The organism is Acutalibacter sp. 1XD8-33, assembly GCF_003612555.1.
Taxonomy (GTDB): domain Bacteria; phylum Bacillota; class Clostridia; order Oscillospirales; family Acutalibacteraceae; genus Acutalibacter.
Window position 1 is genome coordinate 1 of sequence record NZ_RAZF01000024.1, and the last position, 44319, is coordinate 44319.

The window sequence follows — 44319 nt, forward strand, 5'->3', positions numbered from 1 at the left end:
GATATCGCAAAGCGATTTGATTCAGAGAGCCCGAGCTATGTGATTCAAAGCTGGCTTCGCAGTAGGAATACGATCGCATTTTTAGGCCAGTGGGAAAGAGAAAATAATCCCAGCTTTGACGAGCAGGCATTTCAGCAGTTACTTGTTGATGTTCGCTCCCCATCCTATACCCTAACTCCGGTTAGATGGATCGAACGAGTGAATGCTGTTGGAATTATCTCTAGGCGAGGGAAAAACGGTGGCACTACGGCTCATCCTTTTATAGCTTGTGATTTTGCGATGTGGAATGACACTGAGTTGAGGTATGGAGTATTGAAATATTTCACCAACTCAAGAATGAAAACAACAGACGATTCTGCGATTTAGAGGTAAAAATGAAATTAGACAAAATACAAACAGCAGCATATGAGTTAATTCAATCAGATACACGATTTTTATATACATTGGTCAATACAGGTCAAAAAGCAAGCCGCATTAATAGTAATTATATAAATGATGTGCCAACCATACATCGGAGTCTTTGCTGATGGAGCAGAACAATGTTGCAAAAAGTTAGGGTTTAAAGCGCCATCATTTGATGAGCGGGAAAAAGAATATTACAGTGCGCTAAGACAAGGCCACAAACTTCTTGAGAAAACATCCGTTGAGTATGCTACCCTATTGATGGATAAATTTACTGAAAGTGAATAGACACTTACAGAAATCCAGAATTGCCAAAGTCTTATTCTATTTCAATCTATTACTACCTCTCTTTTCAGAGAACCTTGTAATCAGCGAAAACCTGTGGAATAACCATAGCGAAAAGGACCAATTGGGGTTAGTGCATATGGCAAATCTGATTGGAACAGATCAGTTTAACTTGAGCCGAACCATCGTCATGTTACTTCGGAATGCTGCAAAGAATTAAGAAAATGGATTATTCAAAACGCGGTGTAACAGATTTGTTTCAAACAATATAGGCGTGTAGTAACGTATGAATTCATATCGAAATTGCTAGATTTCTTATACTCTTAAGCAATCTTCGTGGAGTGATTGTATCAATTGCAGTAATTTTCTTTCACTCTGTTCAATCGCGTAAGAAGTCTATTACGGGGAGAGAAAAATATGTTAAATCCCGATTCTCTGACAACGTTGTTCTCAAGTAGTAGCGCTATAGCAGTATACGGTTTTTGGGGAAACTATATAGGCGGGCAAGTATTAGATCATTTATCGTCTTGACAGCGTGCCTCACAATTATGATTGTATTTATCGCAAAAGTAGCATATCTAGAAGGACTAGCGCTGCACAAGCTTTTTGGAAGGCTTGTGGAAAAGGGCTTTAAGCTGAGTGGAGAAGATACTCCTGTGAACACGAACGCCTTCAAAATGACGATACGATTATTCGGCAGATGTGTATTCTTTCCTCTCTTGTAAAATACAGTGACGCTGACAAGATTATTCTGACCTATGTTTTCATTATTCCGAACCTACACTTTGAATTCAGGCAAGCAAAGCAATGGTTTTGAATCCAGAAAAATAGCAATCTCATAAAGTTATATAAGATGGGAATGTCGGAACATGTCACGAATAATCGGAAACACATCTATTGGATGCACTCTGTTATAGCTGCTGCAGTTCGAGAACAACAAAAAGAACACCTTTATATGCTTTCTCGTCCTTTCGTTGATATTCTCTGCCAAGAATTAAATATTGGATCAGTATCCGGAAAAGAATATGAAAAAGCATATTTGATTCCGTTTTCGTGGTCAATCGCAGATATTATGGAGAATCACTGGTGTATTGAGGATGACACAGATTTTTTAACCAGCTTATTCCACATTTGTTTTTCCTGTGGTAATTATACCTTGTGTGAAAAGATCATCATGACTATTCCTATTTTGATATGTATGTGGTGTCCCCGATAAGGCCCTAGAATATAATGAAAAAGCCTATAAAATTGATGTAGAATTATTTGCAGAGCATAGTATCACAAGAATGAGGACTTTGAATACCAAAGTGCTCATCATTTGGGAACAGGGTGACTATGATAAAGCGTGCTCCACCTTGGAATACAGTATCAACACAACGGAGCAGATGGGCAACAACTACCTTGTAGATCTCTTTGATTTCTCACTCAATTATGCCAGATGTTTGCATGAAAAAGGCAGCGATACGCGTTCCAAAGAATAGTACAGTGTATCGACATATGGGCAAATATGTCTGGCGGCGATTCCAGAAACTTATGTTTAGTTTTTCAGGAATATGGTGATATCTTATTCAGCGAAATGATTCCCGGTGAGGCCTTATCAAAATGCGAAAGCGCCCTCAAGTACAATACGGAGGATTGGTACATCCAAGTTGATCTTATTGATAGCATAGCGGCATGTATGATGATGAACGGTCAAACAGATGAAAGTCTTCAGGAATTCGCATGGTTACTATGGACTCTAGCAGAGGATGACATCAAGGATGCAGAAATCAAATTCCAGCTCGGCAACAATCTTGTATGCGTACTCGATTCAGATCCTGAGGAAGAGATTGAATACAAAGAATCTCTGTTCGACCTTGTCAAAGATGATGTCACAGTTCTTTCTTATGCTATTCATTATTTTAGATGATTGGCTTCCGGATAGTGCTAAATAGAATGTGCCAGATGAGTTGTTGCCAATGGCGTATATAAGTTGCTTGCACCTGCTCTGTATCAAGTGCTTTTATCAATATATACATAGCCTTTTGAAGAATATAGGATAGGTGTACTCCTATTCTATCGGTAGTGGGTTTCTATATCACATCCTGGTGCCAGAGAATTGAGTGATTTCACATTTGAGCTGTTTTGGGGATAGTGGATTACAAGGACACTTCTCTCTATTTTTTGGATTTCATGAATGCATTTCCAAGGGGTCGAATCCAACTATCAAAAACACAAATCCATCTTTTTGTATCCACCTCACATTGAGAAACCACTTAAACGCTGAATTTGAGCGGTTTCTCATGCTTGGAGGAAGGGGGTTCCCTTATAGTTTCCCTTATTGGCTCGAAACGCTCTTGATAAAGGCATCCATACGATTGGCGCTTTCCTGTTTCATCTCTTCTGTGACATGTCCATACACATCCAAGGTAAAGGCGGCAGTGTGATGTCCCAAGTTGCTCTGCACCGTCTTAATATCGTCTCCGGCACGAAGGGTGGCCACGGCGCAATTGTGTCTTAGGTCATGCAGGCGTGCGTCGGGCAGACCAATAGACGAGACGATTTTCTTGAACCGATGATACACTTGCTGGGAGAGAGGTGGTCTCCCATTTCATTTGTAAAGACAAAGCCTGTGTCCTGCCAGAGTTCACCAGCATACTCCAGCATCTCGTTCTGACGGTATTTATGTTCTTTAAGCACGTCTACCAAAGAATTCGCAATCGCGATCGTCCGGCCTTTATTGTTCTTGAGAGAGAGAAGCCGAAACTCCCCTGGTTTTCCAGGTATGCCTTGAAACTGTTTGTTTATGAATATCTTCCTTCGGTCTAAGTCCACACAGTCCCAAGTCAAACCGCATATTTCGCCTCGCCGCATGCCGGTAAACAGCGTAGTTAAATATAATGCCTCAAACCGGTGTCCTCGTATCGCTTTCAGAAACTTACCCATATCGGACCCCTCAAGCGGGATGATCTCTTTGCGCTCGATTCTTGGTAAAGCGCACGCCTCTGTAGGGTTTGTTTGCAGATATCCAACTGAAATGGCTTGTTGGAGGGCCTTGTGTAAGATTCTGTGAATACATTTCACAGTTTTTGCGGACAGTCCCGGCGCATCATCCCCTGGATTGCTCAGACAGTTATAAAATGCCTGGATTTCTCCTATTTTTAGAGCGCCAAGAGTGATGTTCCCGAGAGCAGGCTTCAAATGGTTCAATAAATAGTAAAAAAATTTTCCAGCAGCGAATGGATTCGCCGTTGCAAATCGTATTAAGATTGAAACCGGTCAAACGGAAAACACAATCATGGAGGTATGCACGATGAAAAAACTAGTATCCGTTCTTCTGGCTACGGCTCTGGTGTTTGCAATGGGCTCTGGCAGCGCGTTTGCATCCCATCATCATTCCAGGCTGGTAAACAGCCTGTGTTCCGGAATGCTTTCCGGCTGCGTCCGACTGGAGCGGAACCGCCCGTCTTGTAACAACTGCGGCGTGAACCATTGCGGCTATGGCCGTTTCATTGACAAAGACGGTGACAGCGTCTGCGACAACTGCGGATATGTCCACTGTACCAGTAACTTTGTGGACGAGGATGGCGACGGCGTCTGCGACAACCACGGCCATGCCCACTGCGCCGGTAACTTCGCGGATGAGGATGGGGACGGCGTCTGCGACAACTGCGGATATGTCCACTGTGCCGGTAACTTTGTGGACGAGGATGGCGACGGCGTCTGCGACAACCACGGCCATGCCCACTGCGCCGGTAACTTTGCGGATGAGGATGGGGACGGCGTCTGCGACAACTGCGGATATGTCCACTGTGCCGGTAACTTTGTGGACGAGGATGGCGACGGCGTCTGCGATAACTATGGAAACGGCAATGGCTGCGGTCAGGGTTATGGCCAGAGACAGGGCCAAGGGAACCATGGCCGGGGGCATCACGGCGGCGGGCGGCATCACTGGTAATCCCCAAACATGCGGAACGAGCAGGAGGCCAGACGGGCCATGGAACAATATGCGGACACTGTCTGGCGACTGTGTCTGCTCCATGTGAAAAACCGTGCCGATGCGGAGGATGTATTTCAAACTGTGTTTTTGAAGTACACCCTCAGTTCCGTTATGTTTGAAAACGAAGAGCACGAGAAAGCCTGGTTTATTCGGGTCACTACCAATGCCTGCAAGGACTTTCTGAAAAGTTTCTTCCGTTCCCACACCATTCCCATTGACGAAATAGCCAATTTACCCGCCAATGCGATGGAAAGCTACCGGGAAGTTCTGGACGCGGTACTCTCTCTGCCCGCCAAATATCGCGATGCGGTATACCTGCATTATTATGAGGGATATACCGCGCCGGAGATCGGTCGGATTTTAAAGAAAAAGACCAATTCGGTCTATACCCTGCTCAACAGATCCAAAAAGCTGCTGGCAGAAAAGCTGGGAGGTGACGGCTATGAATAACCGGCTCGGGCAGGCTTTTGACCAGATTCACACCCCGGAGGATCTAAAAAGCCGCACGGAAGAGCTTCTTTCCCTGCGCATTTCTAAGGGCAGCGTTCCGCCCAAGAGGATCTGGCGATATGCCGCCGCTGTATTCTGCATGCTTATATTGGCGGTTGGCGCACTGGGAGGCTGGCTGTATTTTACGCCGGTATCTGCCATCAGCATTGACATCAATCCTTCTTTGGAATTAAATATCAACTGTTTTGACCAGGTGGTTTCCGTAGACGGTTTTAATGAGGAGGGCCGCGCCTTGGCGGAGTCTCTGGAATTGCGTTTCATAGACTATGCCAGCGCGATCGATCTGTTGCTGTCAGAGCAGGGCGTAGAATCCTATCTAAAGCAGGGAGAGGGGCTTTCTATCCTGGTAGTCTGCGATGATCCGGAGCGCAGCGAAAAAATGCTGGCTACGGTGGAAAATTGTACCGAAGCCCAACGGCATGTACATTGCCACAGCGAGGGCTCGGAAAATGCCGGTTCCGCCCATGCGGCCGGGCTCTCCTGCGGGAAATACAGGGCCTATCTTGAGCTATACGCTGTGGACCCCAGCATCACGCCCCAGGACGTCCAGGATTTGACTATCCGGGAAATTCGGGAATGGACATGGAAGTTGAGCGGCATCACCCAGAATTCCTCACCAGAAAATGACGAAAACACAGGCAGCGCTCCAAAGGCTGACGCTACGCCAGAGGCGACGGCCTCTTCTCCAGAGCCTTCCTCTGCCAATGGCCACAACGGCTCCGGCCAAGGTCATGGTCACGGCCATGGAAAGGGAAAGCACCGGAAGTGAGGCCCAGAGCCTGTCTTAAAACTGATTCTGGGATTTTTATAAAATGACTAAAAGTCAATATTTATCTTGCCTTTTCCACGGATACGGGTTATAATATAGAAAAACCAGTAGGAAGGCGAGCATATGGGCAGAGTGCAGGAAAAGAAGCAGCTGAAGCGCCAGGCCTTGCTGGACGCGGCCTATGAGCTGTTTCTGGAGCAGGGGCAAAGCAAAACCAGCATCGATAACATCGTCAGCCGGGCAAAGGTGGCCAAGGGCACCTTTTACCTATATTTTACGGACAAGGACGCCATATCTCAAGCTCTGATCTGGCGCATCAGCGAACGGATCTTTGACGAAGCCCTTGCCCAGGTGGAAAAACTGGGCAGCACGTCTTTTTCCGAAAAGCTATTGGCACTGGCCGACCATATGCTGGAATATCTCCGGCACAACACTTTTGTGCTTCGGCTGGTGCGTCATAATCTGAAATGGCCCCGGGTGGACGAGCTTGCAGAAAACGGCGCTCCGCCGCCGCTGCTGGCAAAGGCATTCGGGGTAATCCGTTCCTGCCCGGAACTGAGGGGTCGGGACGAGCTGGAGATCTATCAAACGATAACGGCGATGGTGAGTATGTGCGTCAGCGTCTGCTACAGCTGCGTAATCGAACAGCGCCCTACCTCTCTGGACAATATGAAGCCTGTGCTCTATGAGATTATTCGAAAAAGCCTGCAAGAATAAGAACCTGTATTCACACCCTGCAATCACCGTCTAAGCGGCCTTTTTTGGGATGCTCTGCGTTAAATTTCCTTAAAATACAGAAAGTATTCAAGAGTTGCAAGGCAGCTCTGCGAAAATTTGCCGAGGGCTTGTCTGAAAAATCGAAAAGGCCGTCTTTTCCTCTATTTTCAGACAAGCCCTCGAGCAGCCCAAAAAATTCAGAGCTCAAGAGCTCTTGCTCATCCGATAACTTCGGTTATGAATACAGGTTCTAACTTGCAGGCTGGGAGGTTCCATTATGGTAAACTACGATCTGTTGCTGAAACAGGCGGCGGCTCTTATGGAGGGCCAGGAGCACCTGATTCCTAACCTGGCCAATCTGGCCGCCCTGCTTTGGCAGGCCCTGGCGGATATCAACTGGGCTGGTTTCTATCTGACTGTTGACGGGGATCTGCTGCTGGGGCCCTTCCAGGGCAAGCCCGCCTGCGTAAAGATCCCCTGGGGCAAGGGCGTGTGCGGTTCCGCCGCTCAGCAGGCTGAAACCCTAATCGTGCCAGACGTTCACGCCTTTGCCGGGCATATTGCCTGCGACAGCGCCAGCCGCTCCGAAGTGGTGTCCCCGCTGATTGTCCGGGGAAAAGTGGCGGGCGTGCTGGACGTGGACAGCCCCCTACCCAACCGCTTTTCCCCAGAGGATGGGGAAGGCCTTGCCCGGCTGGCCCGACTGGCCGCCGAAAGCTGCCGGTGGGGGTGAATGGCGCCCGGCTCTTCCTGCGGTCCAGGCCTTGTCAGGACCGCACAGCCTCCGGGCCCGTCATGGTTCCCATAAAAACCGGAAGCATGGTTTCGGCATCCACGATCATAAAGAGGAAAGGCCGCTCCAGATACACCTGTTCGGGCTCCTCTGGCAGAGCCCTTCCGGCTTCTATCATCACCGCTGTCACCGCCCCGGCCCTGGTGCCCTGTTCGAATACCGAAATATAGGCCTTGTGAATCACCTTGCCAATATACAGGGGATCGCCGCCCGCGCAGCGGCCCATGGGCGTGAAATCCGCCATATTCGGGTCAAAGGCATCGGTAACGCCCATATTGTTCAGCATCGCGTTGAGAGAGCTCTCATATTCCATCTCAAATTTTGGAATCCGCGCCCATACCTCTTTGTCCTGGGCGTTGGTGAGTACCTGCCGCAGCCGCTGACCGGTGAGACTCTCAAGATATTCCCCCAAGGTTACGCCTTCGTCTGGCAGCAGCGCCGCGAAGGCGTACTTTTTATCCGCGTAATACTTCAGGAAGCCTCTGGCGTTTTCATCCCTCAGAAAGGCCTGCTCTGTGGAGGACATCATGTCTACAGTGAGCTCCACAGCGTCCTCCTGGGTGAAGATCCGTTTCTGCACCGAGCCCTCTTCGTAAGGATCCTGCCATTCGGCCTCAAAAGCCAGGGCGTTTATCAAAACCATCATCAGCTCCGGGTCGATCTCGTCCAAAATGGAGGGAATCATCTCATGGGTGTGCTCCTTTACCCAGCCGTTGATCTCCTCCAGGGTGTCCCCGTCAAAGGGCTTTCGGTACACATCCGCGCCGAAATAGTCCGCGTTGACCTGGAGGAAATCCCGCTCCACTTCCACTTCGCCCTCCCGAACCCATAGGGAATTGGCCTGATGCAGGCTATACTTCTCTCCACTAGGCAGAGAGCTGTTATAGGCAGCCAGATACCGGCTGAGTTCCCCGGCAGGCAGGCCGAAAGCCTCCTCCATCTGGGCCAGGGTCTCGTTCCCCGCGCCGTTGGCGGTCATGGCAAGGGCGCTGAGCACCGACTGAGGGGAAAGGAGCACGCCCTCCTCCGGCCTGTCCGCGCGGGCCTGTTTCAGTAGTTCCAGACCGAAATCTGTATAGGCCTGCGCCCCGGTGCCCTTCAGGTCTATTTTTTCTGTAGCGCGAGCCTTGGGCTGAATGCCAACCATCAGATCTCCGCCCGCGGTGGAGGCCGGTTCCGCGCCGGAACACCCAGAAAATCCAAATGTAGCGGCCAAGGCCAGACAGAGGAGCGATCTCCGCAGCTTTTTTCTCATTTTCGCCGATTTCATCGTCATAGCTCCTTTCAAGGGTTTCTACTTAGGATAGTCGTTTTTCAAAGAAAAAAGTTACGCTTTTAGAAAAAATTTTTTCCGCCCCTCTCTATAGGTATTTTGTATAGTTTTTGAGAATGTGTTTTGGCCTCCGGCAGGGAGAGGCTTCGCCCCCTCCACCCCTACCACCTTTTGAAAAAGGTGGACGAAAACTTTACCCTGGCTAGCTGTGTGGGATAAATCCTGACATGTTGCGCGGTCAAGGGGCGGGGAAAATCGCCAGTGGCGATTGTTCTGGACCGAGCCGGCAGGCGGGACAGGCCCCTTGCGAGGTGTGGAGCAGAGCTCCACAACCTTGCCGTAGTGCGAAGCACGAAGGCCACATAGTATTGCTCTCAAAACCTATACTTTACAAAACTTTAGAACTTGTACCGAGCAGTCACTTCCCAGCTGAATTTGCCGGAAAGGGGGATACAAACGCCTATAGGTACGGCTTCTTATATTCCGAGAAGCCCTTTCAGCCAGTTGGCCAGCGCGTCCGCCCCGTATACCGCCAGCATGATCAGCACGAGAAAAGCGGCCGCCGACAGCACCTCCGCCGCGATTCTCTTGGCGCTAGGGGGCGTTTCTTCCCCAGCGTCCTCCTCTACATCCTCCTCCCGCTTCCTATCCGCTTTGGCGGCCAGCTCCCCTGCCTTGTCCCAGTCCGCATACCGCACATAGACATTCTGATCGGTTGGCATGGAGTCTCCATCAAAATTGAAATAGCTCTGCCCGGCATTGGCGTCCTGGGTTTCATATTCGATTTCTCCCGCGCTCAGGGCCTCCCCCAGGCGTTGGGCTCCATACAGGTCCGTCTTTTGCAGCAGGACAAAATCCCTTCCAGCCACCGGACGCAATTTCCCGCTGCGGCAGGCGGGGCATCTCTTTCTGCCCTCCTCGCAAATCCGGCGGCATTGCGCGCAATATAGCACGGTTCTCCCCCTCCCTGTTTAAATCAGCTCCTGGCCGTTAATCGCCAGCTTGAATTCCAAGCCCAATTTTTCCGCCGCTTTCCGGCAGAGAATCATCCGGGCCATAAAAATCTCGAAATATTCCATCACAGAGCTGAAGCTGGGATCCACCTCCAGACTGAGCCAAATGGCTGCCTGCTCCTTGTGAATTTTCAGCTCTGAGCTGGTAACAGAGTAATTCACCCGGTCGTGGATGTCAAAGCTATGAGGGTCCTTGCCGCGAACCCGGGTGCGGCGCACATCGGATTTGTCCGCTAGAATCAAAGCGGCGGCCTCGGCGCTTACTGGCACACCAGTACCCTCGTCGTGGTTGCCGATAGCCGTGGCGACCATGGCGATCTCCTCTGGAGGAAAGCCCATATTGTCCAGCAGGCGGAAAGCCATCACTGCGCCGCTCTGGCTGTGGTCCACCCGATTTACCAGATTGCCGATGTCGTGGAGGTATCCCGCGATTTTCGCCAGCTCTACCTGTCGGGGCGGATATCCCAGCTCCTGAAGAATCCGTCCCGCTGTCTCTGACACCCGGCCCACATGGGCGAAGCTGTGCTCTGTAAAGCCCAAAGCCGCCATGGAGGCATCCGCCTGGGCAATGTAGGTTTTGATGGCCGGGTCCTTCTTGATCTGCTCGTAGCTCGTCATAGCCGTCTCCTATTCATTTTTTTCAAAAATATCAATCTCTTTGAACGGCGGGGGCAGGAATGTTCCTGCCCCCGCCGTTTCCTATAGGATATTCTCAATACAAATGATAAATCCGAACACATTCCCCACCTGGAGGATTGCGTTCGGATTATCATGAGATGGTCCGAGTGGCGAGACTTGAACTCACGGCCTCTTGACCCCCAGTCAAGCGCGCTACCAACTGCGCCACACCCGGACAACGTATATATTATAGCGGATCTTTCTGTAAAATGCAACCCCTTTTTTTAATATTTTTTTAGAAAATTCTGAAAAAATATTTCAAAAAATATTTGCTTTTTTAGCGTATATGAGATATAATGAACCCAAGTTATCTATAATTGGAGTTTTCCTCAACCGTAAAATAACTGGTTTTGCGGGAATACCGGGAATCCCCAATTTGGATTTATAGTCTGAAACCAAGGATTTCCCTAGAAAAAAGGAGTGTGCTCTCAAAATGAAAGTAGCTGTCATCGGCTGCGGCACCATCGCCAACGCGGCCCATATCCCGTCCTATATGAACAACCCCGAGGCGGAAATCAAGTATTTCTGCGATATCATCCTCGAGAGGGCCGTCACCGCCGTCAATAAATATGGCTGCGGGACCCCGGTGGAGGATTACCACGACGTGCTCAACGACCCCGAGGTCCAGGCGGTCTCCGTGTGTACCCCGAATAACGTCCACGCGCAGATCGCCATCGACGCCCTGCGCGCCGGGAAGGACGTGCTCTGCGAGAAGCCCGCCGCCCGCACCTACGCCGAGGCCCTGGAGATGCAGAAGGCCCAGCACGAGACTGGCCGGGTGCTGAACATCGGCGTGGTGAACCGCTTCAACGACAGCGTGAACCGCATCAAACAGTATATCGACGCGGGCAAGCTGGGGAACATCCACCATGTATACGCCAGCTTCCGGGCCCACCGGTCTATTCCCGGCCTGGGCGGGGCTTTTACCACCAAGGCCATCGCCGGCGGCGGCGCGCTCATCGACTGGGGCGTCCACTACCTGGACATTGTCATGTACTGCTGCGGAGACCCCAAGGTGAAAACCGTCACCGGCGAGACCTTCTGCAAGCTGGGCAAGGACATGAAAAACTACACCTACGTGGACATGTGGGCCGAGGCCAGCAGCAATAAGGAGAGCGGTGTCTACGACGTGGACGACTCCGTCACCGGCATGATCCGTACCTCCGGCCCGGTGATTACCCTGAACGGCGCCTGGGCCCAGAACATCGGCGAGAGCGAGACCTATATCGACTTTATGGGCGACAAGGGTGGCATCCGCCTGCGCTACGGTGCGGACTTCACCTATTATACTGCAGAGAACGGCGCGTTGGTGAGCACCACGCCCCAGTTCAAAATGCGGGACCATTTCCAGAACGAGATCGATGCCTTTGTGGACTGCGTTAAGACCGGCAAAAAGCTGCCCTCCCATATTGACACGGTGATTATTACTGCCGAGATGATGCAGGCCATTTACGACTCCGCCGAGCAGCACAAAGAGATCCAGCTGGCGTAAGGGCCGGGGGAGAGAGCCATGGCAAAAAGCGACAACGCCCACGCCCTGCGGTTCTATGAGAGCCTCTCCCAGCTGAGCGAAGAGGCGGCCATAGCGTTCGCGGAGGAGCATCCTCTTTCCAAGTCGGCGGACTATGAGAAGAAATTCCGCTGGGCGCGGGAGCAGTGCCGGTTTCTTGAGGAGCGTTTTTCGGCGGAGGAAATTGCCGCCGTGCGGGCCGGATGCCATTGCGAGGCTGGGAGCGCCCTGGCGAAGCGAATGAAGGGCTATCTGAAAGCTGCGGCTGACCTTGCCGGCTTTGCCGCTCTGTTTAATGAAAAGGAGAAGTATGTCACTCTGGAGGCTGTGCCCGGCGGGCTGCTGCTGATCTATCCCCAGTGCTATTGCTCCTGCGTCAAGCGGATGGCGGAGCCCGTCTCCCGCACTTGGTGCCTGTGTACCCTGGGCCATGTTAAGAGTCTGTTTTTCCAGGTTCTTGGCCGGGAGGTGGAGGCAGAGCTGCTGGAGACAATAAAGACCGGCGGGGAACGCTGCGCGGTTAAAGTGAATCTATAAGAACCTGTACCCACAACCTGCAATCACCGTCTGAGCGGCCTTTTTCGAGCTGTCCGGCCTTAAATTTCCTCGAAATAAAACAATTGATTTCTAAGAGCTGCCTGCAGCTCTGCAAATTTGCTTTGAGCAACCCGAAAAATTCAGAGCTCAAGAGCTTTTGCTCATCCGGTAACTTCGGTTATGAATACAGGTTCTAAAAAAGGAGAGATTGTGATGTATCCATTTTCGATAGGTGTGCTGCTGGAATCTTTCAAGCTGAATACCTTGGCTGCCCTGGACAAGGCGAAGGAGCTGGGCATGTCCGGGGTGCAGATCCGGGTAACGGACGGGGAGCTGACTCCGGAGAATTTGACCCCGGAGAGGCGCCGGGAACTTTTGAAGGCCGTGAAGGACCGGGGGCTTACTGTTTCCGCCCTGTGCGGAGATCTGGGCCAGGGCTTTGGGGACCCCGGGAAGAATCCTGGGCTCATTGAGCGCTCTAAGCGGATCCTGGATCTGGCCAAAGAGCTGGAAACCGATGTGGTGACCACCCATATCGGCGTGGTGCCAGGCGAGAAGAGCCATTCTCGCTACGCCGTGATGCAGGAGGCCTGCGGGGAGCTGGCGGCTTACGCGGATCAGATGAAAGCCCATTTTGCCATTGAGACCGGTCCGGAAACCGCTGAAACCCTTAAGGGCTTTTTGGACGGGCTCCACTCCACCGGCGTGGCCGTAAACCTGGACCCGGCTAATTTTGTCATGGTGACGGGGGATGATCCGGTACAGGCCGTATATACCTTGAAAGACTATATTGTCCACACCCACGCCAAGGACGGCCGCAGGCTGCGGTATGTAGAACCGGAGATCGTCTACGGTCTGGCCGAGGAGGAGATGCTGGGCAGCAGCTCCTTCATCGAGCTGCCCTTGGGCGAGGGAGACGTGGACTTTCCGGGCTATCTGAAAGCCTTGGATGAGATTGGCTACAAGGGATTTCTCACCATCGAACGGGAGGTAGGGGATGATCCCGCTAAGGATATCGCTGCGGCGGTGCGGTTCCTGAAGGAAAGGATCTGAATTAAGAAGCTGTACCGACAGGATTTGCGTTAACTATAGGTTTTGAGAGTGTGTTTTGGCCTCCGGCAGGGAGGGGCTTCGCCCCCTCCACCCCTACCACCTTTTGAAAAAGGTGGACGAAAACTTTACCCTGGCTAGCTGTGTGGGATGAATCCTGACATGTCGCGCGGTCAAGGGGTGGGGAAAATCGCCAGTGGCGATTGCTCTGACCCGACCGAACCGGCAGGCGAGACAGGCCCCTGGCGTGGTGTGGAGCAGAGCTCCACGACCTTGCCGTAGTGCGAAGCACGAAGGCCACACAGTATTGCTCTCAAAAACTATACGATTTTCGAGCAAATGCAATGGGGAGAAGCAATCTGGCGACTGGCAAGCTTTCACAACGCCACTCCCCGGCTGAATTTGCCGGAAAGAGGAATGCAAACGCCTATTGGTACGGCTTCTAAGAATTGGGGAGTTTTGAATCTGGATTCATAACCGAAAAGGTGGGATGAGAGAGGGCTTTTTGTGCCGGTCAAGGCGAATTTGCGGATTTAACGAGGAACGGCGCAAAAAGGCCGCTTAGGCGGCGTTTGCAGGTTGTGAATACAGGTTCTTAAGGGAATGTTTCCGGAAAAGAGGAACATTCCCTCTTTTTTTGCCGAAATGGGTTGTAAAACCAGGCGAAGGGTGGTATAGTAAATTCAACGGCATAGCGGCCCTTGAAATTCAGGAAGCACCCGGGTTTCAGGGGCGTTTGCGGTTTGTTCTGGACTTATGAACTTGGAGGGAAGCGAAATGGAAGAAAGCAGCCATAAGCCCGCCTTTTCGGGGTCAATCCGGGAAGGCCTGAAGAAATTTCTCATTATCAATGTTGGAGTTCTATTGATTTCGGTGGGAGTTTACTTCTTTAAATTTCCCAATAATTTCACCACCGGCGGGGTCAGCGGCCTGGCCATTATTCTGGGCCGGTTGGTACCGGTTCCGTGGCTTTCTCCCGCGGTGATGATGGGCGCTATCAATATGATCCTCTTGGTAATCGGTTTTATCTTTTTGGGCAAGGGTTTTGGCTTCTGGACCGCCTACTGCAGCCTGATGTATTCCTTTGAAACCTGGGTGATGGAGGTCCTGTACCCTATGGACGGGCCTTTTACAGATCAGCCTCTTTTGGAGCTGTGTTTTGCCATCATGCTGCCGGCGGTGGGGTCCGCGCTTCTGTTCAACTACAACGCCTCCAGCGGGGGCACGGATGTGATTGCCATGCTGCTGAAGAAGTACACGGCTCTTTCCGATATCGGCAAGGCGCTTTTCGCCAGCGACAGCCTGATTGCGCTGTCCTCCTGCTGGATTTTCGGGATACAGACAGGCCTGTTCTCTATTCTGGGATTGTTTCTCAAGGCTTTTGTGGTGGATTCCGTGGTGGAGAGCATCAACCTGTGCAAGTTCTTTTCTATTGTTACCACCAAGCCTCAGAAAATTTGCGACTATATCATAAAGGACCTGAACCGAAGCTCTACGGTGGTGGACGCCATGGGGGCTTATTCTCACCTGGGCTGCAAGGTGGTGCTTATTGCGTGCCGCCGGGGAGAGGCCGTCCACCTGCGCCAGCGCTGTAAGCAGATCGATCCCCAATGTTTTATGTTTATTACCAATACCAGCGAAATTATTGGCAAAGGATTTCGCTCCATATAGGCTGGAAAAGGAGGAATCTGGATGGAAGCACAGCCCAAAGAGGAGTTTGTGGAGATTTTTCAAAAACAGATCACCCGGGAGGGCAGCGAGCGGCTGCTGAACTGGCTTTCTGGTACGGATTTTTTTACTGCCCCTGCCAGCACAAAATTTCACTGTGCCCAGGAGGGCGGCCTTGTCAGGCATAGCGTGAACGTGTATAAAACCCTGCGGGAGAGGTACTATGAAGAGGGGGACAGCGAGGAGAGCTTTGCCCTGTGCGGCCTGCTTCATGACGTATGCAAGGCACAGTTCTACAAGACGTCTACCCGAAACGTGAAGAACGATGAGACAGGCCAGTGGGAGAAAAAGCCCTTCTACACAGTGGAAGACGCCTTTCCCTATGGTCACGGGGAGAAGTCAGTGTATTTAATCGAGCGTTTCGTGCGGCTGAAGCCGGCCGAGGCGGTGGCGATCCGCTGGCATATGGGGGGCTTCGACGAGGCGGCCAAGGGCGGCAGCTTTGCCATCAGTCTGGCTTATGACAAGTATCCCCTGGCGGTAAAGCTGCATCTGGCAGATCTGGAGGCAACTTACCTGCGGGAGCATGGCACCTCGGAGGCCAGATAGCGCCGGCAGGACTTTATCCTACATATTGATTCTGGAAGGAGGCGCGCCATGGATGCCATAGCGGCCTATGATCTGACAAAAATCTACGGGGGAAAAGCCGCCCTGCAAGGCGTCAATCTGCAAGTGACGGAGGGCGGGGCCATGGCTTGCGTTGGCTTAGAGGGCGCGGGAAAAACCACGCTGGTGCGGTTGATGGCCGGGCTGGGAAGGCCTACTTCCGGAGAGTGTAGTGTGCTGGGGCTCTCGCCTGGGTTTGAGTCCGCGCGCCTGCATGGCATGACCGGCACTGTATTACAGAGCGCCAGGCTTTACGCCTGTATGAGCTTATGGGAAAATCTAAGGTTTTTTGCCGGGGTGAACTATGTGCCCAAGGATCAGGCCATTGAGCGGATTTCTTTTTTGCTGCACCGGCTGAATATTTGGGACGAGCGGGACAGGACCCCCGACCAGCTGTCCACGGGCGTGCTTACCCGGGCGGGACTGGCCAGGGCGCTCCTGCACCGGCCCCGTGTGGTCTTGATGGACGAGCAGGGCGCAGGTATGGACAGAGAGTCTGCCGAGATGGTTCGGGAGCTTTTGGGATATGCTTTGCGGGAAGAGGGAATCACCCTTTTGCTGTGTTCCCAGCATATGAACTATGCCCAGAGCATATGCGGCAGCTTTGGCCTTTTGCATAACGGAATCCTGCTGGCCCGGGGCACGGTGGAATCTCTCCGCGCGGGGGGCGGGGTGCGCCTGAAGGCCGCTCTGCGTCTGGCGGATGGACGGGAAGGACCCCAGGGATTTCGCCTGGAAGAGGGCTTTTGGCAGAAAGAGATTTCTTCAGAGGACGAGATGCCCCAGCTGATCGCCCAAGCGGTAGGCAGCGGGACAAGCCTTTATGAAGCCGTGGTAATCCGGCCCACGCTGGAAGAAATTTATAGGGCTTATCTGGCGGGGGGCAGAAGAAGGGAGGAGTTTTTCCATGGGGAGACAGGAACCGGGCCGCAGGCCTAGCCACGCCCAAAAAAGGCCTGGCCAAAAGCAGGGCCGCCAGCCCCCCCAGAAGCGGGGGCTGAGCAGGCTTTTTTCTTCGGCGGAAATGCTTTTGGTAAAAAAAGACATGGCGGGCATTTGGGCCAGAAGCAGCCAGCGCGCTCTGCTGATGCTGCTGCCCGTTACGCTGGTGGTAGTGATCCCCGCGGTTTATTTTGTGGCGATTTCTCTGCTGCCTGCGGAACCCGGCGCGCAGCTGCCAGAAGCCATTGTGGCGCTGCTGTCCGGCACTGCGGAAAAGCTGGACTATCGTCAGGGCTGGCTGATTGCTTTTACGGATCTGCTGTGCCCGCTGCTGTTCCTCTGCGTGCCCATCCTCACAGCGGCGGCTTCCGCCAGTTATGCCTTTGTGACAGAGCGGGAGGGCGGTACGCTGGAAACCCTTTTGCTTACCACCATGGACGTAAAGAATGTTTTTAACGCGAAAGTCACAAACTGCACGATTCTGTCGGTGGTGATTTCCGGCGCTGCTTTTGTGGCTTTTGCCATCACGGCCATTATCGCGGAGGTCTTTGCGGGGGTGCGCCCCTTTTTCAGCTGGGACTGGCTGGTAATTCTGGTAATGCTTACGCCGGTGCTGTCTCTGTTTTCCGTGGTATTTGTGGCGATGATTATCACCCGGGTACACAGCACGGGCGAGTCGCTGCAAACCATGGGTTATCTGATTCTGCCGGTGGCGGCGGCATATCTGGCCCAGTTTACGGGGATTTTTCGGCTGAATTTCTGGATTTTAGGCTTGGCTGCTCTGGTGCTGGGGGCGGCGGCCGTGGTGCTTTTTAACATGGCTTCCCGAGGATTCACTGCGGAAAAGCTGCTGGCAGATGAAGAAAGAGAGGCAGGATAGAAGCGAAACTTATAGGGGAGAGGAGTTGTTTATATCAAGGAATCTATGAAATGCCCGAAATGCGGGGCGGAAGTGCCCGTGGAATGGCAGGGAGAACGGGTGGTGCGCTGCGCCAAATGCGGTCAGGGAATGTACGCGAAGGCGCACCCCTCTACGGGGAAAAGCGTGCCTGTAAGCGAGAATACCTTTAATGAGGAACTAAAAAAGGAAACGAAATATGTGGCGGCGCAGATCTATCAGGACAAGCTGGACACCCCGGCCTTTCAGAAGCTGCGCCAGGGCAGGGATTGGGCCAAGGAGCAGAAGCGGAAGATCGAGAAGGAAACCCAGGCCCTGGGGAACTACACCTCGCCCTGGAAGATCACTTTTTTCCTGTTGGTAGGTTGCGTGCTCCCCGCTGCCTACTATATGCTGGGCCTCTACACCAAAGACGACGACCCTGTATACTGGGGTATGGTGGTGGTGAGCACGGCCTGTTGGTTTTTTTCCCTGAAGTCCTGGTTCGACCAGAAATTTAGCAGCTGCTTCGGGGTGATTTTTGGCTGGGTTCTGGCGCTGGCGATGGGCCTGAGCATGCACCTGGGGCTGGGCCTGCTCACGGTAGAAGGGACCGGCGTGATGGAGAATACCGCTCTGGGCCGAGGCATTTCCGGGGCTTTCGGCGCGGCGATGCTCTGTGTCTGGCTCTACTACCTCTTTGTGTACTCCAGAAAAATGCAGGGGCGAATCCAGCGGATTGCCGCGTATAAGAAGGAATCCCGTGAAAAAAAGGACTCCTTTTCCGACCTGGAAAAGGAGCTGCGGGAGGACTGGGGCCGCCTGCTTCACCGGATAGATTCCAAATATCAGGGGCCTCAGGAGGAGATCGAGGGTGACCCCCGGTCCCGGGAGTATAAGCAGGCCATGATCTAAAGGGCCTTTGACAAGATCGCTGTGACGGCGCTGCCTATGGAAATTGAGGCTGCGGTGCACGAAAAGATAAAAGAGCAGGCCCGGTCCCTGCTGGATTCCTTGAATGAGCTGGGGACATGAGGGCGTCGTGACCGTCTTGACAAGGCTCTTGAAATCTGCTACAATATGCGGTAGAGTTTAGAAAGGAGCGCGGTAAATATGGAAATTCATTACACGCCCAAGGGTGTTTGCAGCCGGCAGATCGATGTTGTTCTGGAGGGAGACGTCATTAAATCGGTAAAGTTCACCGGCGGATGCAGTGGAAACACCCAAGGAGTGGCGGCTTTGGCCCAGGGTATGACCGTGCAGGAGTATATCAAGCGCTGCAAGGGCATTAAGTGTGGTCCGAAAAGAACTTCCTGCCCGGATCAGCTGGCGGAAGCGCTGGAGGAGGCCCTGATGACGGCTACCGTTTGAGAAGGGGAAACTTTCCGATTTCGAGAATGGAGAATATCTGTATTGTTTCTTGGGACGGTGTGGCTTTGTCATGCCGTCTTTGGCTTTTATAGTTGCTAACCGGGAATGGGAGAGTGGAACGCGGTGGCAAAAACAGAAAGCGCAGCCAACGCGTGTCACTTGCCCGCGCCGGAATACAGCAGGGATTCGCGCTGAGAATATAAACTGTCAAAGAAGTTCTTCCAGGCCCAACCGCTTTCTTAACGGGCCGGATTCACCTGCGGGTCAGTTGGTAAAAAGCTATGGCGCTGGCAGCGGCCACGTTCAGGGAATCGACGCCGTGGGCCATGGGAATCCGCACGGTATAGTCGCACTGGGCGATGGTCTGAGGGGCGAGGCCGTCTCCCTCGGTGCCAAGCACAATGGCCAGCCGCTCCTCCCGGAGCAGCTGGGGATCAGCGATGTCCAGGGAATTCTCCCGTAGGGCCATAGCCACCGTTTTAAAGCCCAATTTATTCAGAAAGCCTGGCCAATTTTCAGGCAGATAGGCCCAGGGTACCAGAAAGACATTGCCCATGCTTACTCGCAGGGCCCGCCGGTAGAGAGGGTCGCTGCCCTGGGTGGTGAGCAGCACGGCGTCGATATCCAGGGCGGCGGCGGAACGAAAGATGGCGCCTAAATTGGTGGGATTCATCACGTTTTCCAGCACGGCGATCCGTCGGGCTCCCTGGCAGACCTCCTGAGCAGACCGGAGAGGCGGGCGCAGCATGGCGCACAGCATTCCCCTGGTCAGGTGGAAGCCGGTGAGCTGACACAGGACGGCCTCCTCAGCCACGAATACAGGGACAGTGCCGCAGCGCTCCAAAAGGGGCCGGGCTTTGTGGAGGGCGTGCTTGCGCTCCATCAGAAAGGACACGGGCGTGCAGCCGGTGTCCAGCGCCCTGCCAATGACCAGGGGGCTTTCCCCGATGAACAGCCCATTGGCCGGGTCGGCCCGGTTTACAAGCTGGTTCTCCGTGAGCCGGGCGTAGACGTCCAGCTCCGGCGCGGCAAAATCTGTGATCTCAATGAGCCGAAACTGCTCCATTGGGTATCGCCCCTTTCCAAAGGCTTTTTCAGAGTATATTTTTTGAGAGTATATCGTGGCCTCCGGCAGCTGGGGGTTTCTTCTCACCTGCCGGTTCGGTCGGTGCTTGACGGTCCCCACAGGGGACCAGCACCCCCAGACCCCTGACCAGCTGTAAACTTGGCGTTGCCAAGTTTACAGCTGGACCGGCCAAAACCGTCCAGGGTAAAAGTTTCGTCCACCTTTTTAAAGGTGGTGGGGGTAGAGGGGGGGTGACAATCGCCAGTGGCGATTTCCCGTCGCTGACCGAGCCGGCAGGCGAGACTCGAAGCCCCTCCCGCCGGAGAACGCGTTTCTGTGCGTTCAGAGGCCATGGTTTCACTCTGGACCAAACTTTTTGAAAAAAGTTTGGAATAAAAACTCTTACCCTGGTTGGCTTTTGCGCACTCAGCCAGCCAGATTAAAATGTTTCGTAGACTTCGCTCTGCGAAGTCTTGCCTTTCTCAAAGGCGGTGGGGTTTGGGACAACGTCCCAAGGTTTTGCCCTTGACCTTAACATCCGATAAAATAACGCAGGAGGGTAGCATAAACGTCCCGGTGGGACGTTTTGCATAGGGGGGGTTACGCTTCCGCTCCGGTCGGCGCTGGTCCCCACAGGGGACCAGCGCCCCTCGTCGGGGGGCGTTCTGCCGGATACTTGGCAAAACCAAGTATTGCAGACAACGCTGCGAATCGACCGAGCCGGGGAAGCTCCCCGGTGGGGAAGAGTTCATGCAAGCATGAACTCTCCCGACCGAGTCGGCAGACGAGACCAGGCGAGACCCCTATCCCGACTGCGAAGCAGGCGAGAAGTTCCTGGGCCTTGGAACCAGCCGGCTGTATGGATGAGCGTATCCGCCAAAGGACGCTCTGGACCAGCTGGAATCTGGACGCGCTGCCGCGAGAGCTCAGCCCCCATATCACTCCCCCAAAGTATATCCCATTTCAGGAAAAAACGCAAGTGGGAGGAAGAGGCAAAACCCCGCCTGTCTGGCGGGGGCGGCTTGAACTGCCTTATGGTTTCGGACTGGGGGCGGGGGCAGGGCTGCTCTCAGCCTGCGCCCGTTCCGTCTTTTCGGCGTATTCCCGGATGGAGAGCAGGGGGAGTCCTTGCTCTTCATAGCCAGTGGAAGCCGCGGCTTCGCCGGTATCCAGGTCGATGGTGAACTCCCCGAAAACTCCTTCGCCGCCGTAGCTAGAGACAGTGACAATCACCTTTTTTGCCTCCTGGGGCGGACCGGCAAAAGAGCAGGTCTGGACAGCCGTGTCGCCGAATTGATAGCGGCCGTCGCCGAAATCCCCGAACTCCCGAATATCTCCCCCCAGATCGGTTCCGTCCAGAGCTCTGGCGCTGGCGGAGACGCCCGCCGCGCCCAGATAGGGATAGGAGAAGGTGGCGGTAAATTTGCTGGGGGAACTGCTCCAGCCGGTAAGGCTTAGCCCGTCTATGGAAACGCCGGCGGCCTCCCGGGATTCGGAATACCCGGCGTTGGCGGTCAGCTGAAACTGGAGCTTTACAGGCTCGATAGAGACGACCCGGCCCCGTTCGTTTCGGTCAATATCCTCCTGGGTGCGGCCCGACAGGTTTCCCAGAACCGCGCCAACCTGAACCGTGGAACCGTCCTCCGCCTTCTGGGACAACTTGACTTTTATAGGGCCGCTCTCAAAGTAGTAGCCCTTTCGGATGAAAACGGGAAGGTCGCAGAATTCTGTTCCCCCGGGTTCGCCGTTGATTTCCACGTTCCAGCCGGGAATGTTGGAATTGCCTGCGGATTCCTCGGTGAAGAAGGACTGCATGTTCAGCAGCCGGCTGTCCTTGGCCTCCAGCCGCAGGGTAAAGAAAACATATTCCCCATCGCAGTAGGCCTCTGTAACCGTAACTTGATACTGGCCGTTCTCTCCGTTCACCCCCACAGCCCGCACTAGTCCGTCATAGGTTGCGGCGTTGGCCCCCAGGGAGTTGATCCGGCGGAAGGCTTCCCCAATCAACGGGAGGCCTTCGGCGAAGGCGGGGAACGCGGTGTTAATGCCCAGAAGCACGATGGAGGCAAGGATAAAGGACGCGGCCATAACGCCGGCTTTTTTCAGCCAGACCAGGGAGACCGGCTTTCTCTTCAGCGGCTTGCCAGCCTCTTCAATGAGGATTGGGTCGATATAGCCGATGCCCTCAAACAGATTGCAACTGGTTTTCATAGGATCTATCCTCCTTTTCTAGAAATGATTTCAGTTCCAACCGCAGGCGGTACATTTTTTGAGCCAATTTTTTCGGGGAGATGCCGGATTCTTCCGCAAGCCCGGAAAGGGAGATCCCATACCAGTACCGGCGGACAAAGAGCACCCGGTCCTCCCGGGGCAGAGAAAAGAGCCAGCGGCTGATGGCCTCTCCCAGCTCAGCGCCTTCCAGGTCTTGCTGAACGTCCACCGGCGACGGAATGGAATCCTCCAGTTCCTCAAGAGCCTGGTCCAGGCCGTTGTACCGTTTCTGCCGGTGGTTTTTCCGCCACAAGCTGACGGAGATATTCCGCACAATCCGCCCCAGCCATGGCCGGAGTTTTTCCGGCCGCTGGGGTGGGATGAGGTTCCAGGCCTGAAAAAACGCCTCGTTCACACACTCCTTGGCATCCTCGCCGTTAGACAATAGGCTTGTGGCGATTCCCAAACAGAACGCGCCATATTTGCACTCGGTTTGCACGATGGCGGCCTCGTCCCGTCTCCAATATAGTTCTACAATTTCTCGGTCGTCCATTTGTGTCCTCCTTTTTTCCGAATCCTGAGGGCCCTCTACTTTTTAACTCGCCATTCAAACCAGAATATTGGGAAAAACGAAGAAAATCCCGAAATGCTGAGAGATCTCGGGAGGGAGGCTTACGAAGGCGAAAAGCCTGTATTTTGATAGATTTGGACTCGTTGGCTATAAGAATAGCACAGAGCCTGGGGATAAGTCAACCGCTTGCCCCGTGGCGATAGACAGAGGAAGTCTTGTGGAATTGCTTTAGAAAACACAAGTATAGGTGCAGGAAAAAGCCGCTTTTTCATCTTTTTGCGGGGAACCGATCTTGAAATATGCCGGAATTTGCGCTATACTTAAAATATAGTATAGTTTTTGGAAGAAAGCGGCTTTTCGCGCTTATCTTTCCAAAAGGTATAAAATGCGGTATAAAAAGCAATAGGGCAGAGCCGCCCGGTTCAAAATCTTTTTTGAGCTTCATTAACGATCGCGTTTTTGTCCGCAGTAAAAAAGGAGTGGCAATTTATGGTCCTAAAAATGAATTTTCTATCAAAGCACCTGGGGATGCAGACCAACGTTACGGTATGCCTGCCCTCTTTTTCTTTTGCCGATGTAATGGAGAAAAGGGAGAACGTCTACGTAAAGGGCATGCGCTATCAGACGCTCTATCTGCTTCACGGCGGCAGCGGGGACGATTCAGACTATGTGAACTTCTCTAATATCGTCCGCTATGCTGATGATCACAAATTGGCCGTGGTAATGCCCTGTGATTTTAACGCGGACTATACAGATGCGCCCAAAGGCCCCCGGTATCTCCGCTACGTGACGGAGGAACTGCCCGCCATGGTTCAGGCGGTACTGCCGCTTTCCGATAAGCGGGAGGATAACTTTATCGGCGGGCTTTCCATGGGGGCGCATGGCGCTATGAAGATTTCCCTGCTCTACCCCGAGCGCTTTGCCGCTGTACTGGTTATGTCCGGCGCTGCCCGCAGCGCAGAAACTATGGACCTGATGAGGCAGGCCCGGCCGCAGTCTAATGACCCCGATGCTATGCCCATGCCGGATATGGCCGACATTTATGGCGATCTCAGCCAGTTCCGGGGCAGCAAACACGATGCATATGCCGCCGCCGAACAGGCTGTGGCCGCGGGAAAGCTCTTGCCGGAGTACTTTTTTGCCTGCGGCAGCGATGATTTCGCCCTGCCCCGGTGCAAATTTGGCTATGAGGCGCTGACAAAGCTAGGTTTTCAGACCCACTTCCTGGAGGTCCCTGGCTATAAGCATGAGTGGGATTTCTGGGATATGATCCTGCGCAAGGCCATTGCCGAATGGCTGCCCATCCGGCATCAGGTGATTTATCCTGATTAGCCTGGTTTGCCAGGAACATGCAGTTAGCGCGAAAAAGGAGGAGTGCCTATGACAAAGGAAAGCCGGATTGATAAATATTGGGTGCGGGACAAGACGTTCTATCATAAGGTGCTGATGATCCTGATCCCCATTGTGTTACAGTCTATCATCAACCAAGGCGTAAATATGATGGATACCATTATGGTAGGAAAGCTGGGAGAGGCCTCTATTTCCGCCTCCAGTCTGGCAAACCAGTTCTATAACATTTTTGTATTCCTATGTATGGGCATCAGCGCCGCGGGCTTGGTTCTTTCCAGCCAGTATTTTGGCGCGGGGGACTTGAAAACCGTGCGCAGGGTGTTCGATCTGGTACTCCAGATTGTGATTGCCGGCGGGGCCGCTTTTGCCATCGCGACTTTTCTTCTGCCCGCGCAGATCATGAGAATCTTTACAGTCGAAGAGGATGTTATCCAGCTGGGGGCCCAATATCTGCGGGTCACGGCCTTGGTCTACCTGCCTCATGGGATTAGTCTGGTGCTGTCCAATGTGATGCGCTCCATTGGCAATGCAAAGCTGGGCCTGTATGTGTCCATCGCCTCCTTTATCATCAATATTGGCGCCAATTACATATTCATCTTTGGTAAGCTGGGCGCGCCCGCCTTGGGCGTGATGGGCGCGGCTGTCGGCACCTTGATCGCTAGGGGAGTGGAATTCCTCTTCTGTGCTGTCTACTTGTTGAAGTATGAAAAAATTTTGCGGTATCAGGTGCGGGGATTGCTGAAAGCGCCCACCAAGGAGCTCTTTGGCGAATTTCGCCGGCTGGGGCTGCCCGCCATCATTTCAGACTCCCTGCTGGCTCTGGCGGCCAGCGCGATCTCGATTATCCTTGGCCACATGGGGAAAGAGGTCGTCTCCGCCTATGCCATTGTCACCGTTATGGATCGAATGGCTACGGTAGCCATCCAGGGTGTTTCCAGCGCTTCTGGCGTGATCATCGGCCAGACGGTGGGGGAGGGAGAATTCGACCGCGCGCAAAAAGAGGGATGGACGTTTCTGATCCTCTCCGTCCTGATTGGTATCCTTGGCGGCATTCTGGTGCTTGTTCTGGGAGAGTGGTCTGTGGCCCTCTATGAGATTGCCCCGTCTACCATAAAGATTACAATATCTATGATGGAAGCCAGCGCCATTATTGTGTTTTTTCAGGCCATCCAGAGCGCCCTCTCCAAAGGAATTCTTCGGGGCGGCGGCGACACAAAGTTTCTGATGGTCGCGGACATTATTTTCCAATGGGTGGCATCGGTTCCCCTTGGAGCATTGGCGGGACTGGTATTGGGCCTGCCGCCCGCTCTTGTGCTGATTGCTCTACGCATTGATTTTATTATTAAATCAGTCTGGCTGGTTTTCCGCCTGAAAAGTGGGAAATGGATCCATAAGGCAAAGAGTATGGAGGAAAGAGAGCCCGACAGAAGTTAAGGCTATGGAAAGCCCTCATATAGTAAACGCAGTTGAAAAGAGGTATATCTCTTTTCAACTGCGTTTACTATAAAATTTATGGAACAGATAAGCCGTCCGGCATGAAAAAACGGGCGGCTTTTTCTTTTGCCCTGTCAAAGCCTCCAGGGCTGAAAAAACTTGGGGCCCGCAGAGCGGGCGAATCCATCTTCCCTAGCCGGGGTACCCCCGGTGGCAAGACGCGATATCGCGCAAAGCAACGCGCTCGCCGGTGCTGGGAGATAGCAGGTCCACCGCGCCCGGGGTACCCCCGGTGGCAGGTCGCGACGTCGCGCAAAGCAACGCGCTCGCCGGTGCTGGGAGATAGCAGGTCCACCGCGCCGGGGGCTGGTCCGGGCGGGATTTTTCGATACCCCGAGTGCCATGCAGCGAGGGAAAAGTTTCGTTGTCTCACCTGCCGGTTCGGTCGGCGCTTGACGGTCCCCACCGGGGACCAGCGCCCTTTTCAAAGGTTGCGGGGTTTTTAGGGGGAGAGTTCGTAAGACGAAGTCTAACGAACTCTTGAGCCCAAGAGTTGACCGAATCTTTGATTTGGATCAACTCTAAACCGCCGGAGGCCTCCCCAAAAATAAAAAAATTCCAAAATATGCAACCATTTTACCAAAACCGGGATTCTTATAGATAGAGAGATTTTTAAACTATATAAGAAGGAGAAATTATCATGAAAAAGCTCATATCCATTCTTTTGGCCCTGTGCCTGCTCATCGCCCTGTTCTCCGCCTGCCAGAACAGCGAAGCCGAGAACAGCAAGCCCAAACTGGCCGCGAACCGGGACAAGGCCCCCTCCCGCCCGGAATTGACCCTCTGTCTGGACCTGTCCGGAAGAGTTGGCGGCGACGCCAGCGGGGATCTGAAGAATTTTCTGAAAACCTATGTGCCTGGATACCAGGAGGACTTCAACGTGACTGTGGAGAGCCTGAACGCCGGAAGCGAAAACCGGGAAAACGCCATGACCCGGGTCCGCACGGAGATGATGGCCGGGGCCGGGCCGGACCTGTTCCTCTGCAGCTGCCCGGATTCCCTGGACCCCGGCATGGCGGAGGACCTGTCCATCCCCATCATCACCGGGCTGTTCCCCTATCCCCGGGCGCTGATGGACCGGAACATGTTCCTGCCCCTGGACGAATACATGGAGGACGCGGAGTTCCTGGACCTGGACCAGCTCTATTCCCAGATCATGGAGGCCGGGCGGGGCGAAAAGGACCAGCAGCTGCTGCCCCTGGGCTGGACCACCGTGGCGGGACTCTTTGACAAGGAGGAGTACACCCTTGCCGAGGAGCTGCCTATGACCTGGGACCAGATGCTCCAGAGCCAGGACCCCGGCGTGCAGCGAGCCTGCTGGGACTGGGAGTTCGGGGGCAGTCTGGGGGTGCTGGCGGACTACGAAAAGGACGTCCCCAGCTTCACCCTGGAGGAGCTTTCCGCCCAACTGGAGGGGGCGTTGAAGAATCTGGAACGGCGCGGGGCCGGGGAGTTTGACGGCGTCATGGGAATATGCGGAGAGTTCCTGGGCAAGCCGAATCCCTCCCATATCTGCTCCAAAAGCCCGGATTTCATCATGATTCCTCAATACAACCGGGACGGCGGTGCCACCGCGTATATTACGGCCTTTGGGGCGGTGAACGCCAACACGGAGTACCCAAAGGAGGCCTTTCAGGTGCTGGACTGCCTCTATAGCCGGGAGGCCCAGCAGAAGTCGGGGCTGTTCTCCTGGATCAGCGGCCTGCCCGTGCGCAAGGACCTGCTGAACGAGGACGGCAAGGTGGAGGAGCCCTTTGAGTTGGGGAGCAAGACCTACAAGAAATGGTACATGAGCCAGTGGAACTACCAGCAGCTCCAGAGTCTGGCGGAGCAGGTGAACGCCGTGGACTTCTTCAACCCCATGTATCAGGAGCTGACGGACCTGTGGAGCGAGTACCAGCGGGAGGAGGACCCCGGGGAGCGGCGGAAGCTTACAGAGGAGCACTACACCACCCTGAAGATGATGCTAGCTGAATCTTAGCCCGGGGTACCTCCGGCTGGGAGCCCCCGCAGGTAAGCCGCGCCGGGGTACCCCCGGTGGCAAGCCGCGATGTCGCACAAAGCGACGTGCTCGCCACTTCTAGGAGGTAGCTGGTCCACCGCGCCGAGAAGCCATCGTGGGGAGATCGCACCCAGGCTGGCAGAGTTTTGCGAATCAAAACGGAAAGATAGACCGAGCATAGCGAATGTCTATCTTTTTGACACATGGCGAAAACTAGCTTTATCCTTTCGCTATTCTGTGCGCCATGTGCTGGGTCCGGGCGGGATTTTTCGATACCCAGAGTTCCATGCAGCGAGGAAAAAGTTTCGTCCACCTTTTCAAAGGTGGTGGGGGTGGAGGGGGCAACGCCCCCTTCTCGCCGGAGGCCTCCCAATAAAAAATAAAACAAAAATTCCCAAAACGTGCAACCATTTTCCCAAAACCGGGATTCTTATAGGTAGAGAGTTTTATTCCACCCAAAAGGAGAAATTATCATGAAAAAGACCGTATCCGTTCTCTTGGCCCTGTGCCTGCTCTTCACGCTGTTCTCCGCCTGCCAGGGCGGTGAAACCGAGAGCAGCAAGCCCAAGCTAGCTGCTGAGGCCCAGAAGGAAAAAGCCGCCAGCTCCGCTCAGAGGGAAGAGGATGTGGAGGTGCTGCGGGTAGTGACAGACTTGGACTGCCGCAGCACGCTCATGGGCAGGGCTTCCAACGCCTCCCAGGGAAAGCGTACTTTTCAGACCATCCTCAAACATTTTGGCGGCACGCCCAGCGGCATAGAGGTGGAACTGGAGATTCTTCCCGCCGAGATGGGCGGGCCCTACGACTCTGAGCTCACCCACCTGCGCACGGAGATCATGGGCGGGGGCGGGCCGGACGTGTTTCTCATGTCCGGCTTTGGAGACGGCGGGAGTGCGACCCCGGCCAACACCCTGTTTCAGAATCCGGAGAGCGCCATGAAGAAGGGCTTCTTCCTGCCCCTGGACGACTACATCGAGAACGCCCAGTTCATGGAGTTCGACAAGCTGGACCAGGGGGTCATGGCCGCTGGGCGCAACGACCAGGGTCAGGTGATCCTGCCCATGTTCTACCGGCTGAACGAGATCCAGATCAACCGGGAGATGGACCCCGCCCAGTTCCCCAGCGACTGGAACGGCGCCGCCGCCAGCGACAACGAGCTGGTCCAGTGGGCCGGAGCCCAGTGGGCGGGCTATGGCTTCCGGAACGCCTGCTTCGGGAAAATCGCGGACAACGAGAGCGAGGAGCTGCTCATCACCGGGGAGGAGCTTTTCCAGCGCACGAAGGAGGCGCTGGAGCTGTGCAAGGCATACGCCCCGGAGATGAGCCGTTTGCAGGAGCTTCAGGGCCAGGGGGACTACAACGTGTTCCTGAAAGAGGTCGCCGTCAATGTGACCCCTTGGGGGAGCGGGTATATCGCTATGGAGGATAACGTGAACTCCTCCTACGTGCTGAAAAACCCCCAGGGAGAGATCAGCGCGCCCATTGAGACATGGTGTGCCGTGAACAAGAACACCCAGCACCCCCAGGACGCGTTCTTCATCGTGGACCTGCTTCTAAGCAAAAAGTTCCTTCAGCAGGAGGATTTTTGGAACAAGGAGCCCTCTTATCAGTACCACCCGGACCAGATGACCTTTTTCTGGATGGCGGGGCAGGGCTATCTGCCGGTATACAGTACGCTGCTCACCAACTCGAAAAATACCTATAAATTCGTCAACCCTTTGAACAACGCCCAGCGGAAGCTGCTGTCGAAAACCCGGGACGAGATCAGCTACGCCTATTTCACCAGCAACCTGGACCGGGAGATCGACCGGATGTATGGGGAGCTGTCCGTCAGGACCTACGTGGGGGAAGAGGTCACGGACGAGGAGATCCGCAAGGCCACGGAGAAGTGCTACACCACCCTGAAGATGATGCTGGCTGAATCTTGACGCCGAGGTCCTAGCGGACGGCAGGTCGCGACGTCGGGTAAAGCGACGCCCTCGGCGGTGGGATGGGGAAGCTCGTCTTTGGTGGAGGGATTACGTGGTCAAGGGGCGGAGACCTTGGCGTTGCCAAGTCTTGGCCCCTTGCAGGGTGTGGGACAGCGTCCCACGGTCTTGTCGTAGGCGGCGGTCTGTGCCGCCGGAGGCCAATAAATACTTATAAAAAAATTCAAAACAACTCCAGCAAAATATAAGGGGGAATTCCCATGAAAAAGTCACTGTCAGTTCTCTTGGCCCTGTGCCTGCTGGCCGCCCTGTTCTGCGCCTGCGGGAAAGGGGAGACCGCCTCCGGCTCCCAGGGCGAGGGGGATCTCTCCCAGCTGCCCCGGCTGACCCTGTGCGTGGACCTGGGCACCGAGGTCCTGGGTCCCCAGATCAGCCAGATCACCGACGCCCTCCCCGGCAGCTGGAAAGAGTACATGGTGATTACCGAGACCGTGCCCGTGGACGGCCCGGAGCGGGAGAACACCCTGACCCGCCTGCGCACGGAAATCCTGGCCGGAAAGGGCCCGGACGTGTTCCTGTGCAACAACGCCGTCTGGGCGTTCCGGGGGACACGGGGGCTGTTCCCCTTCCCGGAAAAGGCCATGAAGAACCGGATCTTCCTGCCCCTGGACAGCTACATCGAGAAGGCTCAGTTTATGGACTGGGACAAGCAGGTCCCGGCAGTGATGGAGGCCGGGCGGGGAGAGGAGGGGCAGATGCTCCTACCCCTGGGCTTCAACCTGCCTGTGACGCTGTTCCCCAAGGAGACCGGAGGGCTCACGGAAAAGCTGCCCATGCCCTGGGCGGAATCTTTGGAAAGCGGCGACCGCCGGGTGAGTTATGCCGCCACCTGGTGCGGCCTGGAGGATATTCTGGGGCAGGTGGCGGACTACGGCAAGGACGCCCCCGTCTTCACGGAGGAGCATCTTCTAGAGATCGCGGAGAAGTGGGTGGATCAGAAGAACAGGATTGACCGGGGGGAGTACCCGGAGTTTACAGAGTATGTGCCGGATTTTGACAACTACCGCTCCCTGCCGGAGATCTGGACCGGCCCCGTCTATGGCTTCGGCGCGGAGATCGACCTGGAGGGCCAGGACTACTACATGATCCCCGCCTGCAGCGAGGCGGGGGGCCTTACCGCCCAGATCAGCGCCTTCGGCGGCGTCAACCGGAACACCCAGATGCCCCAGGAGGCCTTCACGCTGCTGGACTACATCATGAGCGAGAACATGCAGCGCACCTTTCTCTATGGCTACACCAACGGCTTCGCGCCCCAGAGGGGGTTGGCCCAGAAGGACAAGACCATTGGGGGCAAGACGGCCAGCCAGTGGAACATGGACCAGTATAACGGCCTGCTGGAAAAGATCGACCGGGCGGATTTTTATACGGAGGTGAACGAGCAGCTCTGGAGCATCCTATCCGCCGTGAACGAGGAGAGAAAGCCCCTGGAGTCCTCTGTGCACAAGGCCTACACCACCATACAGATGCTCCTGGCTGAATCTTAGCGGGGAGCCCCCGCAGGCGCGACGCGATATCTCGCAAAGCCCGGGGTACCCCCGGTGGCAGGTCGCGATGTCGCGCAAAGCGACGCGCTCGCCACTTCTAGGAGATAGCTGGTCCACCGCGCCGGGGGTGGGAACCGGGCGGGATTTTTCGATGACCAGAGCGCCATGAAGCGAGGGAAAAGTTTTTGATCCAAACTTTTTTCAAAAAGTTTGGCGCAAGTGTGGGTCGCGCAGGCCCATGACCTTGCCGTAGCCGCGGGGAAGATTGCCAGTGGCAATCGTTCTGACCCGACCGAGTTGGCAGACGAGACCCTTTGCGGCGGAGGCCCCATATTACTCAAAAAAATCATCGCAAGAGCTCAATAAAACAAAAAGGAGCTATTCCCATGAAAAAGATCGTATCCGTTCTCTTGGCCCTGTGCCTGCTCATTGCCCTATTCTCCGCCTGCCAAGGTGGCCAAACCGAGAGCGGCAAGCCCAAGCTGGCCGCCGAGGCTCAGAAGAAAAAAGCCGTCGCCAGCGCTGCGGCCAGCCAGGCCCTGCAAGAAGAGGAGGGGATTAAGCCACTGCGAGTAGTGACGGACAGCTATCAGATTCGAAGTTGGTTCAGCGAGAGCAAGTCCGCTCCGGATCTGGGCAAAAAGGCCTTCCAGGAAATTCTGAAGCATTTCGGCGGCACACCCAACGGCATGGAGGTGGAACTGGAGGTGCTGCCCCTGGAGAGTGGGCGCTACGAGGCGGAACTGACGCATCTGAGGGCGGAGCTCATGGCCGGGGCGGGACCGGACGTGTTCCTGCTCTCCGGCTTCGGGGGCTGCGACGCCAAGCTGCCGGAGAGCAGCCTGTTCCCCAATCCCGAGCACGCCATGGCCTCCGGCTTCTTCCTGCCCCTGGACGAGTACGTGGAGAACGCCAGTTTCATGGACCTGGGCAAGCTGCAAAAGACGGTGATGGACGCCGGATGTTATGAGGGAAGCCGGTACATTCTGCCCATGTTCTACCGCCTGCCCTTTGGCGACATCTACCGGGAGGGGAACCCGGTGAATCCGGCGGAGCTGCCCGCCAGCTGGGACGAGGCCCTGGTCCACGAGGAACAGCTGGTCCGGGACAACTATGGGATGCAGATGTTTTCCGTTGGCTTCCGTCAGGCGGTTTTCGGGCAGATTGCAGACAACGTGAACGAGGAGTTGTTGATCGAACAGGAGGAGCTTTTTCAGCGCACGAAAGAGGCGGTGGAGCTATACCGGGAGATGAAGAGCCACTATACCCCTATCACCTATGATGAGACCGTCAACTCGTCCTGGGGGGATATAGTAAGCGGAGGAAAGGCAACGAGCAGCGTCCCGGACGAGACCTTTTATGCGCCCCGGAACAGCCAGGGCCAGATTGCCGCCGCTGTGGAGCACTGGTGCGCGGTGAACAGGAACACCCAGCATCCAGAGGACGCCTTCTTCATCGCGGACATACTGCTCAGCAAGGAATTTCTCAGCCTGGAACGGTTCTGGGGCAAGGAAAATACCGCCCATGACGGCAAGGGCAAAGAGACGAAAATGTTCTGGATGGCGGCCACGGGAAATGTGCCGGTGTATGCGGACTATCTGACGACGGGCATATCCTATCGGAACGCGACGACCTATAAGAATCTTCGGGAAGCCCTGGCGGAGGCGGAGAGCGATATCGCCTATGTGTATTTTACCGGCAATGTGGACAAGGAGATGGACCGGATGTTCCGGGAGTTCATCGACAAGGTGGACGCCGGGGAGGAGATCACGGACGAGGAGATCCGCAAGGCCACGGACAAGTGCTATAGCACCATGAAAATGATGCTGGCTGAGTCTTGACGGCGGGGAGCCCCCGCAGGTAAGTCGCGCCGGGGTACCCTCGGTGGCAAGACGCGATATCGCACAAAGCAACGCGCTCGGCGGTGGGAATAGAAAGCTCGTCCACCGTGCCGGGGGTTGGTGGGGGGGGGTTCGCGGTCCAGGTGCGTTAGGCACCTGGTGGGGTTTTGGGGTGAGTGTTCTGCCGGATACTTGGCAAAGCCAAGTATTGCAGACAAGCTACGAACCGACCGAAGCGGGGAAGCTCCCCAGTGGAGAAGAGTTCATGCAAGCATGAACTCTCCCGACCGAGTCGGCAGACGAGACCAGCTGAGACCCAAAGCCCCAAGCTCTTGCCGTAGGCCCCTCAATAAAACAAAAACAAAAAATTTTTCAAAAATATGCAACCATTTTCCAAAAACCGGGATTCTTATAGGTAGAGAGATCTTTAAACTATCAACAAGGAGAAATTGTCATGAAAAAAATCATATCCATTCTGTTAGTACTGTGTTTGACCATCGCCCTGTTCTCTGCCTGCCAGAACGGGGAGACCCCCAGTTCCAGTGCCCCCGGCGGGGAAAGCGGCGGGGAGCCCCAGCCCGAAGTGACCCTGGCCCCGGCGGCGGAGGAATCAAAGCCGGAAGAATCGCAGCCGGAGAACAGCGACACGGTGCGGGTGCTCATCGACCTGAAATTCGCCCGGGAGGTATGGGTGGAGGGCACGACCACCCGGAACAGCGACTACACCATCCGCAAGGCCATGCAGCAGGCCGGTTGGGAGGGCGATTTCGCCTTTGAGTACCTGCCCCATGAGGGAGAGGAGCGGACGAACGCCCTTCAACGTATGCGAATCGAGATTATGGCCGGGAAAGGCTCGGACCTGTTCATTCTGGCCAGCGCCGGCATGCTCTATGGGCCCGAACCCCTGTTCCGCTACCCGGAGCAGATGATGGACCGGAGCACTTTCCTGCCCCTGGACAGCTACATTGAAAACGCGAGCTATATGGAGTGGGACAAGCTCATCCCCCAGGTGATGGAGGCCGGGCGCAACGAAGAGGGCCAGCAGATTCTGCCCTTGTGCTACTCCATGCCCGTGACCCTCATTGAGGCGGACAAGGCCTCCCACGAGCACAGCCCGGAGACGACCTTCCAGGATCTGGCGGAGAGCGGCGACCTGGTCTTGAAGCTGGCGGCGGCCTCCAACCGGGTGATGCCAAGCGAGCAGAGTGGGGGAATGAAGTACTATCGCTCCAGCCAGTGGCGACTGGAGAGCGTGTTCCCCAGGCTGGCGGATTACGATACCGAGGAGCTGGCCTTCACCCAGGACGAGCTGATGGACGTGATCCATACCCAGCTGGAGCTGGGGGCTCTGTGGGATTCTCCCGACCGACCGGCGGCGTTTCAGGAGCAGCTGATGGCGGAGATGAGCGAGACCGGCGATTCCATGGACCCCTATTACGAGGGAATCGGCAATCCCTCCCACAGCTCCTCAGAGGAGGACCGGGCCTACACCATGATCCCCCTCTACAACACCCGGGGGGGCTGCACCGCGGCGGTGACCTGTTACGCCGCCATCAACCGCAACACAAAGCATCCGGAGGAAGCCTTTCTCCTGCTGGACTATCTCATGAGCAAGGAATGTATGCAGACCAGCTTTTATGAGCCGGTTTTTACCTTTGGCCTGCCGGTGCACCGGGAGCTGCTTCAGCCCGAGGAGAAGATCCCGGGCATAGGCGGTATGCGCTATGACATGAATCAGGAAAACTATGAGGAGCTTCAGAGCCTGCTGGGAAGCGTCACCGGCTCCAGGTTCCGGGACGTGCTGGATGTGCAGCTGGAAGAGATGATGGCCGACGTGAGCTCAAAACATTTTCTGGATACCCACGACGACCCCCAGTGGGACGACATGCGGGAATACTACGAGGATTCCATTGAGGATATGGTGGACGAGCGCTACCGCCTCATGAAGATGATGCTGGCCGAGTCCTAGCCGGGGTACCCCCGGCGGGGAGCCCCCGCGGGTACGTCGCGATGTCGCGCAAAGCGACGCGCTCGGCGGTGGGAATAGAAAGCTCGTCCACCGCGCCGAGAAGCCATCGCGGAGAGATCGCACCCAGGCTGGCAGAGTTTTGCGAAGCAAAACGGAAAGATAGACCGAGCATAGCGAGTGTCTATCTTTTTGACACATGGCGAAACCTAGCTTTATTCTTTCTCTATTCTGTGCGCCATGTGCTGGGTCCGGGCGGCATATTTCGATACCCAGAGCGCCACGTAGCGAGGGAAAAGTTTGGTGGGGTACTTAGGGGCGACGCCCCTAAGCCGCCGGAGGCCATACCATCATCCCAAAAACATCGTCCCCCAAAACACCCTCCCCAAACGCGCGGCATTCCTTGTATCACATAGAAATTGACAGACGCGTTCCCTTTTTATATAATATATCATAGAATCAAGAGCTATGGGAGTGATTGCCATGAAACGATCCAAAAGCGCTTTGCAGGGCTACCTGCTCATCGCCCCGCTGATGATCGGCTGTATTCTGTTTTACGCCATCCCATTTGTGCTGGTGGTGCAGTATTCCCTCTCCACGGGAAGCGGCGGGGCAAGCAGCTTTGTGGGCCTCATCAATTATCAGGACGTGACCTCCAATGGGATGTTTACTCTGGCCTTTGGAAACACCATGCGCTTTCTGGCTGTGGGACTGCCCCTGATCATGGTGCTGGCCTACCTGATCGCCCTTCTGATGCAGAAGCAGGCCGGAAAGCACAAGCTGCTGAAATCCGTGTTTCTGTTTCCCTATATTATGCCTGTGGTGGGCGCGGTGATTCTGGTGGAGCTGCTCTTTCATGAGACAGGCCTGGTTTCCGGTTTTTGCCAGGCCCTGAACCTGCCCGTGACCGATTGGCTGGGCGGGCCCGCCGCCTTTGGAGTGGTGGTTTTGCTCTACCTCTGGAAAAATACCGGCTATAGTGTGATCCTGCTGTTGGCGGGCCTTGTCACCATCCCGGAAGAGCAGTATGCCGCAGCCGATCTGGACGGAGCCTCCAGCTGGCAGAAATTCTACTATATCACCACGCCGCAAATGTGGTATTCGGTGTTTTTCGCTTTGATTTTCTCCCTGATCAATGCTTTCAAATGCTTCCGGGAGATCTTCCTGATTGGTGGCACCCATCCCAACGAGAATATCTATATGCTCCAGCATTTCCTCAATAACAGCTTCGAAAATCTGAACTATGCCAAGCTCTCCGTAGCATCTATACTGCTTTTGATCGTGGTGCTGGCGGCCTTTGCCGTGTTTTATGGATTCGTAAGAAAAAAGGAGGCGTTCCGGGCATGAAAAAGACTTCTTGCTTCAGCGGCCTTTTCGCGTTGCTTCTAGCGTTTGTTTCCATCGCGCCATTCGTCTATGTGCTCACCCTGAGTTTTCTGCCCGCGGGGCAGAGGCTGACCTTTCGCTACTACTATGACGTGTTCCTGGGCAGTTCCCAATATTTGGTGCGCTTTTGGAAGAGCATGGGAATCTGCGGGGCGATTGTGGCCGGGCAGCTGGTGGTTTCGGTGCTGGCAGGCTATGGCTTTGCCAAATGTGAGTTCCCAGGGAAAAACACCCTGCTCTTTGTCCTGATGATCCTCATGGTTCTCCCATTGCAGGTCACCCTGGCCCCCAACTACATCATGCTGGACAATCTGGGCCTTCTGGACACTTACTACGCCCTGATTCTTCCCTCTATATTTGTGCCGCTGGGAGCCTTCATTCTGACCCAGAGCTTCAAGTCTGTCAGCGCGGACATCATCGATGCCGCCAAACTGGATGGCTGCGGCGTCTTTCGTATGCTTACGAAAGTGGTGCTGCCCATGAATACCAGCGGCCTGGTGTGCGTTACCCTGCTGTCCTTTCTGGACGGCTGGAATATGGTGGAGCAGCCCATCGCCTATCTGAAAGACTTTATTCGCTATCCCATTTCCGTTGCTCTGGCATACGTGCCCCCGGCGGACCCCACCCTGCAACTGGTGTGCTGCATCCTGGTGGTGATTCCACCCCTGTTCCTGTTCACCTATTTCAACAAGGAGCTGGTAGAGGGCATCGTCCTGGCGGAAGTGAAGTGAGAGGACTCTCTTCTCTGTTGCTTTGCGGGGCGTCAGCAAGGCGCATTGAAATTTTAAGAAGAAAGGCAGGGTAAACGCAATGAAAAAGAAAGCGCTGTGCGTGTTTATTTTAATATTTTGGATGCTGGTAGCCGTCACGATGATTTCCATGCGGGTGGAAAAGATTATGATTCCTCAGGTGGTAACCACTGGGGCGCGAAATGATAGAGGCGCCAGCGGGGGCGTTTTGCCCCTGGACGCGCTGTTTGTTGACGATACGGGGATGCACCTTTATACTACATACGAGGGAACGGGTTGGGAGGCCGGGGAGCGCGCCCGGGAACAGGATCCCTCCAGCTACGAGGTGGATTTTGAGGCGGAAAAGATCAAGGTGGAGTATTCCTGGGGCGTGGTCTACATTCAATATGCCTCCAAGCCGATTCGGGAGGGCGAGCTGGTCAACGTGAACAAGACGGGCGAATGTGTGCCGGACCACTGGCTGGCGGTGTTTCCGGAGGGAACGCCGGAGATCGGGCCCTTGAGTGAGGGGGTGTCCATTGAGGAGCGGAACGGCCAAGCGGTGCAGTTCTCTGTGGAAAAGGCCCAGGAGCCCTATATGGATGGCCGGGCCAAGAGCATGATCCCGGAGCTGCGGGAGGCACGGGTGTATAGCTTCTCCCAGATGGGGCTGTTCCTGGAGAGCCTGACCGCCGTTGGGTTGGTGTTCGCCATGCTGCTGGCCGCCGTGACCCTGTGGTTGGGGTCCTGCTTTATGGCCCGGGAGGCCGGGAAAAATTGGGTTCCCCTGCTGGTGAACGGGTTCTTGGCTCTGACGCTGCTGGTCTGCCTGCCACTGGCACTGGGCGCGGTCAATCTTCCCTCTTCCATGCTGCCCAGGGAGCAGATCACCGATTTTGGCTATTTCATCCGGCAGTATCAGGAATTCTTCAATGCGCTGAAGAGCTTTTCCCCAGGCTCCTCCACCATATCTATGCCGGAATCAGAAGCGGGGCAGGTAATTGTGGCCTATAAAAATGGAATTATCATGCGTCCCCTTCTGATCATGGGGGTGGGGATAGCCCTGCCGGCGGCGCTGATTGTGGTGGAACGGGCAGTGTTGCAGATCCGCAGACGGCCCCGGATCAAGTGAGGTGAGAAAAACCCCTGAGCCGCCGGAGGCCAAAACATCGTCCCCCCAAAAAGTCCGGAATCCCCCTCTTGCATCGGGGACGGTTTTCTGCTATACTGTCCCTGATTTCATCCAAAAGGAGGGAGCGCTGTGTCCCAGAGAGATTCCCGGCCCGCCCGGCCGGAGTACGATGATCCCGCATTTTTCCTGCAATACGCCCAGATGCCCCGAAGCCGGCAGGGGCTGGCCGCCGCTGGAGAGTGGGCTCAGTTCAGCCGGATGTTTCCGCCCCTTACGGGCAGGCGGGTGTTGGATCTGGGCTGTGGCTACGGCTGGCATTGCCGTTTTGCAGCGGAGCAAGGCGCGGCCGAAGTACTGGGGCTGGACCTGAGCGAAAAAATGCTGGAGAAGGCCCGGAGCATGGGGGGAGAAATCCAATACCGGCTCTGTGGAATTGAGAACTATGAGTATCCGGAAGCCGCCTGGGATCTGGTGGTGTCCAATCTGGCGCTGCATTATGTGGCGGATTTGGACCGCGTCTTTTCCCTGGTGCGCCGCACGCTCGCAGAAGAGGGAGTCTTTCTCTTCAACATAGAACATCCGGTATTTACTGCCGGAGTGGGCCAGGAGTGGGTCTATGGGTCAGACGGCAGGCCCCGGTATTGGCCGGTGGACGGCTATTTTCAGCCCGGCGAGCGGTCTACCCATTTTTTGGGCTGCCCTGTGGTGAAGCAGCACCATACCTTGACACAGATTCTCATGGGCCTGCGCCGGGCGGGGTTTGCTCTGGATTGGGTGGAGGAGGCCCAGCCCCCGGAAGAGATGAAGAATCTGCCGGGGATGGAGGATGAATTTCGCCGTCCCATGATGCTCCTGGTGCGGGCGCGGAAGGAGTGAAAAGAGGATGGGGAGAAAGCATCAGATCTCCTGCCACGGAGACGAGCGGCGGTTTGCTGTTTTGGCGGAATTTATCGCGGATTATTTTGGCAAAAGCGTGAAGTATATCGCGGACATTGCTGGAGGCCAGGGGGTGCTCTCCCGGCTGTTGACAAAAAAGTATAACTATGAGGCCGAGGTAGTGGACCCCCGGCATTATGCCCTGGTGGGGGTGAAACACCGGGAGGCCCTGTATACGCCGGATATGGCGGCTTATTACGACCTGATCGTAGGTCTGCACCCGGATGCGGCCACTCGTCCGGTGGCGGAGAGCGCTTTGATACGTCCCACGGTGATTGTGCCCTGCTGCAATTACTGGGACAAAACCCGCAAACTGAATTCCATCGCAATTGCGGATGAGATCGGGAAATTTTATGGGGAAAACGGCGTCTCCTACCAGCGGTTTCAGCTGGATTTCAGCTACCCGAACATCTGCCTGGTATCGGCCCCGCCCGCTGAAAGCGGGAAATCTAGGAAACATACTTGAAAACCGAAATTTACCGATTTTCAGGCTGGGCGGCGCAGTGTCCTACATCTTTTAAACTGGGTTTGCCGTAACCGAAAAAGAGTCTTGCCGCGGCTTCGCGGGCATGGTTCTGCTGGGAACGATTCAGGAAAGCCAGAGTTTTGCACAGTCATCCGGAACAATAAAAAGAAGCAGCCTATTCTCAATCGCTTTCAGAATAGGCTGCTTTCTTGCGAGATGCCCGCAGTTTTTCTTCTGTTATATTGTTAGCGCGGTTCAAAATAGGCGCGATTCTTTTGAATCGAGCGGAAAAGCCGTCCGGCTTTTCTTAATCATACAGCGCGGGAATTCTGGGGCTATCCTGGTTCTTTCCGCTCCAGAAATGATCAATCCTTGGCAAGGGTAAACTCATTTACCAGCTGCTTCAAACCTGCGGCCTCCGCAGAGAGCTCCTGGCTGGCCGCAGCGCTTTCCTCTGAAGTAGCGCTGTTCGTCTGTACCACCGTGGAAATCTGGTCTACCCCCTCGGTCACCTGGGTGATGGAGTTCGTCTGGTTTTCTACCGCTTCCACCACAATATCCATTTGGGCGGTCACATTGCCGGCCAAGACGCTGGTACGCTCCAGGGACTCGGTAACCTTAATTACCACTTCGCTGCCTTCGGCAACGGCGGCAATGGATCGCTCAATCAGATCTTTAGTGGCTTTGGCGGCTTCATCGGACTTGGACGCCAGATTACGCACCTCACCGGCAACAACGGCGAAGCCTTTGCCCGCCTCTCCGGCCCGGGCGGCCTCTACGGCGGCGTTCAGAGCCAGAATATTGGTCTGGAAAGCGATGTTCTCAATGGTGGCAATGATAATGGAGATTTCCTCGGAAGAACGGGAGATTTTTTCCATGGCGCTGTTCAGCTCGCCCACCTGCTTTACGCTAACGCCCAGCTGCGCGCCAGCCTGACCCACAAACTGACCTGCCTCCTCCGCGGCGGAAGCCGTGCGTTTGGCATTGGAGGAGATGTCGTTGATTGTGGCGGCCAGCTCCTGAACTGAACTGGCCTGCATCATGGATCCCTGGCTTAAGGTCTGGGCCCCGGTAGAAACCTGATCGCTGGCGGCGGATACCTGTCCCGCTGCCGCGTCAATCTGCCGCATTGTGGCGCTCATCTGGAGCTTCAGGGTGCGCATGGATTCCAGAATTCCCTGGAATCCGCCCACATACGCGTCCCGATGAGAGGAGGTTATGTCAAAATTTTTCCCAGCCATTTCTGTCAGCAAATAGCCGATGTCCTGAATGATGGTGTTCAAACCAGCCACCAGTTCCGCCGTGGACTGGGTCAGCTCGGCGGTTTCATCCTGCCCATGGGTCTGGGGTACGGGCGAGGCCAAGTCTCCCGCAACCAGCTGCTTCATTCGTTTGGCGCAGGCCTGCATTGGCCTGCTGATGTTGCTGGAGAGCTTCAATGCCACAAAAATAGAAGCTATACTAGAGGCAAGCATAACCGCGATGTTGATAAACATGCCAAAGTATGTATCCGCCAGGTAGTCCTTTTTCATGGCCGTAACCGCGACGCTCCAACCATCTGTGCCGCTCACCGGGGCATAGGCCGCGAAGCGGGGACCATCGGAATCCTGGAAGCTCCCGAATCCGCTGCCTCCCTGGCGCATAGCGCTGTGAATGGCGGCCAGCTCCTTTAAGGAGGAGTCTGTTTTCGCCTCTTGCTCAATATTTTGGGTGGTGATTGTCTCCAGGGTGGTGTCGGCAATGGTGTCGCCGGACTTGTTTATCATATAGGCCCGACTGCTTTCGCTGATTTTTATGGAGGAGACAATGTCGTTCAAGAAGGTTTCCGGGGGCACAAAATAGACTACGCCCACAATGGAGCCGCCCTGCTTTCCGCCGTCATAGATGGGAGCGGCTACCATAATGGAGAGCTCACCCGTGATCTTGCTGATCAGCGGCTCGGACACATATACCGTTCCCTGCATGGCAAGCTGTACATACTCCCGGTCGGAATAGTCGTTTCCATCAAAAATGCTGATTCCGTCCGCGCCCACAATATTTCCCCGCTGGAAGCCGTGCATACTTACCCGCTCATCAATGATGGCCCGCTTTTCCTCCACGGGCACATCCTTGTCGGACAGTTGGGGGATGCAGCCTGTATCCATTGCGACATTTCGATAGGCGCTCAGTTCCTGCTCAATGCGCTCGCCGGCCAGGGCAACTGTTTCGCACATCATCTGTTCCACCGTGGTTAGGGTGCTCCGATAATTCAGCATGATGCTGGAAAGGCCTACCGCAAGCAGAGCTACGACGACTGTGGTGATCAGACATACTGTGATTTTTTTTCGGATACTGTTCATCTCGATACACTCCTGTTTTGTAACATAAGGCTTTCAACCTATCTTATTATAGGACATCCGGCGCTGGATTGTCAATCCATATAGTGGGAAAGTGAGAGGGAAAAGCAAGACTTTTTTCAGAGTGGAAGGCGGGTTTGGGAAAAGACAGGGAGAGCCAGGCGGAATCAGGTTTTCAGACGGGATGGACAATCAATATCTGTCTAGAGAGCCTATGGCTCCCCCTAGACAAACGGGAATTCGCGTACTATAATTATTATATCCACAGCAGGGGAGGACGCGCTGTGGGCCTGAGAGAAATATCAATTCGGAAAGGAAGTCAGTATGAAGAAAATTGCAAGTTTTACTGTGAATCATGACAAGCTGAAGAAGGGAATGTATCTTTCTCGGGTAGACGGGGATGTAATCACCTATGATATCCGTATGAAAAAGCCCAATGGCGGGGATTATCTGAACAATGGGGCCCTGCACACGTTTGAGCATTTGTTTGCCACCTATGCTCGGAATTCCCGGCTTACGGACGAGGTGATCTATGTGGGGCCCATGGGCTGCCGCACCGGATTTTACTTTCTCCTTCGGGATACGGTGAGCAAGACCCAGGCCATCGAGCTGGTGAAGGAGTGCTTTCAGTTTATCTCCACTTTTGACGGCGTGATTCCTGGCAGCAGGAGGGAGGAGTGCGGAAATTATCTAGAGCACGACCTGCCCGGCGCCAGAGAGGTGGCGAAGGATATGCTCTCTGTGCTGGAGAATTGGACAGAGGAGAAACTGCAATACGAAGAATAGGCGGGTAAGGGCCAGAAAGCCGAAAAACCGCCAGGTTGTGACAGGCAGCTTCGACAGAAAAATAAGCCAGCCGGGTGCTAGAATATGAGCCATTGGTTTTGCGGAAAAGTTTTTGGAAAGTTTTTGGCATAATTTTCCACAGACAACCCATACTTATGGAGCAAAACCTAAATTCTGGGGCAAAGGCCGTTTCCCTGAAAAACGTCCGGCCCCTGTAAAGAAAGGAATGTGCTCATATCCATGAAAAAATTACTGGCGATGTTTCTTCTGATGCTACTGGCGGCGCTGCCTGTTTTGGGGATCCCCGCCTCAGCCAAGGGATTGTCGGATTATATCACTGTTACCGGCTACAACCCCAAGGTGGATTACATGGCTGAGATTATGCGGGTTCTGCGGGATGGCGGAACCTATGCCATGCAGGTGGGCGCTATCTATGAACAGCAGAGGAACCTGAAAATCGAAACCCTGAAGCTGGACTATAGCAAAACCACCTATTTCACAGACTACACCACCGCGAAAGAGATCCTTGCCGCTATGGAAGAGGCCAACAAACCGAAGCCCAGCTATACAGAAGAGGATCTGGACCTGCTGGCACGGATTATCAACGCGGAAGCTGGCTGCGACTGGATGCCAGACTGGGTGCAGCGCATGGTGGGCAGCGTGGTGCTTAACCGGGTGAACAGTGTGCATTTTCCTAATACTATCCGGGATGTGATCTACCAGCCAGGGCAATATGGGCCGGTCTATAACGGCTCCATTCACAAAAAGCCCAGCCAAAGAGTGATTGAAAATGCCCGGTATCTGCTGGAGAACGGGAGTATCTGTCCGCCCAACGTCACCGGTCAGACCGGCATGATCACCGGCAGCGGGCTCTATACCAGCTACTATGATTCCGTGCTGGGAACCACCATCTATTTCTGCTACACGTAAGCATCAGAAGAAAATCGAGCCGCAGGGCAAAGGGTTTGTTGGAATTTTTAGAAACAGCCCCTTGCTTCGGCCAAAAGTCAAGAGTAAATTACAAAAAAGTTCAAAAAATTTTCCCGACTTATGAAAAGCGGAGGTTCCGGCGTGTTCGGAACCCCCGCTTTTGTGCAAAAAGGCAACAAAAAACCAAACCGGGCGTTTTTTCGCTTCCGGCTCCGCTCCCTTTGTGTTCAATTATTCGGGGGCTATGTTATATACCGCTCGAAAAGCATTTGCGGCGTTACCCACCCCAATATCCGCCGCGGTCACTTCATCAAAGCTTGTTCCCTTTGGAAAGAAACGCCGAATTATGCGGTTCATGTTTTCGTTGCTTCCCCGTTCGTATGCAGAATACGGGTGGCAATAATAACTCTTTGTGCGGGGCTTCCGCGCCCGCTTTGACCGCTCCATTCCGGCGCAATCCTGAAATTCGCTTCCGTTGTCAACCGTTATTGACCTGAACACTTGCCGGAACCCTGCGCCCATCCTCCGCTCTATACGGTCAATCCCCCGCACGACGCTTTCCATCGTGTGATCGGGAACGCGAAAAATCACGGGGTAACGGGTCAA

At 54.7% G+C, this 44319-nt stretch carries 38 protein-coding genes, 1 tRNA gene and 1 pseudogene; 30 read left to right on the forward strand and 10 right to left on the reverse strand.

Annotated features, from left to right (window positions below):
• Window positions 1-366, forward strand: a 366-nt coding sequence (locus D7X94_RS13200) for a KilA-N domain-containing protein (protein ID WP_199715117.1), incomplete at its 5' end; no start/stop codon positions are given.
• Window positions 367-2194: 1828 nt separating this feature from the next.
• Window positions 2195-2596, forward strand: a complete 402-nt coding sequence (locus D7X94_RS13210; RefSeq protein ID WP_120428144.1) for a hypothetical protein — start codon at window positions 2195-2197, stop codon at window positions 2594-2596.
• A gap of 408 nt (window positions 2597-3004) precedes the next feature.
• Here the strand turns inward: D7X94_RS13210 and D7X94_RS19675 are convergent.
• Window positions 3005-3612, reverse strand: a pseudogene (locus D7X94_RS19675) (site-specific integrase).
• A 367-nt stretch (window positions 3613-3979) separates the two neighbouring features.
• Here D7X94_RS19675 and D7X94_RS13220 point away from each other — a divergent pair.
• From D7X94_RS13220 to D7X94_RS13240, 5 genes are all read left to right on the forward strand, one after another.
• Complete coding sequence (locus tag D7X94_RS13220) at window positions 3980-4624, forward strand: hypothetical protein (RefSeq protein WP_120428145.1); 645 nt, start codon at window positions 3980-3982, stop codon at window positions 4622-4624.
• Between the two features lie 39 nt (window positions 4625-4663).
• Window positions 4664-5116, forward strand: a complete 453-nt coding sequence (locus tag D7X94_RS13225; RefSeq protein WP_442857912.1) for an RNA polymerase sigma factor — start codon at window positions 4664-4666, stop codon at window positions 5114-5116.
• The gene (locus D7X94_RS13230; RefSeq protein WP_120428147.1) at window positions 5109-5945 is read left to right on the forward strand and encodes an anti-sigma-I factor RsgI family protein; all 837 of its coding nucleotides are present in this window, start codon (window positions 5109-5111) and stop codon (window positions 5943-5945) included. Before D7X94_RS13225 ends, D7X94_RS13230 begins: the two co-directional genes overlap by 8 nt.
• Before the next feature lie 123 nt (window positions 5946-6068).
• On the forward strand, window positions 6069-6662 hold the full coding sequence (locus D7X94_RS13235; RefSeq protein WP_120428148.1) for a TetR/AcrR family transcriptional regulator: 594 nt from the start codon (window positions 6069-6071) through the stop codon (window positions 6660-6662).
• A 277-nt stretch (window positions 6663-6939) separates the two neighbouring features.
• Window positions 6940-7395, forward strand: coding sequence for a GAF domain-containing protein (locus tag D7X94_RS13240; RefSeq protein ID WP_120428149.1), 456 nt, complete (start codon window positions 6940-6942; stop codon window positions 7393-7395).
• Between the two features lie 34 nt (window positions 7396-7429).
• Here D7X94_RS13240 and D7X94_RS13245 read toward each other — a convergent pair whose 3' ends face one another.
• The 4 genes from D7X94_RS13245 to D7X94_RS13260 all read right to left on the reverse strand — a co-directional run bounded on the left by D7X94_RS13245 (window position 7430) and on the right by D7X94_RS13260 (window position 10594).
• Window positions 7430-8725 (reverse strand): serpin family protein, encoded by a 1296-nt coding sequence (locus D7X94_RS13245; RefSeq protein WP_158591024.1) that lies wholly within the window; start codon window positions 8723-8725, stop codon window positions 7430-7432.
• A gap of 479 nt (window positions 8726-9204) precedes the next feature.
• The gene (locus tag D7X94_RS13250) at window positions 9205-9681 is read right to left on the reverse strand and encodes a hypothetical protein (protein WP_120428151.1); all 477 of its coding nucleotides are present in this window, start codon (window positions 9679-9681) and stop codon (window positions 9205-9207) included.
• Window positions 9682-9699: 18 nt separating this feature from the next.
• Window positions 9700-10359: an HD domain-containing protein gene (locus D7X94_RS13255; RefSeq protein ID WP_120428152.1), complete on the reverse strand. Its 660-nt coding sequence runs from the start codon at window positions 10357-10359 to the stop codon at window positions 9700-9702.
• Between the two features lie 159 nt (window positions 10360-10518).
• Window positions 10519-10594 (reverse strand) — tRNA-Pro (locus tag D7X94_RS13260).
• Window positions 10595-10852: 258 nt separating this feature from the next.
• Between D7X94_RS13260 and D7X94_RS13265 the strand changes: the two genes are divergently transcribed.
• The 9 genes from D7X94_RS13265 (at window position 10853) to D7X94_RS13305 (ending at window position 19040) form a co-directional block, all read left to right on the forward strand.
• On the forward strand, window positions 10853-11911 hold the full coding sequence (locus D7X94_RS13265; RefSeq protein WP_120428153.1) for a Gfo/Idh/MocA family protein: 1059 nt from the start codon (window positions 10853-10855) through the stop codon (window positions 11909-11911).
• Between the two features lie 18 nt (window positions 11912-11929).
• The gene (locus tag D7X94_RS13270) at window positions 11930-12466 is read left to right on the forward strand and encodes a DUF6144 family protein (protein WP_120428154.1); all 537 of its coding nucleotides are present in this window, start codon (window positions 11930-11932) and stop codon (window positions 12464-12466) included.
• Window positions 12467-12679: 213 nt separating this feature from the next.
• The gene (locus D7X94_RS13275; RefSeq protein ID WP_120428155.1) at window positions 12680-13519 is read left to right on the forward strand and encodes a sugar phosphate isomerase/epimerase family protein; all 840 of its coding nucleotides are present in this window, start codon (window positions 12680-12682) and stop codon (window positions 13517-13519) included.
• 774 nt (window positions 13520-14293) lie between these two features.
• Complete coding sequence (locus D7X94_RS13280; RefSeq protein ID WP_120428156.1) at window positions 14294-15187, forward strand: YitT family protein; 894 nt, start codon at window positions 14294-14296, stop codon at window positions 15185-15187.
• A 21-nt stretch (window positions 15188-15208) separates the two neighbouring features.
• Window positions 15209-15793 (forward strand): HD domain-containing protein, encoded by a 585-nt coding sequence (locus D7X94_RS13285; protein WP_120428157.1) that lies wholly within the window; start codon window positions 15209-15211, stop codon window positions 15791-15793.
• 48 nt (window positions 15794-15841) lie between these two features.
• Window positions 15842-16789, forward strand: a complete 948-nt coding sequence (locus D7X94_RS13290; RefSeq protein ID WP_120428158.1) for an ABC transporter ATP-binding protein — start codon at window positions 15842-15844, stop codon at window positions 16787-16789.
• Window positions 16758-17672: a hypothetical protein gene (locus D7X94_RS13295; protein WP_120428159.1), complete on the forward strand. Its 915-nt coding sequence runs from the start codon at window positions 16758-16760 to the stop codon at window positions 17670-17672. The genes D7X94_RS13290 and D7X94_RS13295 overlap by 32 nt, the downstream gene beginning before the upstream one ends.
• A 45-nt stretch (window positions 17673-17717) precedes the next feature.
• Entirely contained in the window at window positions 17718-18584 is an 867-nt protein-coding gene (locus D7X94_RS13300) for a hypothetical protein (RefSeq protein WP_120428160.1), read from the forward strand.
• A gap of 198 nt (window positions 18585-18782) precedes the next feature.
• The gene (locus D7X94_RS13305) at window positions 18783-19040 is read left to right on the forward strand and encodes a TIGR03905 family TSCPD domain-containing protein (protein ID WP_120428161.1); all 258 of its coding nucleotides are present in this window, start codon (window positions 18783-18785) and stop codon (window positions 19038-19040) included.
• A 253-nt stretch (window positions 19041-19293) separates the two neighbouring features.
• Here D7X94_RS13305 and D7X94_RS13310 read toward each other — a convergent pair whose 3' ends face one another.
• The 3 genes from D7X94_RS13310 to D7X94_RS13320 form a co-directional block, all read right to left on the reverse strand.
• A complete protein-coding gene (locus tag D7X94_RS13310) occupies window positions 19294-20106 on the reverse strand; it encodes a TrmH family RNA methyltransferase (protein ID WP_120428162.1) in 813 nt (270 codons plus the stop codon).
• A 1032-nt stretch (window positions 20107-21138) separates the two neighbouring features.
• Window positions 21139-22317: a DUF4179 domain-containing protein gene (locus D7X94_RS13315; protein WP_120428163.1), complete on the reverse strand. Its 1179-nt coding sequence runs from the start codon at window positions 22315-22317 to the stop codon at window positions 21139-21141.
• The gene (locus tag D7X94_RS13320) at window positions 22292-22870 is read right to left on the reverse strand and encodes an RNA polymerase sigma factor (protein ID WP_120428164.1); all 579 of its coding nucleotides are present in this window, start codon (window positions 22868-22870) and stop codon (window positions 22292-22294) included. Before D7X94_RS13320 ends, D7X94_RS13315 begins: the two co-directional genes overlap by 26 nt.
• A gap of 507 nt (window positions 22871-23377) precedes the next feature.
• On the opposite strand from D7X94_RS13320, the gene D7X94_RS13325 reads away from it, so the two are divergent.
• The 12 genes from D7X94_RS13325 (at window position 23378) to D7X94_RS13380 (ending at window position 39661) form a co-directional block, all read left to right on the forward strand.
• Entirely contained in the window at window positions 23378-24220 is an 843-nt protein-coding gene (locus tag D7X94_RS13325; protein WP_120428165.1) for an alpha/beta hydrolase, read from the forward strand.
• A gap of 48 nt (window positions 24221-24268) precedes the next feature.
• Window positions 24269-25672 (forward strand): MATE family efflux transporter, encoded by a 1404-nt coding sequence (locus tag D7X94_RS13330; protein WP_120428166.1) that lies wholly within the window; start codon window positions 24269-24271, stop codon window positions 25670-25672.
• A 700-nt stretch (window positions 25673-26372) separates the two neighbouring features.
• On the forward strand, window positions 26373-27713 hold the full coding sequence (locus tag D7X94_RS13335; RefSeq protein ID WP_120428167.1) for a hypothetical protein: 1341 nt from the start codon (window positions 26373-26375) through the stop codon (window positions 27711-27713).
• A 494-nt stretch (window positions 27714-28207) separates the two neighbouring features.
• The gene (locus tag D7X94_RS13340; protein ID WP_120428168.1) at window positions 28208-29662 is read left to right on the forward strand and encodes an extracellular solute-binding protein; all 1455 of its coding nucleotides are present in this window, start codon (window positions 28208-28210) and stop codon (window positions 29660-29662) included.
• Between the two features lie 260 nt (window positions 29663-29922).
• Complete coding sequence (locus D7X94_RS13345; RefSeq protein WP_120428169.1) at window positions 29923-31206, forward strand: hypothetical protein; 1284 nt, start codon at window positions 29923-29925, stop codon at window positions 31204-31206.
• Window positions 31207-31592: 386 nt separating this feature from the next.
• The gene (locus D7X94_RS13350; RefSeq protein ID WP_120428170.1) at window positions 31593-33047 is read left to right on the forward strand and encodes a hypothetical protein; all 1455 of its coding nucleotides are present in this window, start codon (window positions 31593-31595) and stop codon (window positions 33045-33047) included.
• Window positions 33048-33501: 454 nt separating this feature from the next.
• The gene (locus D7X94_RS13355) at window positions 33502-35016 is read left to right on the forward strand and encodes an extracellular solute-binding protein (protein WP_120428171.1); all 1515 of its coding nucleotides are present in this window, start codon (window positions 33502-33504) and stop codon (window positions 35014-35016) included.
• 480 nt (window positions 35017-35496) lie between these two features.
• Window positions 35497-36360, forward strand: coding sequence for a carbohydrate ABC transporter permease (locus D7X94_RS13360; RefSeq protein WP_158591025.1), 864 nt, complete (start codon window positions 35497-35499; stop codon window positions 36358-36360).
• Window positions 36357-37130 carry a carbohydrate ABC transporter permease gene (locus D7X94_RS13365; protein ID WP_120428173.1) on the forward strand — a complete coding sequence of 258 codons (774 nt, stop codon included), beginning with the start codon at window positions 36357-36359 and terminating at the stop codon, window positions 37128-37130. The genes D7X94_RS13360 and D7X94_RS13365 overlap by 4 nt, the downstream gene beginning before the upstream one ends.
• A gap of 79 nt (window positions 37131-37209) precedes the next feature.
• The gene (locus D7X94_RS13370) at window positions 37210-38259 is read left to right on the forward strand and encodes a hypothetical protein (protein ID WP_120428174.1); all 1050 of its coding nucleotides are present in this window, start codon (window positions 37210-37212) and stop codon (window positions 38257-38259) included.
• A gap of 201 nt (window positions 38260-38460) precedes the next feature.
• Window positions 38461-39135: a class I SAM-dependent DNA methyltransferase gene (locus D7X94_RS13375; RefSeq protein ID WP_120428180.1), complete on the forward strand. Its 675-nt coding sequence runs from the start codon at window positions 38461-38463 to the stop codon at window positions 39133-39135.
• Window positions 39136-39142: 7 nt separating this feature from the next.
• Entirely contained in the window at window positions 39143-39661 is a 519-nt protein-coding gene (locus tag D7X94_RS13380; RefSeq protein WP_120428175.1) for a hypothetical protein, read from the forward strand.
• Window positions 39662-40026: 365 nt separating this feature from the next.
• On the opposite strand, the gene D7X94_RS13385 is transcribed toward D7X94_RS13380, so the two are convergent.
• Window positions 40027-42000 carry a methyl-accepting chemotaxis protein gene (locus D7X94_RS13385; RefSeq protein WP_120428176.1) on the reverse strand — a complete coding sequence of 658 codons (1974 nt, stop codon included), beginning with the start codon at window positions 41998-42000 and terminating at the stop codon, window positions 40027-40029.
• Window positions 42001-42321: 321 nt separating this feature from the next.
• Here D7X94_RS13385 and D7X94_RS13390 point away from each other — a divergent pair, with 321 nt between their 5' ends.
• Window positions 42322-42783 (forward strand): S-ribosylhomocysteine lyase, encoded by a 462-nt coding sequence (locus tag D7X94_RS13390; RefSeq protein WP_120428177.1) that lies wholly within the window; start codon window positions 42322-42324, stop codon window positions 42781-42783.
• A gap of 240 nt (window positions 42784-43023) precedes the next feature.
• Window positions 43024-43713: a cell wall hydrolase gene (locus D7X94_RS13395; protein WP_120428178.1), complete on the forward strand. Its 690-nt coding sequence runs from the start codon at window positions 43024-43026 to the stop codon at window positions 43711-43713.
• Between the two features lie 231 nt (window positions 43714-43944).
• On the opposite strand, the gene D7X94_RS13400 is transcribed toward D7X94_RS13395, so the two are convergent.
• A partial coding sequence (locus tag D7X94_RS13400) for an IS30 family transposase (protein ID WP_158591026.1) occupies window positions 43945-44319 on the reverse strand: 375 nt, incomplete at its 5' end.

Excerpts from the sequence above, each read along its gene's own strand:
- D7X94_RS13280 (WP_120428156.1), top strand. The coding sequence starts at position 14,294 with ATGGAAGAAAGCAGCCATAAGCCCGCCTTTTCGGGGTCAATCCGGGAA.
- D7X94_RS13210 (WP_120428144.1), top strand. The coding sequence starts at position 2,195 with ATGTCTGGCGGCGATTCCAGAAACTTATGTTTAGTTTTTCAGGAATAT.
- D7X94_RS13370 (WP_120428174.1), top strand. The coding sequence starts at position 37,210 with ATGAAAAAGAAAGCGCTGTGCGTGTTTATTTTAATATTTTGGATGCTG.
- D7X94_RS13230 (WP_120428147.1), top strand. The coding sequence starts at position 5,109 with ATGAATAACCGGCTCGGGCAGGCTTTTGACCAGATTCACACCCCGGAG.
- D7X94_RS13325 (WP_120428165.1), top strand. The coding sequence starts at position 23,378 with ATGGTCCTAAAAATGAATTTTCTATCAAAGCACCTGGGGATGCAGACC.
- D7X94_RS13340 (WP_120428168.1), top strand. The coding sequence starts at position 28,208 with ATGAAAAAGACCGTATCCGTTCTCTTGGCCCTGTGCCTGCTCTTCACG.
- D7X94_RS13285 (WP_120428157.1), top strand. The coding sequence starts at position 15,209 with ATGGAAGCACAGCCCAAAGAGGAGTTTGTGGAGATTTTTCAAAAACAG.
- D7X94_RS13290 (WP_120428158.1), top strand. The coding sequence starts at position 15,842 with ATGGATGCCATAGCGGCCTATGATCTGACAAAAATCTACGGGGGAAAA.
- D7X94_RS13275 (WP_120428155.1), top strand. The coding sequence starts at position 12,680 with ATGTATCCATTTTCGATAGGTGTGCTGCTGGAATCTTTCAAGCTGAAT.
- D7X94_RS13390 (WP_120428177.1), top strand. The coding sequence starts at position 42,322 with ATGAAGAAAATTGCAAGTTTTACTGTGAATCATGACAAGCTGAAGAAG.
- D7X94_RS13310 (WP_120428162.1), bottom strand. The coding sequence starts at position 20,106 with ATGGAGCAGTTTCGGCTCATTGAGATCACAGATTTTGCCGCGCCGGAG.
- D7X94_RS13335 (WP_120428167.1), top strand. The coding sequence starts at position 26,373 with ATGAAAAAGCTCATATCCATTCTTTTGGCCCTGTGCCTGCTCATCGCC.
- D7X94_RS13395 (WP_120428178.1), top strand. The coding sequence starts at position 43,024 with ATGAAAAAATTACTGGCGATGTTTCTTCTGATGCTACTGGCGGCGCTG.
- D7X94_RS13305 (WP_120428161.1), top strand. The coding sequence starts at position 18,783 with ATGGAAATTCATTACACGCCCAAGGGTGTTTGCAGCCGGCAGATCGAT.
- D7X94_RS13240 (WP_120428149.1), top strand. The coding sequence starts at position 6,940 with ATGGTAAACTACGATCTGTTGCTGAAACAGGCGGCGGCTCTTATGGAG.
- D7X94_RS13245 (WP_158591024.1), bottom strand. The coding sequence starts at position 8,725 with ATGAAATCGGCGAAAATGAGAAAAAAGCTGCGGAGATCGCTCCTCTGT.
- D7X94_RS13350 (WP_120428170.1), top strand. The coding sequence starts at position 31,593 with ATGAAAAAGATCGTATCCGTTCTCTTGGCCCTGTGCCTGCTCATTGCC.
- D7X94_RS13270 (WP_120428154.1), top strand. The coding sequence starts at position 11,930 with ATGGCAAAAAGCGACAACGCCCACGCCCTGCGGTTCTATGAGAGCCTC.
- D7X94_RS13380 (WP_120428175.1), top strand. The coding sequence starts at position 39,143 with ATGGGGAGAAAGCATCAGATCTCCTGCCACGGAGACGAGCGGCGGTTT.
- D7X94_RS13315 (WP_120428163.1), bottom strand. The coding sequence starts at position 22,317 with ATGAAAACCAGTTGCAATCTGTTTGAGGGCATCGGCTATATCGACCCA.
- D7X94_RS13295 (WP_120428159.1), top strand. The coding sequence starts at position 16,758 with ATGGGGAGACAGGAACCGGGCCGCAGGCCTAGCCACGCCCAAAAAAGG.
- D7X94_RS13330 (WP_120428166.1), top strand. The coding sequence starts at position 24,269 with ATGACAAAGGAAAGCCGGATTGATAAATATTGGGTGCGGGACAAGACG.
- D7X94_RS13320 (WP_120428164.1), bottom strand. The coding sequence starts at position 22,870 with ATGGACGACCGAGAAATTGTAGAACTATATTGGAGACGGGACGAGGCC.
- D7X94_RS13265 (WP_120428153.1), top strand. The coding sequence starts at position 10,853 with ATGAAAGTAGCTGTCATCGGCTGCGGCACCATCGCCAACGCGGCCCAT.
- D7X94_RS13355 (WP_120428171.1), top strand. The coding sequence starts at position 33,502 with ATGAAAAAAATCATATCCATTCTGTTAGTACTGTGTTTGACCATCGCC.
- D7X94_RS13375 (WP_120428180.1), top strand. The coding sequence starts at position 38,461 with ATGCCCCGAAGCCGGCAGGGGCTGGCCGCCGCTGGAGAGTGGGCTCAG.
- D7X94_RS13255 (WP_120428152.1), bottom strand. The coding sequence starts at position 10,359 with ATGACGAGCTACGAGCAGATCAAGAAGGACCCGGCCATCAAAACCTAC.
- D7X94_RS13225 (WP_442857912.1), top strand. The coding sequence starts at position 4,664 with ATGGAACAATATGCGGACACTGTCTGGCGACTGTGTCTGCTCCATGTG.
- D7X94_RS13385 (WP_120428176.1), bottom strand. The coding sequence starts at position 42,000 with ATGAACAGTATCCGAAAAAAAATCACAGTATGTCTGATCACCACAGTC.
- D7X94_RS13365 (WP_120428173.1), top strand. The coding sequence starts at position 36,357 with ATGAAAAAGACTTCTTGCTTCAGCGGCCTTTTCGCGTTGCTTCTAGCG.
- D7X94_RS13235 (WP_120428148.1), top strand. The coding sequence starts at position 6,069 with ATGGGCAGAGTGCAGGAAAAGAAGCAGCTGAAGCGCCAGGCCTTGCTG.
- D7X94_RS13300 (WP_120428160.1), top strand. The coding sequence starts at position 17,718 with ATGAAATGCCCGAAATGCGGGGCGGAAGTGCCCGTGGAATGGCAGGGA.
- D7X94_RS13345 (WP_120428169.1), top strand. The coding sequence starts at position 29,923 with ATGAAAAAGTCACTGTCAGTTCTCTTGGCCCTGTGCCTGCTGGCCGCC.
- D7X94_RS13360 (WP_158591025.1), top strand. The coding sequence starts at position 35,497 with ATGAAACGATCCAAAAGCGCTTTGCAGGGCTACCTGCTCATCGCCCCG.
- D7X94_RS13220 (WP_120428145.1), top strand. The coding sequence starts at position 3,980 with ATGAAAAAACTAGTATCCGTTCTTCTGGCTACGGCTCTGGTGTTTGCA.